This window comes from Caulobacter sp. CCNWLW153, assembly GCF_036889365.1.
GTDB lineage: Bacteria > Pseudomonadota > Alphaproteobacteria > Caulobacterales > Caulobacteraceae > Caulobacter > Caulobacter radicis.
Genome location: NZ_JBAKFV010000001.1, coordinates 565,382 through 620,647, shown reverse-complemented (window position 1 = coordinate 620,647; position 55,266 = coordinate 565,382). Strand labels below are relative to the sequence as shown.

55 protein-coding genes and 1 tRNA gene (2 of these 56 only partly in view) are annotated in these 55,266 nt (G+C 68.4%); 31 read left to right on the top strand and 25 right to left on the bottom strand.

All coding sequences use genetic code 11. The features are described 5' to 3' along the window. Positions 1–1,050: the 5' portion of an acyl-CoA dehydrogenase gene (locus V6S85_RS02815; RefSeq protein WP_116566836.1), read on the bottom strand. It extends 141 nt beyond the left edge of the window; the window shows 1,050 of its 1,191 coding nt (coding positions 1–1,050); it begins with the start codon at positions 1,048–1,050; its stop codon lies beyond the left edge, outside the window. Positions 1,051–1,173: 123 nt separating this feature from the next. On the opposite strand from V6S85_RS02815, the gene V6S85_RS02810 reads away from it, so the two are divergent. The 5 genes from V6S85_RS02810 to V6S85_RS02790 are packed head-to-tail and all read left to right on the top strand — an operon-like array spanning position 1,174 to position 5,650. After that, positions 1,174–2,457, top strand: a complete 1,284-nt coding sequence (locus V6S85_RS02810) for an aconitase/3-isopropylmalate dehydratase large subunit family protein (RefSeq protein WP_334347977.1) — start codon at positions 1,174–1,176, stop codon at positions 2,455–2,457. After that, complete coding sequence (locus tag V6S85_RS02805) at positions 2,457–2,945, top strand: LeuD/DmdB family oxidoreductase small subunit (RefSeq protein WP_165828807.1); 489 nt, start codon at positions 2,457–2,459, stop codon at positions 2,943–2,945. The genes V6S85_RS02810 and V6S85_RS02805 overlap by 1 nt, the downstream gene beginning before the upstream one ends. Next, positions 2,942–3,802 (top strand): isocitrate lyase/PEP mutase family protein, encoded by an 861-nt coding sequence (locus V6S85_RS02800; RefSeq protein ID WP_334347976.1) that lies wholly within the window; start codon positions 2,942–2,944, stop codon positions 3,800–3,802. The genes V6S85_RS02805 and V6S85_RS02800 overlap by 4 nt, the downstream gene beginning before the upstream one ends. A 17-nt stretch (positions 3,803–3,819) precedes the next feature. Continuing rightward, complete coding sequence (locus tag V6S85_RS02795; RefSeq protein WP_116566827.1) at positions 3,820–4,764, top strand: polysaccharide deacetylase family protein; 945 nt, start codon at positions 3,820–3,822, stop codon at positions 4,762–4,764. Beyond that, complete coding sequence (locus tag V6S85_RS02790) at positions 4,751–5,650, top strand: polysaccharide deacetylase family protein (RefSeq protein WP_334347975.1); 900 nt, start codon at positions 4,751–4,753, stop codon at positions 5,648–5,650. The genes V6S85_RS02795 and V6S85_RS02790 overlap by 14 nt, the downstream gene beginning before the upstream one ends. 126 nt (positions 5,651–5,776) lie before the next feature. On the opposite strand, the gene V6S85_RS02785 is transcribed toward V6S85_RS02790, so the two are convergent. The 7 genes from V6S85_RS02785 to V6S85_RS02755 all read right to left on the bottom strand — a co-directional run bounded on the left by V6S85_RS02785 (position 5,777) and on the right by V6S85_RS02755 (position 17,384). Continuing rightward, positions 5,777–6,283 carry a GNAT family N-acetyltransferase gene (locus V6S85_RS02785; RefSeq protein WP_334347974.1) on the bottom strand — a complete coding sequence of 169 codons (507 nt, stop codon included), beginning with the start codon at positions 6,281–6,283 and terminating at the stop codon, positions 5,777–5,779. Continuing rightward, on the bottom strand, positions 6,280–7,617 hold the full coding sequence (locus V6S85_RS02780; protein ID WP_334347973.1) for an N-succinylarginine dihydrolase: 1,338 nt from the start codon (positions 7,615–7,617) through the stop codon (positions 6,280–6,282). The genes V6S85_RS02785 and V6S85_RS02780 overlap by 4 nt, the downstream gene beginning before the upstream one ends. Continuing rightward, entirely contained in the window at positions 7,614–9,062 is a 1,449-nt protein-coding gene (gene astD, locus V6S85_RS02775; RefSeq protein WP_334347972.1) for a succinylglutamate-semialdehyde dehydrogenase, read from the bottom strand. The genes V6S85_RS02780 and astD overlap by 4 nt, the downstream gene beginning before the upstream one ends. Continuing rightward, positions 9,059–10,063 carry an arginine N-succinyltransferase gene (locus V6S85_RS02770; RefSeq protein ID WP_116566817.1) on the bottom strand — a complete coding sequence of 335 codons (1,005 nt, stop codon included), beginning with the start codon at positions 10,061–10,063 and terminating at the stop codon, positions 9,059–9,061. The genes astD and V6S85_RS02770 overlap by 4 nt, the downstream gene beginning before the upstream one ends. Further along, complete coding sequence (locus V6S85_RS02765; RefSeq protein WP_334347971.1) at positions 10,064–11,323, bottom strand: hydrolase; 1,260 nt, start codon at positions 11,321–11,323, stop codon at positions 10,064–10,066. A gap of 110 nt (positions 11,324–11,433) precedes the next feature. Then, positions 11,434–15,606, bottom strand: coding sequence for a translocation/assembly module TamB domain-containing protein (locus V6S85_RS02760; protein ID WP_334347970.1), 4,173 nt, complete (start codon positions 15,604–15,606; stop codon positions 11,434–11,436). Then, complete coding sequence (locus tag V6S85_RS02755; protein WP_431830636.1) at positions 15,603–17,384, bottom strand: autotransporter assembly complex protein TamA; 1,782 nt, start codon at positions 17,382–17,384, stop codon at positions 15,603–15,605. Before V6S85_RS02755 ends, V6S85_RS02760 begins: the two co-directional genes overlap by 4 nt. A 262-nt stretch (positions 17,385–17,646) precedes the next feature. On the opposite strand from V6S85_RS02755, the gene V6S85_RS02750 reads away from it, so the two are divergent. The 3 genes from V6S85_RS02750 to V6S85_RS02740 are packed head-to-tail and all read left to right on the top strand — an operon-like array spanning position 17,647 to position 21,138. Beyond that, on the top strand, positions 17,647–19,173 hold the full coding sequence (locus V6S85_RS02750) for a circularly permuted type 2 ATP-grasp protein (protein ID WP_116566946.1): 1,527 nt from the start codon (positions 17,647–17,649) through the stop codon (positions 19,171–19,173). 34 nt (positions 19,174–19,207) lie between these two features. Further along, on the top strand, positions 19,208–20,149 hold the full coding sequence (locus tag V6S85_RS02745) for an alpha-E domain-containing protein (protein ID WP_058350588.1): 942 nt from the start codon (positions 19,208–19,210) through the stop codon (positions 20,147–20,149). Between the two features lie 2 nt (positions 20,150–20,151). Then, complete coding sequence (locus V6S85_RS02740) at positions 20,152–21,138, top strand: transglutaminase family protein (protein WP_334347968.1); 987 nt, start codon at positions 20,152–20,154, stop codon at positions 21,136–21,138. A 36-nt stretch (positions 21,139–21,174) separates the two neighbouring features. Here V6S85_RS02740 and V6S85_RS02735 read toward each other — a convergent pair whose 3' ends face one another. From V6S85_RS02735 to cysT, 3 genes are read right to left on the bottom strand one after another with little or no spacing between them, the layout of a single operon-like run. Further along, positions 21,175–22,194 (bottom strand): sulfate/molybdate ABC transporter ATP-binding protein, encoded by a 1,020-nt coding sequence (locus V6S85_RS02735; RefSeq protein ID WP_334347967.1) that lies wholly within the window; start codon positions 22,192–22,194, stop codon positions 21,175–21,177. Between the two features lie 18 nt (positions 22,195–22,212). Continuing rightward, a complete protein-coding gene (gene cysW / locus V6S85_RS02730; protein WP_116566805.1) occupies positions 22,213–23,055 on the bottom strand; it encodes a sulfate ABC transporter permease subunit CysW in 843 nt (280 codons plus the stop codon). Beyond that, on the bottom strand, positions 23,055–23,924 hold the full coding sequence (cysT, locus tag V6S85_RS02725; protein ID WP_334347966.1) for a sulfate ABC transporter permease subunit CysT: 870 nt from the start codon (positions 23,922–23,924) through the stop codon (positions 23,055–23,057). The genes cysW and cysT overlap by 1 nt, the downstream gene beginning before the upstream one ends. A gap of 350 nt (positions 23,925–24,274) precedes the next feature. Between cysT and V6S85_RS02720 the strand changes: the two genes are divergently transcribed. Both V6S85_RS02720 and V6S85_RS02715 read left to right on the top strand, forming a co-directional pair. Then, entirely contained in the window at positions 24,275–26,239 is a 1,965-nt protein-coding gene (locus V6S85_RS02720) for a rhamnogalacturonan lyase (RefSeq protein WP_334347965.1), read from the top strand. Then, on the top strand, positions 26,236–27,576 hold the full coding sequence (locus V6S85_RS02715; protein WP_334347964.1) for an oligogalacturonate lyase family protein: 1,341 nt from the start codon (positions 26,236–26,238) through the stop codon (positions 27,574–27,576). Before V6S85_RS02720 ends, V6S85_RS02715 begins: the two co-directional genes overlap by 4 nt. Before the next feature lie 110 nt (positions 27,577–27,686). On the opposite strand, the gene V6S85_RS02710 is transcribed toward V6S85_RS02715, so the two are convergent. Together V6S85_RS02710 and V6S85_RS02705 are read right to left on the bottom strand one after the other, a co-directional pair. Next, positions 27,687–28,625 carry a sterol desaturase family protein gene (locus V6S85_RS02710; protein ID WP_334347963.1) on the bottom strand — a complete coding sequence of 313 codons (939 nt, stop codon included), beginning with the start codon at positions 28,623–28,625 and terminating at the stop codon, positions 27,687–27,689. Then, positions 28,622–29,008, bottom strand: coding sequence for a hypothetical protein (locus V6S85_RS02705; RefSeq protein ID WP_334347962.1), 387 nt, complete (start codon positions 29,006–29,008; stop codon positions 28,622–28,624). Before V6S85_RS02705 ends, V6S85_RS02710 begins: the two co-directional genes overlap by 4 nt. A gap of 137 nt (positions 29,009–29,145) precedes the next feature. On the opposite strand from V6S85_RS02705, the gene V6S85_RS02700 reads away from it, so the two are divergent. Beyond that, positions 29,146–29,553, top strand: coding sequence for a DUF805 domain-containing protein (locus V6S85_RS02700; protein WP_116566795.1), 408 nt, complete (start codon positions 29,146–29,148; stop codon positions 29,551–29,553). A 73-nt stretch (positions 29,554–29,626) separates the two neighbouring features. Here V6S85_RS02700 and V6S85_RS02695 read toward each other — a convergent pair whose 3' ends face one another. After that, positions 29,627–30,163 (bottom strand): porin family protein, encoded by a 537-nt coding sequence (locus tag V6S85_RS02695; protein WP_116566793.1) that lies wholly within the window; start codon positions 30,161–30,163, stop codon positions 29,627–29,629. 309 nt (positions 30,164–30,472) lie between these two features. Here V6S85_RS02695 and V6S85_RS02690 point away from each other — a divergent pair, with 309 nt between their 5' ends. Continuing rightward, complete coding sequence (locus tag V6S85_RS02690; RefSeq protein WP_334347959.1) at positions 30,473–31,588, top strand: beta-ketoacyl-ACP synthase III; 1,116 nt, start codon at positions 30,473–30,475, stop codon at positions 31,586–31,588. Here V6S85_RS02690 and V6S85_RS02685 read toward each other — a convergent pair. Next, a complete protein-coding gene (locus tag V6S85_RS02685) occupies positions 31,575–32,060 on the bottom strand; it encodes an SRPBCC family protein (RefSeq protein WP_116566789.1) in 486 nt (161 codons plus the stop codon). The genes V6S85_RS02690 and V6S85_RS02685 overlap by 14 nt on opposite strands. A 43-nt stretch (positions 32,061–32,103) precedes the next feature. Next, entirely contained in the window at positions 32,104–33,597 is a 1,494-nt protein-coding gene (locus tag V6S85_RS02680) for a M48 family metalloprotease (RefSeq protein ID WP_334347958.1), read from the bottom strand. Between the two features lie 170 nt (positions 33,598–33,767). Between V6S85_RS02680 and tcyJ the strand changes: the two genes are divergently transcribed. The 4 genes from tcyJ to V6S85_RS02660 all read left to right on the top strand — a co-directional run bounded on the left by tcyJ (position 33,768) and on the right by V6S85_RS02660 (position 36,334). Beyond that, the gene (gene tcyJ, locus V6S85_RS02675; RefSeq protein ID WP_334347957.1) at positions 33,768–34,565 is read left to right on the top strand and encodes a cystine ABC transporter substrate-binding protein; all 798 of its coding nucleotides are present in this window, start codon (positions 33,768–33,770) and stop codon (positions 34,563–34,565) included. 3 nt (positions 34,566–34,568) lie between these two features. Beyond that, a complete protein-coding gene (tcyL, locus tag V6S85_RS02670; protein ID WP_334347956.1) occupies positions 34,569–35,222 on the top strand; it encodes a cystine ABC transporter permease in 654 nt (217 codons plus the stop codon). After that, a complete protein-coding gene (locus V6S85_RS02665; protein WP_116566781.1) occupies positions 35,219–35,959 on the top strand; it encodes an amino acid ABC transporter ATP-binding protein in 741 nt (246 codons plus the stop codon). Before tcyL ends, V6S85_RS02665 begins: the two co-directional genes overlap by 4 nt. 63 nt (positions 35,960–36,022) lie before the next feature. Beyond that, complete coding sequence (locus tag V6S85_RS02660; protein WP_116566779.1) at positions 36,023–36,334, top strand: hypothetical protein; 312 nt, start codon at positions 36,023–36,025, stop codon at positions 36,332–36,334. Between the two features lie 5 nt (positions 36,335–36,339). Here the strand turns inward: V6S85_RS02660 and V6S85_RS02655 are convergent, their stop codons facing one another. Continuing rightward, positions 36,340–37,068 carry an alpha/beta fold hydrolase gene (locus V6S85_RS02655; protein WP_334347954.1) on the bottom strand — a complete coding sequence of 243 codons (729 nt, stop codon included), beginning with the start codon at positions 37,066–37,068 and terminating at the stop codon, positions 36,340–36,342. A gap of 100 nt (positions 37,069–37,168) precedes the next feature. Between V6S85_RS02655 and recG the strand changes: the two genes are divergently transcribed. Beyond that, positions 37,169–39,244 carry an ATP-dependent DNA helicase RecG gene (gene recG, locus V6S85_RS02650; protein WP_334348111.1) on the top strand — a complete coding sequence of 692 codons (2,076 nt, stop codon included), beginning with the start codon at positions 37,169–37,171 and terminating at the stop codon, positions 39,242–39,244. 218 nt (positions 39,245–39,462) lie between these two features. Here the strand turns inward: recG and clpX are convergent, their stop codons facing one another. Beyond that, positions 39,463–40,725, bottom strand: coding sequence for an ATP-dependent Clp protease ATP-binding subunit ClpX (gene clpX, locus V6S85_RS02645; RefSeq protein WP_116491501.1), 1,263 nt, complete (start codon positions 40,723–40,725; stop codon positions 39,463–39,465). Between the two features lie 345 nt (positions 40,726–41,070). Here clpX and V6S85_RS02640 point away from each other — a divergent pair, with 345 nt between their 5' ends. Further along, the gene (locus tag V6S85_RS02640) at positions 41,071–41,730 is read left to right on the top strand and encodes an HAD-IB family hydrolase (protein WP_101717729.1); all 660 of its coding nucleotides are present in this window, start codon (positions 41,071–41,073) and stop codon (positions 41,728–41,730) included. Positions 41,731–41,761: 31 nt separating this feature from the next. Here V6S85_RS02640 and V6S85_RS02635 read toward each other — a convergent pair whose 3' ends face one another. The 4 genes from V6S85_RS02635 to V6S85_RS02620 all read right to left on the bottom strand — a co-directional run bounded on the left by V6S85_RS02635 (position 41,762) and on the right by V6S85_RS02620 (position 44,912). Then, positions 41,762–42,295 (bottom strand): Spy/CpxP family protein refolding chaperone, encoded by a 534-nt coding sequence (locus V6S85_RS02635; RefSeq protein WP_334347952.1) that lies wholly within the window; start codon positions 42,293–42,295, stop codon positions 41,762–41,764. Positions 42,296–42,479: 184 nt separating this feature from the next. Next, positions 42,480–43,109 carry an ATP-dependent Clp protease proteolytic subunit gene (locus V6S85_RS02630; RefSeq protein WP_116491503.1) on the bottom strand — a complete coding sequence of 210 codons (630 nt, stop codon included), beginning with the start codon at positions 43,107–43,109 and terminating at the stop codon, positions 42,480–42,482. A gap of 185 nt (positions 43,110–43,294) precedes the next feature. Beyond that, a complete protein-coding gene (tig, locus tag V6S85_RS02625) occupies positions 43,295–44,653 on the bottom strand; it encodes a trigger factor (RefSeq protein WP_279629676.1) in 1,359 nt (452 codons plus the stop codon). Between the two features lie 174 nt (positions 44,654–44,827). Continuing rightward, positions 44,828–44,912: transfer RNA gene (locus V6S85_RS02620), tRNA-Leu, on the bottom strand. A 484-nt stretch (positions 44,913–45,396) separates the two neighbouring features. Here V6S85_RS02620 and V6S85_RS02615 point away from each other — a divergent pair. Further along, on the top strand, positions 45,397–45,609 hold the full coding sequence (locus tag V6S85_RS02615) for a hypothetical protein (RefSeq protein ID WP_334347951.1): 213 nt from the start codon (positions 45,397–45,399) through the stop codon (positions 45,607–45,609). Between the two features lie 36 nt (positions 45,610–45,645). Here V6S85_RS02615 and V6S85_RS02610 read toward each other — a convergent pair whose 3' ends face one another. Beyond that, positions 45,646–45,861: a hypothetical protein gene (locus tag V6S85_RS02610; RefSeq protein WP_334347950.1), complete on the bottom strand. Its 216-nt coding sequence runs from the start codon at positions 45,859–45,861 to the stop codon at positions 45,646–45,648. Between the two features lie 45 nt (positions 45,862–45,906). On the opposite strand from V6S85_RS02610, the gene V6S85_RS02605 reads away from it, so the two are divergent. Together V6S85_RS02605 and V6S85_RS02600 are read left to right on the top strand one after the other, a co-directional pair. Beyond that, the gene (locus V6S85_RS02605; RefSeq protein ID WP_334347949.1) at positions 45,907–46,248 is read left to right on the top strand and encodes a hypothetical protein; all 342 of its coding nucleotides are present in this window, start codon (positions 45,907–45,909) and stop codon (positions 46,246–46,248) included. Between the two features lie 2 nt (positions 46,249–46,250). Further along, complete coding sequence (locus V6S85_RS02600) at positions 46,251–47,006, top strand: SOS response-associated peptidase (RefSeq protein WP_334347948.1); 756 nt, start codon at positions 46,251–46,253, stop codon at positions 47,004–47,006. Between the two features lie 320 nt (positions 47,007–47,326). Here V6S85_RS02600 and V6S85_RS02595 read toward each other — a convergent pair whose 3' ends face one another. Together V6S85_RS02595 and V6S85_RS02590 are read right to left on the bottom strand one after the other, a co-directional pair. Beyond that, complete coding sequence (locus V6S85_RS02595; RefSeq protein WP_334347947.1) at positions 47,327–47,626, bottom strand: hypothetical protein; 300 nt, start codon at positions 47,624–47,626, stop codon at positions 47,327–47,329. 9 nt (positions 47,627–47,635) lie between these two features. Beyond that, positions 47,636–48,397, bottom strand: a complete 762-nt coding sequence (locus tag V6S85_RS02590) for a hypothetical protein (RefSeq protein ID WP_334347946.1) — start codon at positions 48,395–48,397, stop codon at positions 47,636–47,638. A 666-nt stretch (positions 48,398–49,063) separates the two neighbouring features. Between V6S85_RS02590 and V6S85_RS02585 the strand changes: the two genes are divergently transcribed. The 10 genes from V6S85_RS02585 to V6S85_RS02540 form a co-directional block, all read left to right on the top strand. Next, entirely contained in the window at positions 49,064–49,972 is a 909-nt protein-coding gene (locus V6S85_RS02585; protein ID WP_334347944.1) for a DUF932 domain-containing protein, read from the top strand. 72 nt (positions 49,973–50,044) lie between these two features. After that, the gene (locus V6S85_RS02580) at positions 50,045–50,362 is read left to right on the top strand and encodes a hypothetical protein (RefSeq protein WP_334347943.1); all 318 of its coding nucleotides are present in this window, start codon (positions 50,045–50,047) and stop codon (positions 50,360–50,362) included. After that, the gene (locus tag V6S85_RS02575; protein ID WP_334347942.1) at positions 50,352–50,528 is read left to right on the top strand and encodes a hypothetical protein; all 177 of its coding nucleotides are present in this window, start codon (positions 50,352–50,354) and stop codon (positions 50,526–50,528) included. The genes V6S85_RS02580 and V6S85_RS02575 overlap by 11 nt, the downstream gene beginning before the upstream one ends. A 77-nt stretch (positions 50,529–50,605) precedes the next feature. After that, on the top strand, positions 50,606–51,076 hold the full coding sequence (locus V6S85_RS02570) for a DUF5983 family protein (protein ID WP_334347941.1): 471 nt from the start codon (positions 50,606–50,608) through the stop codon (positions 51,074–51,076). A gap of 74 nt (positions 51,077–51,150) precedes the next feature. Continuing rightward, complete coding sequence (locus tag V6S85_RS02565) at positions 51,151–51,963, top strand: hypothetical protein (protein ID WP_334347940.1); 813 nt, start codon at positions 51,151–51,153, stop codon at positions 51,961–51,963. 63 nt (positions 51,964–52,026) lie between these two features. After that, positions 52,027–52,893, top strand: a complete 867-nt coding sequence (locus V6S85_RS02560; protein WP_334347939.1) for a hypothetical protein — start codon at positions 52,027–52,029, stop codon at positions 52,891–52,893. Positions 52,894–52,896: 3 nt separating this feature from the next. Then, entirely contained in the window at positions 52,897–53,133 is a 237-nt protein-coding gene (locus V6S85_RS02555; protein ID WP_334347938.1) for a hypothetical protein, read from the top strand. A 345-nt stretch (positions 53,134–53,478) separates the two neighbouring features. Further along, positions 53,479–54,012: a hypothetical protein gene (locus tag V6S85_RS02550; protein ID WP_334347937.1), complete on the top strand. Its 534-nt coding sequence runs from the start codon at positions 53,479–53,481 to the stop codon at positions 54,010–54,012. Continuing rightward, the gene (locus tag V6S85_RS02545; RefSeq protein WP_334347936.1) at positions 54,012–54,569 is read left to right on the top strand and encodes a hypothetical protein; all 558 of its coding nucleotides are present in this window, start codon (positions 54,012–54,014) and stop codon (positions 54,567–54,569) included. Before V6S85_RS02550 ends, V6S85_RS02545 begins: the two co-directional genes overlap by 1 nt. A 94-nt stretch (positions 54,570–54,663) precedes the next feature. Further along, positions 54,664–55,266, top strand: the 5' portion of a protein-coding gene (locus tag V6S85_RS02540; protein WP_334347935.1) for a hypothetical protein. It continues 243 nt past the right edge of the window; 603 of the gene's 846 nt are visible here — the first part of the coding sequence; its start codon is at positions 54,664–54,666; the stop codon falls past the right edge of the window.

The following is a 55,266-nucleotide window of genomic DNA, read 5'->3' as shown; positions in this document are numbered from 1 at the left end:
GATGTCGCGGGCCTCGCGGGCGATGATCAGGGCCTTGCCGCAGTTGTTGCGCTTCAGGAGGCTGATGGCCTCGGGGACCCAGTCGCCGGCGTCGAGGCGACGGCCCAGGGCCAGCGCGCCTTCGAAGCCCAGGGCGATCTCGGTCTGCATGTCGGCCAGCTTCTTCTGGATCAGCTGGCGGCCGGCCAGCGGACGGCCGAAGACGACGCGGTCGGCCACATAGGCCGCGCTAGTCTCCAGGCAGAAGCGCGCAGCGCCCATCGCGCCCCAGGCGATGCCGTAGCGGGCCTTGTTGAGGCACGAGAACGGACCGCGCAGACCCTTCACGCCCGGCAGGATGGCGTCGTCGGACACCAGCACGTCCTGCAGCACGATCTCGCCGGTGATAGAGGCGCGCAAGCTGAGCTTGTCGTCGATCTTCGGGGTGCTGAACCCCTCGGTCCCGCGCTCGACCAGGAAGCCGCGGATTTCGCCGTCGAGCTTGGCCCAGACCACCGCCACGTCGGCGATCGGGCTGTTGGTGATCCACATCTTGGCGCCGTTGAGCAGATAGCCGCCGTCGACCTTGCGGGCCACGGTGCGCATCGAGCCCGGGTCCGAACCGCCATCGGCCTCGGTCAGGCCGAAGCAGCCGATCAATTCGCCCCGCGCCATGCCGGGCAGCCACTTGCGCTTCTGCTCTTCCGAGCCGAAGGCGTAGATCGGGTACATGACCAGCGACGACTGCACGCTCATGGCCGAGCGATAGCCGCTGTCGACGGCCTCGATCTCGGCGGCGATCAGGCCGTAGGCCACGTGGCTGACGGCCGCGCCGCCATATTCCTCCGGCAGGGTCGAGCCGAGCAGGCCCAGCTCGCCCATCTCCTTCATGATCTCGCGATCGAAGCGGCCGTCGGCATAGGCGGAGACCACGCGCGGCAGCAGTTGCTCCTGGGCGTAAGCGCGAGCGGCGTCGCGGATCAGGCGCTCGTCCTCGGTCAGGCGGGCGTCGAGGGCGAGCGGGTCGCGCCAGTCGAAGGCGGGGATGGTGCGGGCGGCGTCGAGGGGCATGGCCGTGAAGTCCTCCGGCGGCCGGAAATGACCGCACAGCAATTGATCTGAACTTCCGCCTTTCTAGCCGGGGGTCCCGCGCCTACCCCGGTCGCCGCTGGATTTGACCGGGAGGCGACTAGGTTGGACGGACGGACGCTCGTCGAGAAGGTGATCGCCAAGGCCGCGGGCCTGCCGGACGTGCGCGCCGGCGACCTCGTGACGGCCAAGGTGGATCTGGCCTTCGCGCACGACAGCAGCGGCCCGCGCCGCTGGCGTCCGCTGCTGGAAGAGCTTGGCGTCGGCCTATGGGACCCGGCCAAGGTGGCCATCGTCTCCGACCACTATGTGCCGGCCGTCGACGCGGAGTCGGCGGCGATCCTGAAGACCACCCGCGACTTCGCCCGCGACTATGGCGTCTCGGCGTTCTTCGACATGGTCGGCATCTGTCACCTTGTGCTGCCCGAGCATGGCCTGATCCGTCCGGGCGCCTTCATAGCCGGCGGCGACAGCCATACGCCCACGGCCGGCGCCTTCGGGGCCTACGCGGCCGGCTACGGCGCCACGGACATGGCCGCCATCGCCGCCACCGGCGAGACCTGGCTGGCCGTACCCGAGACGATCCGCGTCGAGTGGACCGGCAGCTTCGCCCGCGGGGTCACCGCCAAGGACGTCATGCTGTTCCTGTGCCGGGAGCTGGGCATGGACAACGCCTTCAAGGCGGTGGAGTTCGCCGGCCCCCTCGTTGAATCGATGCCGATCGCCGAGCGCATGGTGCTGGCCAACATGGCGGCCGAACTGGGCGCCGAGACGGGGGTGGTTGCGCCGGACGCCGTCACCTTCGCCTATCTGGCCGCGCGCGGCGCACCGGTGGCGGACGAAGCCGCGGCCCTGGCCCTGCACTCGGACGCCGACGCGACCTACGCCGCCATTCACCGCTTCGACGCCTCCGACCTCGCGCCGCAGATCGCCGCCCCGCATTCGCCGGCCAACACCCGCGACGCATCGGATTTCGCAGAGGTCCACATCGACCAAGCCTATATCGGCGCCTGCGTGGGGGCCAAGATCGAGGACCTGCGCATGGCCGCCGACGTGCTGAAGGGCCGCCGCGTAGCGCCGGGCGTGCGGCTGCTGGTGGCTCCAGGCTCGGCACGGACGGCTGAACTGGCCGCGCGCGAGGGCGTGATGGAGACCCTGCTGGCGGCCGGGGCGGTGCTGATGCCCTCGGGCTGCGGAGCCTGCGCCGGCATGGGCGCGGGAATCCTGGCGAAAGGCGAGACCTGCATCTCGTCGACCAATCGCAACTTCCAAGGCCGCATGGGCCATGCCGGGGCCAACGTCTATCTCGGCTCGCCCTACGCCGTGGCCGCCGCGGCCGCCGCCGGCCGCATCGTCGATCCTCGCCCCTTCCTGACGGGAGCCGCCTGATGTCCCGCGCCTTCGTCTTCGGCGACGCCATCGACACCGACCTGCTGGCTCCCGGCAACCTGATGAAGCTGCCGCCGGCGCAGCTGGCGCAGCATTGCCTGCGGGCCATCGCACCGGACTTCGCTTCCACGGTTCAGCCCGGCGACGTCGTGTTCGCCGGCGCCAATTTCGGCCTCGGCTCGTCGCGCGAGCAGGCGGCCGTCTCCCTACGACTACTTGGCGTCTCCGCGGTGCTGGCGACCTCGTTCGCCCGCATCTTCTACCGCAACGCCATCAACCTCGGCTTGCCGGCCTTCGTGTTTCCCCAGGTCGGCGAGGTGAGCGACGGCGATCGGGTCCTTCTGGATCCGGTCGCCGGACGTCTCGAGAACATCACCACGGGCAAGACCTACGCCCTGACGCCGATCCCGCCGCACCTGATGGCGATGATCGACGACGGCGGCCTGATCCCGCACCTGAAACGACGCCTGAAGGGAGCCGCCGCATGAGCCTGCGCGACCGCCTCGCCCAAGACACGCCGCTACTGGCCCCCGGCGCCTACGACGCCCTCTCGGCCCTGCTGATCGAGCAGGCCGGCTTCGAGGCGATCTACCTCTCGGGCGCCTCGATCGCCTACACCCAGCTGGGGCGACCCGACATCGGCCTCGTCTCGTTCGACCATGTGGCCGACGTGGTGGGGCGGGTGGCCGAGCGCGTCTCCCTGCCCCTGATCGTCGACGGCGATACGGGCTTCGGCAACGCGGTCAACGTGCAGCGCACGGTGCGCATCTTCGAGCGCATGGGGGCCTCCGCGATCCAGTTGGAAGACCAGACCTTTCCCAAGAAGTGCGGACACCTGGCCGACAAGAGCCTCGTGCCGACGGCTGAGATGGCCGGCAAGATCCGCGCGGCGCTCGACGCCCGGGCCAGCGACCAGACCCTGATCATCGCCCGCACGGATGCGATCGGCGTCGAAGGCTTCGAGGCCGCCCTCGACCGCGCCCACGCCTATGTCGAGGCTGGCGCCGACGTGCTGTTCGTCGAGGCTCCGCGCACCATCGGCGAGATGAGCGCCATCGCCCACGCCTTCGCAGGCAGGGTTCCGCTGCTGGCCAACATGGTCGAGGGGGGCAAGACCCCGCTGCTGGACGCCGCCGAACTGGGCCGCATCGGCTTCAAGCTGGTGATCTCGCCCGGCGCGCTGGTGCGGGCCCTGGTGCCGACCGCCGAGGCCTTCCTGGCCAGCCTGAAGGCCAACGGCGCGACCCGTCCGTTCGCAGAGCGGATGATCGACATGGGCGGCGTGAACGACCGCATCGGCCTTGCTGATATGGCCAAGACCGGCGCGGCCTACGCCGCCGGGTGAGTCTGGAGGCGTAACCGATGCAGGCCGATCCCAACCTCTACGATCACTGGCCCTATCGCGACCGGCCCAAGATCGTCTGGCCCGGCGGCAAGAAGCTGGCCTTCTGGATCGCACCCAACATCGAATACTACGAGTTCGATCCGCCCAAGAACCCGCAGCGTCCCGGCTGGCCGAAGCCTTCGCCGGACGTCGTCGGCTACTCGCAGCGCGACTGGGGCAACCGGGTCGGCCACTGGCGGCTGATGGAGCTGCTCGACAAGTACGGCATGCGCGGCTCGATCTCGCTGTCGGTCGGCCTGCTGGACCACCATCCGGAGATCATCGAGGCCTGCGTGGCGCGGAACTGGGAGTTCTTCAGCCACGGCATCTACAACACCCGCTTCTCCTACGGCATGGACGAGGCCCAGGAGCGGGCGGTGATCGAGGATTCGATCCGCTCGGTCGAGGCCGCCACCGGCCAGCGCATCCGCGGCTACCTGGCCCCAGCCCTGACCCACACCGAGAAGACCTTCGACCTGCTGGCCGAAAACGACTTCTGGTACACCTGCGACCTCTTCCAGGACGACCAGCCCCAGCCGGTGAAGACCAGGACCGGCAAGCTGATCTCGATGCCCTATTCGCTGGAGGTCAACGACGTCATCACCTACGGCGCGCTGTCGATGAGCCCCTGGCGCTACGCCGACGTGCTCAAGCGCCACTTCGACCAGCTTCTGGAAGAAGGCGAGAAGTCGGGCACGGTGATGTGCATCCCGCTGCACGCCTATCTGGTCAGCCAGCCGCATCGCATCCGGCCGTTCGAGGACGCCCTGCGCCACATCGCCGGCCACGACGAGGTCTGGATCACCACGGCCCGCGAGATCGCGCAGCACTATCGCGACAACTACTTCGACCAGACCGTGGCCGACATCGCCGCCCGGGGCCTGACCACGCCGGGAACGGGGTTTAGCAATGCCGCTGCCTGACGAGCACCTGATCTATCCGCATCGGTCCTACGGCATGGACCAGGATCGCTACGCCTGGCGCACCGCGGCTGAGCGCGCCCCGATCGCCTGGCCTGGCGGCGCGGCGGTGGCGGCGATGATCGTCGTGCCGATCGAGCACCATCCGCTCAATCCGCCGGGCAAGCCGTTCAAGCATCCGGGCGCCATGGTCACTCCCTATCCGGACCTGCGCCACTACACGACGCGCGACTACGGCAACCGGGTGGGCGTCTACCGCATCCTCGAGGCCCTGAAGGCGGCGGGGATGAAGGCGACCTTCCCGATCAACGCCGACCAACTGGAGCGGCTAAAGCCCCTGGTCGAGGCGATCCTGGCAGACGGCCACGAGATCGCCGCCTATGGCCTGTCGACCACCCACATCCACTGGGGCGGGCTTGATCGCGAGACCGAAGCCGCGTGGGTCGCAGAGGTGCGCGCACGGTTCGACGCCGCGGGCCTCAAGCCCCGCGCCTGGCTGAGCCCAGCCCGGCAGCAGTCGTTCGCCACGCTCGACCTGATCCGCGCCGCCGGCTTCGACATCTGCCTCGACTGGGAACAGGACGAGGTTCCCGTGCCGATGAAGACAGACGCCGGCGAGGTGATCGGCCTGCCTTTGTCCAACGAGCTCGACGACCGCTCGCTGATGATCGACCGTCGCCAGAGCGAGGACGAGTGGGCGATCCAGGTGCTGGAGGCGGCGGACTATCTGGCCCAAGGCGCCGATCGGTTCGGCGCGCGCTTGCTGGGCTTTACCCTGACGCCGTACGTGACGGGTCAGCCGTTCCGGATCTCGGCCCTGCGACGGTTGCTGACGGGGCTGGGGGAGATGGGCGTGAAGGCGATGACGGCTCGCGAGATCGCCTCCTGATCCTTCTCCCCTTGCGGGAGAAGGTGTCGGCGTAGCCGACGGATGAGGGGGCGCGCGGACGGCTCTGAGAGACCCCTCACCCGACCTCGCTCCGCGAGGCCACCCTCTCCCGCAAGGGGAGAGGGATCAGAGGATGAGCCCCATGGCGATGTCGTCCTCGAACGTCCCGTCCGGGAAGCGCCCGCGCTTCTCCAGCCGACCTTCGATGCGAAACCCCAACCGCTCGTAGAGCCGGATCGCGCCGGCATTACCGGCTCCGGCGTTCAGTTCCACCCGCACGATCGCCGGCTCCATCGCCCGGGCGGCGGCGAACAGCGCCTGGAACAGGGCCGATCCGACGCCCCTGCCCCGCCAGTCGGGATGCACGGCCACGGTCAGGTCGGACAGCACATGCGAGAACAGCTTCACCGGGATGCGCACCGCGTGGATCTCGCCAATGACGCCGCCGCCCTCCTCCACGGCCACCAGGCCCACGCCGTCGGCCAGGGCCTCATGCAGGATCCGATTGATGTAGGCGTCGGTGATCTCCTCCGGCCGCCGTGCGATGCCGCCGGGGATAGAGGCCGTGGCGCGGTGGACGGCGGCGATCGGGATCGCGTCGTACGGCCGGGTCGGGCGGATCGTGAAGCTCATCCGTCTCTCTGGAACGGATAGAACCCGCCGCCAAGGTCGAGAATGGCCGTAAGTTCGTCGAGCGCCTCGCGACTTTCGACCAGCAGGGCCGGGTCGGCCAGGTCGGCGGGCGCCAGGCGGTCGCGATAGCGGCGCGCTCCCCAGTCGGCGAGACGGGCGTGCAGCACGGCATCAAAGCGCTGCGCGGGATTGGCGGCGGCCAGTTCGTCGTCGGTCAACACCACCCGCAGGCGCAGGCAGGCCGGGCCGCCGCCGTTGCGCATGCTCTGGCGGACGTCGGCGTACTCGACCCGGCCGATCGGGCCGTTGGACGCGACGACGCCTTCGGCGACCGCGCGAGCGCGGGGATTGTCGCGGGTCTCGCCGGGGGCCAGCAGCACCAGGCGATCCTCGCCGGGCAGGACGAGAAGCTGGGAGTTGAAGAGGTAGCTCTTCACCAGGTCCTCGATCGGCAGGTCGGCCTCGGAGACCTCGACGAACGCCGGCTCGAACAGCCCCTCGGCGGCGCGGCGGACCTGCGCTTCCATGGCGGCGCGATCCTCGAAAGCGGCCTCGTGGAAGAACAGGGTCTCGCGCGTGCCCACGCACACCACGTCGTTGTGGAAGGCCCCGCCGGCGATGGCGCGGCGCCCCTGGCGGGGGAAGACGGCGCGGGCGGCGGCGTGGCGACGCTGGATGGCCTCGAAGGCCTCTCGGGTCTGGCGGGCCGGATAGGTGCCGCTCCAGTGTTCCCAGGCTTCACGGCCCCAGACAAAGAGGTTGACCCCAGGAGCGCCGTGCTCGGCGCAGAGCCGCACGTGATTGGCCGCGCCCTCGTCGGCGAAGTGCGGCTGGCCCGGCAGCGGGTCATGGACGGCGAAGCGCATCTCGTCCGGGAACAGCCGGCGCAAGGACCGGGCGGTCTGCGGGCCTTCCAGGCTGCGGTGCAGGTTGGTCAGCAGGTTGGCCGGCGTGAAGTGCACCCGGCCGTCGGCGGTGTCGGCGCTGGGGGTGACGGTCGCCGCGTTGGCGGCCCACATCGGCGAGGCCGAGCACGCGGCGGCGGCCAGGGCGGGCGCGGTCTTCCAGGCGGCTTCTATGACGGCGGCGTCGGAGCCGGCGAAACCGATGGACTTCAGGAACCGCACGTCCGGCCGCTCGTGCGGCGGCAGCACGAACTGCGGCACGCCCCAGTCGGCCAGGCGGCGCATCTTGTCGAGCCCCTCCAGCACCGCCGCGCGCGGGTCGGAGACCTGACCGGCGTTGACCTGGCTGGCGATATTGCCGGGCGACAGGCCGACATAGGAGTGGGTCGGGCCGACCAGGCCGTCGCAATTGGCCTCGACGGCCGTCATGCGCGCAGGCCCTTGATGTCGGCCGTGGTGTCGAGCACTGCCCCGGCCTCGAAGCTGGCCACGGGATAGGCGCAGTAGTCGGCGGCGTAGTAGGCGCTGGGACGGTGGTTGCCCGAGGCGCCCAGACCGCCGAACGGCATGGTTCCGGCCGCGCCGGTGGTCGGGCGGTTGAGGTTGATGACGCCCGCCCGGATGCGCGCCAGGAAGCGGTCCCACAGCGCCGGGTTCGCGCTGACCAGGCCCGCCGACAGGCCATAGCGAGTGGCGTTGGCGGCGACCAGGGCTTCGTCGAACGAGGCGACGCGGCGCACCTGCAGGATCGGGGCGAAGATCTCTTCGTCCGGCACGTCGACGCCGGTAACGTCGATCAGACCCGGCGAGACGAAGGCGCCCGACAGGCCCTCGATGCGGCCCGGCTCCAGCAGGCGCCGTCCCTCGATACGGCCGGCGGCGGCCAGGGCGTGGCCGGCGGCGCGTTCGGAGATCAGCGGGCCCATGAAAGGCTCCGCCCCGTTCCACGGCCCGATCGACAGACGGGGAACAAGGTCGAGCACGGCGTCGATGATCGCCTGCCCCTCGGCGCCGTCGGGCACGACCAGCCGGCGGGCGCAGGAGCAGCGCTGGCCGGTGGTGATGAAGGCCGACTGCGCCACCAGGGCCGCGACGGCGGCCGGATCGCCGGCCTGCCAGGCGACCAGCGGATTGTTGCCGCCCAACTCCAGGGCCAGGATCACATCGGGCCGATCGGCGAAATGGCGGCGGAAGAAGGTCCCCGCCTGGGCCGAGCCGGTGAACAGCAGGCCGTCGATCTCCTGGTCGATCAGCGCCTGGCCGACCTCGCGCCCGCCCTGCACCAGGTTGACGACGCCAGCGGGCACGCCAGCCGCCTCCAGCGCCTCGACCAGCAGTTGGCCGGCCAGAGGCGTCTCTTCCGAAGGCTTGAAGACCACGGTGTCGCCGGCCAGCAGGGCCGGCACGATGTGGCCGTTGGGCAGGTGGCCGGGGAAGTTGAACGGCCCCAGCACGGCCATCACCCCATGCGGCCGGTGACGCAGCACCGCGCGGCCGAAGGGCATGGCGTTCTCCGCCACACCCGTGCGCTCGTCATAGGCCTTGATCGAGGCGTCGACCTTGCCGGCCATCGAGCCGATCTCGGCCTTGGTCTCCCACAGCGCCTTGCCGGTCTCCCGGCTCAGGGCTTCGGCATAGCCGCCCGCCCGTTCGAGCAGCACCTCCTTGTAGCGGCGCAGGATGGCGATCCGCTCTTCGCGCGGCAGGTCGGCCCAGGGATGGAAGGCCTTGCGGGCCGCGGCGACGGCGGCTTCGACATCGACCGATGAGGCCGTCGCCTCGCGCCAGACCACCTCGCCGGTGGCGGGGTCGGTGGAGACCGCTGCTGGCCCCTGCCCGCTTTTCCAGACGCCGTCGATGAACACGCCGCTCATGCCTTCACCCGCACATGGTCGCCTTCGGTCACGCCCAGGGCGTCGGCCGTCGCGCGATCCAGGATCGCCGCCTCGCCGTCGATCAGCACCGCCGCCCGCACGGCGCGGAACCGCGAGACCTCGGTGGTCGAGATCAGGGCCTCCTCGCCGAACGCGTCCTCGCCGATCTTCACACGCAGACGGCGGGCGTCGCGCACGGTGCGGATGTCATCGCGGGGCGCGGCCACCGTGGGGCCGGCGTCGAACAGGTCGACCAGGCCCTGGTAGCGGAAGCCCTCGCGCTCCAGCATGGCCCGGGCGGCCTCGCCGTCGCGATGGACCTTGCCTATGACGTCACGCGCGGCCGGGGCCAGCAGCTCGGTATAGATCGGGTGGCGCGGCGCCAGGTCGAGGATGAACTGGCCGTTGGTCGAGGCGCTCATCAGGTCGGCCTGGTCGAAGTCCAGCCGGAAGAACTTGCTGGCCAGGTGCTCCCAGAACGGACACGAGCCGTCGTCGTCGAACCAGCCACGCAGCTCGGCCAGCACCATCTCGGAAAACCGCTGCGGCTCGATGCCGATCAGCATGTAGCGCGACTGGGCCAGGAGGCGCCCCGCCCCGCCCTTGCGCTTCTCCGGACGCAGGAACAGCGAGCCGACCTCAGACCAGCCGGCGCACTCGTTCACCAGGACGAGGGCCTTGTGGTCGAAGCGCATCTCCAGCACCGGCGAGGACTGGGCCAGGGTCACCACCCGGAACGAGAAGAACGGCCGCTTGATGCCGACCGCCGCCTTGACCCCGGCGACGCCGTCGACGACGCCGGTCTCCAGGTCCTCCAGCATCAGGGTGTACCAGGCCTCCAGCGGTGCGACGCCGGCCTGGAAGCTGGCCTCCGACAGCGCCAGGCGCTCGCGCAGGGTCGGCTCGTCCTCGGGCAGACTGGTGAAGCCCCGTCCCGAAAGCACGGCCAGTTCCATCAGGGAGTCGAAATCCGCCGATCCGGCGGGACGCACGACGAGCATTCAGAGTGTCTCCGGCATGGCGGCCATGGCCGCGCGGATCGCGTGGGCGTCGATGTCGCCGCTCGCCAGTTTCATCAGGGTCAGGGCCGACAGCTGGGCGCGCTCGACGAAGCTGGCGGGCCAGGCATGCTCGGCCTCGCTGTGGATGTCGCCGCCGCGCACGCCCAGGCTGTCGATGTTGGGCAAGCCAGAGGCGAAGAGGTTGTTGCCCTCGCAGACCCCGCCCGACGGCTTCCAGGCGATGTCCTGGCCGAGCAGCGCGCCGACTTCCTTCACCGCGCCGAAGAGCCTTTCCTGGGCGGCGTTGAACGGCTTGGCCCCGCGGGTGATGCGGCCGTGCAGGTGGGCGTGCAGGCCGTCGCCCGTCGTGGCGGCCACGATGGCGGCGATCTCGCCCTCCAGCCAGGCGGCGTCGACGGCCGAAGGAAAGCGGACGTTGAACCGCAGCACCGCGACGTCGGGCACCATGTTCAGCGGCGCGCCGCCATCGATCTTGGCGACGTTGAGGGTGACGCCCTCCCGACGACCGTTCAGCGCGTGCAGGGCCTGGGCCAGCCGCGCGGCCTCCATCACCGCGTTGCGGCCGGAGGCGAAGTCGCGGCCGGCATGGGCGGCGCGACCATGGACGACGATGTGGAAATTGCCCGAGCCCTTGCGCACGCTGGCCAGGGCGCCGTCGGCAAGGGCCGGCTCGTAGGTCAGGCCCACATGGCCCAGGCGCGCGAAGTCGGCCAGGACCGGGGCCGAGGCGATCGAGCCGATCTCCTCGTCGGGCGAGATCAGCACGCGATAACCGAGGTTGCCGGCCTTGGGGTGGCGCTCAAAGGCCTCCAGCGCGCCGAGCATCACCGAAAGACCGCCCTTCATGTCGGCGATGCCCGGGCCGTGCAGCGCGCCGTCGGGGCGGGTGCTGACGGTCTGGAAGGTCGAGCTCTCGGGATAGACGGTGTCGTAGTGGCCGGTCAGCACGACCTGCACGGGCGCCTCTGGTCGAACGACGACGGCGATAGCCGGCGGATGCGTCTGCTCGACCTGTCGGCCGTCCGCGGCGATCTCCGGCGAGGCGGTCAAGGGCACTTCGGCCGGAGCCGCCGGCAGAGCCGAGAAGGCCTCGACCAGAACCTGCCGCTGCCGTTCAAGGCCGGCGATGTGGCGGCTGCCCGAGTTGATGGCGCACCAGGCGACGGCCCGGTCGATCATCCGGGGCCCATCGGCGGCCAAACTCCCCAGGACAGCCCGATCTTCGTCGTCGATCCGCATGGATTCGCTGTCTCCCTTGGCCAAAGCCTAGTCCAGGGAGCGCGGGCAAAACGTTGTTTCCTTTCGAAGGGAAACCGGGCGCCCGCGCAACAGCCTTGCCCTGTCGCGCTCTACCTGTAGTCCTTTCGCCATTTCACCGAAAGCTTGGCGTCGCCGTCGCCCCCCAGGCGCGAAACCAGCGACAGGGCCCGGCGGATGCGCCATTCGACCTGCGCCGCAGGCCCTTCACGGCCGCCGCCGATGATCTCCACATAGACGTCGTCGGTGACGTACTTGCCGCCGGCCACGGTCATGCCGGTGCTGCTCTCGGCGAACGCCAGGCGATCGAGGCGCGCGAAGCTGCGCAGGTTGCCGATGACGTCGAAGCCGCCGCCGCCGGCCAGCGACGCCAGGGCCGAGGCCAGCTGCGCGGCCTCGATCGGCGACAGCTGGGCGGCCGACGACCCGAACAGCACCTGCGAAAGCACCTCGTCCTGCGGCAATTCGGGCTTGGAAGTCAGGGTGATCTCCGGCTTGGCCGCCGTCCCCTTGACCTGGATGATGGCGGTCAGGGCGTCGTCCTCGCGGGTGGCGGTCAGATCGAGGCGGATGCGTTCCAGCTGGGTGGCCAGACGAACAACGCCGTCGTCGTCGAACTCGAAGCGCTTGCCGGCGAAGTCGTACTCGCCGCGCACCACGCGGGCCACGCCGTCCAGCACGGGACTGGCCGTGGTGCCGCCAACATGGGCGTCCAGCGACAGTTCGACGTCCAGGCCACGGCCCTTCACGAAGATCCGCCGCGGGGCCTTCAGCGTAACGTCCAGCGCCATGCCGGAGTTGGGCTTGCGCGGCTGGATCTCGACGCCCTGCACCAGATCCTGGGGCCGGTTGCGCTCGATGACGTCCATCGAGACGACGCCGGCCGGAGTCTTGGACTGGGCCGAGACGTCGGCGCGATCGATGGTCAGGGCGCCCGACAGCTTCACCTTGCCGTCGGCGGCGCGATTGATCGTCGTCTGGCCGGTCGCCTGGGCCTTGGCCAGCTCGTTGTCGATGACCTGGAAGTTCTTCATGTCGAGACGGAAGCTGCCGACGCCGTCGCGCGCCAGGCTGATGCGCCCGGCCCCCGAGGCCGTGCCGCCCCGGCCGTCGCCGGCCTGGGCCTGGCTGACGTCGATGGCGTTGTCGGCGAGGTTGGCCGTGATCGCCACGTCCTGCAACCGCAGCCCCGTCTGGCCGTCCTCGAAGCGCCCGCCCGACAGCGAGGCGCGGCCCACCAGGCGTGGGTCGGCCAGCGTGCCCGCCAGCGTGCCTTCGGCGTCGATCTTGCCCGACAGCCCCCGCTCGGGACCGATCAGCAGATCCCAAAGCGGCTTGATCTCGCCCTGGGCCAGGAAGCGTCCTTGCACGGCGCGGCGGCGATCGATGGCCAGTCGGAACGGCTTGGCCGAAGCTTCGGTCGGCAAGGTCAGGTCGGCCTCGGCCTTGAGGCCTTGCGGGTTGCTGCCGCTGGCGCGGATGGTCATCACCTTGTCGCGCAGGTCGCCGTGGATGGTGGCGTCCAGCGACTGCTCGGCCTTGGCCCCGCGCTCGCGGGCGCCCGACAGGTTGGCGTCGAGTTCGCCGTCCAGGGCCTCGCCCTGGCCGCGCATGGAGACGCGGGCGTCGATGCGGCCAGTCAGATCCGGATTGAGCGCGGTCAGGCTGACCCCGACCAGATCGGCGCGCAGGTTGGCCAGTTCGCCGCCAAGGTCCAGATCAAGGTCGGCCCGGCCGTCACCGACATTCAGGCGCAGGCGGCCGGATGTGCGTGGGCCGCCGAAGCGGATCTGGGCGGCTTCGCGCGTGGACACCTCGGTGCGCGCCATGCGCCCCTTGGCGTCGAGGGTCAGGAGGTAGTCGTCGGCCTGTTGCGCCAGCAAGCCGCTGCCGCCCAACCGCCAGCGCCCGGACGGCCCCTCGCCCCGCGCATCGAGCGTCAGCGGCAGACGGCTCATCGGCCCCGAGGCCTTGATGACGGCGTTGCGGACCTTCCAGGCGCCGCCGGCGACGTCCTGGGCGGCCAGGTCAAGCGTAGCGGTCGGCCCGCCGGCCGCGTCGACGATCTTCACCGAGCCGCGCACCGAGCCTTGGGCCAGGAATGCGCCCGGGCCAAGGGCGACGGTCAGGTCGGCCGTCGCCGGACGCCCGTCGCGCAGCGAGGCGGCGCCGCCGGCCTTCAGCCCCCCGGCGTCGATGTCCAGATCGGAAAGCTCCAGCCCGCCGGGCGCGAAGCTGAAGGCCGTCTTGCCTCGAGCCGGTCCGTACTGGCTCGTCGCTTCCAGCGCCGCCGTGCCGTCGGCGCCGTCGGCGCGTTTGGCGAAGGTCAGGGCCAGCTTGGCGTCCTTCAGCGGCAGGCGTGGAAGGTCGATGCTGTCGAAGGCCGCATGGAGATCGGCGCGGGGCGCGGTCAGCGTGCCGGTGATTGCACCGGTTCCGGAGGCCTTGCCGCTGACCTCGACCGGGCCGGCCCCGAAGGGCCCCTCGGCCGACCAGTCGAGCTTGAAGGCCAGGGCGCCGCCAGGGTTCATGACGCCCGAAGCCCTGGCGCGGGCGGCCGCGCCGTCGAGCCTGCCGTCGGCCACCGACAGCTTGCCGTTGTCCCAGGCCGCGCGGGCCGAGACTCGCGGGGCGGCGCCGACCAGGCGGTCGAGTTCTGCCAAGCCGCTGGCGAAGCCCGCCCCACGCGCTTCGGCGTTGAAGTTCCAGGGCTTGTCGCGCGCCTGGCTGGCTGACCATTTGATCGAGGCCGATCCCTTCATGCCGGAACGGATCGGAGCCAGGGAGGCGACCTTCGCCGTGCCATCGAACGACAGCCCGCCCAGCAGGCCGCGCTGGCCCTCGCCCTCGACGACGATGTTGGGCGCGACGATCTTGGCGCGCTTGATCAGGAAGCGACCGTCCTTCAGGCGCGCGCCCTCGAAATCGGCCTTCGGCGCGCGGCCCAGCGGCGCGAGCAGGCCCTCGCCCGCCCCGCCCTCACCCGTCGCCGAGGCGCGGATGGTCAACTCGCCCTTGCTCCAGCCGACGAAGACCGGCCCCTTGGCCCGCGCCAGGCGATAACCGAACAGTTCGAGGTTGGAGACGTCGCCCGGCCCCTCGACCGAGAAGCCGCCGTCGCCGAACTTGAAGATCCCTTGCGCCTTCGCCGCGCCCATCTTCGGCATCGGGGTGATCTTGGAGAGATCCTTGACCGCCGCCGAGAAGTTCACACCTTCCGGAGCTGTCCTGCGCTTGGTCAGGTCGGCCGGTCCCTGGGCGTCGAGCGACAGGTTGGGCGCCCGCAGCTTCAGGGACAGGTCGGTCATCGGCCCCGCCTTGCGGCCGACGACATCGACGTCCACCGCCGCGCCGAACATGCGCTCGTAGAGATCGGTGTGGCTGGAGGCCGAAAGATCGACGTGGCCGCTGGCCGAACCGCCCTGGGCGTTCCAGGCCCCGCCGGCGCGCAGCGGGATCTCTTCCCCGCTCTGGGCCTTGAGCGTGAAGGCGCCGGCCTCGGTCGTGCCGTTGGCCTTGGCGTCGAGCATGAAGGGGCGATCGGCTGGCAGGCCGAGGCTCCCCGCCAGGGCGCCGCCCTTGGCCTCGCGGCCCACGGCGGTCAGCAGCAGGGTCTTGTCGCGTCCCAGGTCGAAGACGAGATCCAGGTGGTCGCCGGGATGCAGGCGGCTGGCGGCGGAAAGCCGTCCGGCCTGGCCGCCCATCCGGGCCATTTCGTAGGCGCCCGACAGGTCGAAGTCGCCGGCGACGTTGCTGAACGCCGGCCGGGTGACCAGCCGCAGCTTGAAGGCGTCGAGGTCGGCCGAGATCGGCGCGGCGCCCGACTTGCCCTTCGGACCAAGGGTCGGGCGACGCACGAGGGTGACCTGCCGCGCCTCGATGCTCTCGGCGTGGAAACGCCGCCACCAAAGCTCGCGCGGCTTCCAGACGACGCGCAGGTCAGCGCCCTCCAGCCAGACGCCCTTCTCGTCGGAAATCGTCAGCCGGCGGACACCGAAATCACGCCAGATGTCGCCCGACAGGCCTTCGATCTTCAGCGTGCCGATGCGGCCAAGCTTCAAGCCGCTGGTGCGCGCTTCGAGGAAGGCGCGTCCCTGCGGCGTGATCACGCCGTAGCGCACGACGCCCAGCGCCAGGGCGACGATGGCCACCAGGGTCACCGAGACGATGATCAGCCAGCCGGGCCCGCCGATACGGCGCGCGACCTTGGCCGCGGCCTCTGCGACTTGTTCGACGGGTTCTGGCGGCGGCGCGGCGTCGGTCAAAAGCTCTGCCCGATGCTGAGATAGATCTGGAATGCCGCGTCGCCCTCGCGCTTCTCGAGCGGGAACGCGATGTCGGCGCGGATGGGGCCAAAGCCCAGGTCGTAGCGGACGCCGAAGCCGGCGCCGACGCTGAAGTCGCGGGTGTTGGGCGTCGGCTCGGTTCCCACCGCGCCAGCGTCGATGAACACCACGCCGCCCCACTGCTGGGTGAAGCGGTGGCGCAGTTCGATCGAACCTTCGAACAGCGACAGGCCGCCTTGCGGCGTGTTGTCCGAGAGGCGTGGACCGATGGCCTGGTAGGAGTAGCCGCGCACCGAACCGCCGCCGCCGGAATAGAAGCGCCGCGACGCCGGCACCTCGGGCATGGTGCCGCCCAGCATCGCGCCCAGCTTCAGGCGTCCCGCCAGCACGGTGTCGGCCTCCTTGCCGAACGGGATATAGGCCGAGCCCTGGGCCTGGGTGCGGATGTAGACGAGGCTGGTCTCGCCGGTGATGGCGGTGGGCTCGGCTCGCGCCTCCACCCGCCAGCCGCGCCGCGGATCCAGGATGTTGTCCGAATAGTCCCAGGCATAGGCGCCCAGCGCGGTGAAGGTGGCCAGGTTCAGCCGCTGGCCCACGGGCAGGCCGTTGGCGGTTGTCCGTTCCTGGGTCTGCGACAGGTCGACCGACAGGCCGTAGGTGCGATAGCGGGTCGTCTGCAGGCGCCGTGTCAGGTCGGCGCTGAGCGTGGCGCCGGTTTCGTCATAGGCGTCGGTGGTGTCGGCGAACACGCGGCTGGTCAGCTTCAGCGTCTGTTGCGGCCGGCCCCAATGCGGCAGCGCCACCGAGCCCTCCAGGCTCTTTTCCAGCTTGGCGACGCGGGTGGTGATGGTCGTCGTGTCGGCGCGGCGCAGGCGGTTGTAGCGGATCCACTTGGCGTCGACGCCGGGACCTTCGCTGGTCGAATAACCCGCGCCCAGTTCGAGCGTGCGCGAGGCGCGGTCTGCCAGCGTCACCTGGATCGGGCGAAGCCCCTCGGGCGTGGCCTTGTCCTTGGGAGCCAGGGCCACCGACACGGTGTCGTAGACGCCGGTGTCGCGCAGGCGGCGTTCGAGCTCGGCGATGTCTTCTGGATCGTAGACGTCGCCTTCCTTCCAGGGCGCCAAGCGCTGCAGCCACTCGATGCGCGTGCGGCCCTTGGTCGAAAGCTCGACGCCATCCACCTTCACCAGGTCGCCGGCGGCGATGACGAAGGTCGGGCGGACGGTGTGGTCGGCGTGGTCGACGATCACCTCGCGCGGATCGGCCATGGCGTCGGCGTAACCCAGCTTCTGCACCTGGGCGACGGCGCGCCCTTCGGCGCCGAGAATCTCGGCGGCGCGGCCGGCCGCCCCTTCGGTCAGGCCGAGCACGGAAAAGGCGCGCTCGCGCACCCCCTCGTCGGGCGGCGCTCCCGACCAGTCGATGCGCGGGTCGGCGATCACGAACAACTGGCCGGGCGTGACCTTGACCGTGCCTCGCGGCGGATCGGTCTCGGTGACGTCCGGATCGACGACATAGGCGTAGTAGCCCTCGGCGCGCAGCACGGCCACGGCGGCGTTGGCGGCGTCGCGAGCACGGCGGCGGGCCTCGGAGCGGCTGGCCGGCGGAGCGTCGGATTGGGTCAGGGCGCGCTGGATGGTTTCGCGCAGGGCGCGATCCTCGACGCCGGTGATGGTCGCCGATGGTTCGTCCGCTTTAGCCTGAGCCGCAACGGCCGCGATTGCGGCCGCCAAGCCCAGAACTGTCGTCTTACGCACCAAGCCAAGTCCCCGCACGGAGCGCCCCCAAGACCTCGTGTAGTCGGGCGCTTCACGGCTGTCACCCGACGAAATGCTGCGGGAGCGAACGATCTCGACTTCTCAGCCCCGGCAATCGGCGCCCAAATGCTAGGCACTCGTGCGCAACCGCGGGGCGAAGGTCGAAATCCGCCGCGAACCTTTTCGAGGCGTTCTAGGTTTCCATCGACCGGCGCCGCTTCGGCGCGGGTCCAAGAGACGGACAATCAAAGTGGACACCGGCGTGGCGGCGAAATTACAGAGCCTGGACGAGGCCCCAACCCTGCCGATGACGGGCGCGGCCTATCTCCCAGGCGTGGCTTACGACGAGATGTTCGCCGCCGGCGGCGACGTGCGGGCCCACTACGCGCCGTTGCAGTCGCGGATGGCGACCCTGGGCGCCTCGGCCCTTGCCGACCGGCAGAAGACCCTGGAGCGCTCGTTCCTGCTGCAGGGCATCACCTTCACGGTCTACGGCGCGGGCAGCGCCACCGAACGGATCATCCCCACCGACCTCTTTCCGAGAATCATCCCGGCCGCCGAGTGGGCCCGCATCGAATCGGGCCTGACCCAGCGCCTGCAGGCGCTGAACATGTTCCTCGCCGACATCTACGGCGAGCAGAAGATCCTGATGGACGGCGTGGTGCCGCGCGAGCTGGTGCTGGGCGCGCCCTCGTACCGGCGCGAGATGCAGAACCTGTACGTGCCGCACAAGTCGTACGCCAATGTCTGCGGCAGCGACCTGATCCGCGGCCAGGACGGCGAGTTCGCCGTGCTGGAGGACAACCTGCGCGTCCCGTCGGGCGTCTCCTACATGCTGGCCAACCGCGACGCGGCCAAGCGCACCTTCCCAGGCACCTATCGCGAGGCCGGCGTGCGTCCGGTCGAACGCTATCCCGACCTGCTGCTGGCCACGCTGAAGAGCATGAGCGCCGACTGGCGCTCCGACCCGCAGGTCGTGGTGCTGACGCCCGGCGTCTACAACAGCGCCTATTACGAGCACGCCTACCTCGCCCGCCTGATGGGCGTGCCGCTGGTCGAGGGTCGTGACCTCGTGGTGCACGACAACATGGTCTACATGCGCACCACCACGGGCCTGCGCCGGGTGGACGTGATCTATCGCCGGGTCGACGACGACTTCATCGACCCCCTCACCTTCCGTCGTGACTCGTCGCTGGGCGCGGCGGGCCTGTTCAACGCCTATCGCGCCGGCAACGTGGTGATCTGCAACGCTCCGGGCACGGGCGTCGCCGACGACAAGGCCGTCTACGCCTTCGTGCCGGACATCATCCGCTACTACCTCGGCGAAGACCCGATCCTGCCCAACATCGAGACCTACCTCTGCCGCGAGAAGAGCCAGCTCAGCCACGTGCTCGACAACCTCGACAAGCTGGTGGTCAAGGCCGTGGGCGCCTCGGGCGGCTACGGCATGCTGGTCGGCCCGCACGCCAGCGCCCAGGAACGCGCTGATTTCGCCGATGCACTGAAGGCCGATCCGGCCAACTACATCGCCCAGCCGACGATCCAGCTTTCGACCGCGCCGTGCCTCGTGGACGGCCGCATCGAACCGCGACACGTCGACCTGCGCCCGTTCATCCTGTGCGGCGAGAAGACCATCGTGACCCCCGGCGCCCTAACCCGCGTGGCGCTCAAGCGCGGCTCGCTGGTGGTGAACTCCAGCCAGGGCGGCGGTTCGAAAGACACCTGGGTGCTGGCCGAGGAGAACGGCCACCACAACGGCAACGGTCACGGCAAGGGAGGTCCGCAATGATGCTCGCTCTCCCAAACTTTGAGGGTTCGCTCGCATGATGCTCGCTCGGGTCGCCGACAGCCTCTACTGGCTGGGCCGCTATATCGAGCGCGCCGAACACCTGTCGCGCCTGTCGAGCGTGATGCTGAACGCCACGCTGGACCAGACCGATTCCGGTATGCAGGCGGTGTGGATCGCGCTGTCGGCCGTCGGCGACGACGGAGCCGGCAAGGTCTCGCCATTCGAGGCCGCCCGCGCGCTGGTGCTCGACCGCTCCGACCCCAACTCGGTGGTCTCGTCCCTGACCATGGCCCGCGAGAACGCCCGCCAGGTGCGCGACCAGATCACCACCGAGACCTGGGAGCGGCTGAACGTCCTCTACCTGCGCGTCACCGACGCCAGCGCCGAGGCCGAGTTCGCCGACAATTCGGTCTCGTACCTGCACGACGTCATCGCCGACGTGCACCTGTTCAAGGGCGCGGCCGACGCCACCATGAGCCACGGCGAAAGCTGGCGCTTCATGATGCTGGGCATGTACCTGGAGCGGGCTCAGCTGGTCTCCAGCCTGCTTGAGGTGTGCTTCGCCCAGGCCCCCAGCCGCGAAATCCACGATCACCTGGCGCTGGTCAGCCTGCTGCGCATGGCCTGCGCGCTGGAGCCGTACCTTCGGGTCTACACGGCCGAGATCGAGCCCCGGCACATCCTGGAGTTCCTGGTCTTCGACGAGGACTTCCCGCGCTCGATCCGCTTCGCCACCTCGCGCATCGAGGAGCACCTGACGGCGCTGGCCCGCCACGTCGAGGCCGCCGGCCGCGCCGCGCCCGAGCGCCTGGCCGGCAAGCTCAAGGCCCGCTTGCAGTACGCCGACGTCGACGAACTGGAGACCATCGGCGCCGGCGCCCTGCTGACCACCGTGGTCAACGAGTGCGCCCGCATCCACGAAGCGATCTACGAGACCTTCGTCTCCTACCCTCTCGAACTCCGACTGCCGGCCTGACCATGCTGCTCGAAATCCGCCACGTCACCCAGTACCACTACGAGCGCCCGGTGCGCGAAAGCCTGATGGAGCTGTGGATGCAGCCCCAGAAGGGCGCGCGCCAGCGGCTGGTCAGCTTCGAGCTGGACGTCGAACCCGCCGCCCAGCTGTTCTCCTACCCCGACAGCTTCGGCAACGCCGTCTACCACTTCGACGTGCCCCATCCGCACGACCGGCTGACCATCATCGCCCGCTCGGCGGTCGAGACCGAACACGCCGCCGAACTGCCCGACAGGCTGGACATCGGCGAGTGGGACCGTCTGCGCAGCGAATTCGTGCGCGGCGAGTGCTTCGACTTCCTGCGCCCGCACGGCTTCGTGCAGTCGACCGAACGCCTGCTGGCCTTCATCGCCCAGCACGACCTGGAGGCCCTGCGCCGCCAGGATCCGCTGACGGCGCTGAAGCGGCTGAACGAGACGCTCTACCAGTCGTTCGGCTACCAGCCCGGCGTCACCGACGCCGACAGCCCCATCGACCTGGCCCTGGAGGCCGGCAGCGGCGTCTGCCAGGACTTCGCCCACATCATGCTGGCCATCTGCCGCAGCTGGGGCCTGCCTGCGCGCTACGTGTCGGGCTACCTGTTCACCGACCGGGACGCGGGCGATCGCTCGGATCCCGACGCCACCCACGCCTGGATCGAGGTGTTCCTCCCCAGCCTGCGCTGGGTAGGCTTCGATCCGACCAACAACTGCCTGACCGGCGAGCGCCACGTGGCCGTGGCCGTCGGCCGCGACTACGCCGACGTCACGCCTTCGCGCGGGGTCTATAAGGGCGACGCCGAGAGCCACCTTGCGGTAGGGGTCACCGTTCGCCGGGCCCGCGCGGCTTTGGCCGAGCCGGAGTTCCTGCGCCTGGCCAAGCCGGCCTCGTTCGGCGCCCGACGGCGCGGAGACGCCGCCGCGGCCCATCAGGACCAGCAGCGTCAGCAGCAGCAACAACAGCAGCAGTAGCGAAGCGGCCGGGGACCCAAGTCCCCGGCCCTTTTCCTAGGCCGCGTAGACGTGGCTCTTGCCGACGGCCAGCTTCACCGAGCCGGAGAAGCGATCGGCGTCGGCGCGCGAGGCGGCGATCTCGACCCGGGCGCCGTTGGCCAGCACGGCGTCGACGCGCGCCAGGGCGCCCTGGGCGTTGACGCGCTCGACCTTGGCTTCCAGGCCCTCGTCGGCCAGCGCGAAATCATGCGGCCGCACGAAGGCCACGGCCGCGCCGTCGGCGACGTCCGGCGCCGGCAGCACCAGCGGCCCGGCGACGAACCTGCCGCCCTCGACCTTGCCCTCGAAACGGTTGGATTCGCCGACAAAGCCGCAGACGAAGGCCGAGGCCGGGTTGTCGTGCACCTCGCGCGGGCTGCCGATCTGCTCGATCTGGCCCTTGTTGAGGATGGCCACGCGGTCGGCCAGCTCCAGGGCCTCTTCCTGGTCGTGGGTGACGAAGATGGTGGTCACGCCGGTGGCGTCGTGCACCCGGCGCAGCTCCTTGCGCAGCGACTTGCGCACCGTGGCGTCCAGGGCGCCGAACGGCTCGTCTAGCAGCAGCACGCTGGGCTGCACCGCCAGGGCGCGCGACAGGGCCACCCGCTGGCGCTGGCCGCCCGACAGCTGCGAGGGATAGCGACCGCCCAGGCCGTCCAGCTCGACGAGCTTCAGCAGTTCGTCGACGCGCTTGGCGATCTCGGCCTTCGGCGGCTTGTCCTTGCCCTTCCGCACGTCGAGGCCGAACGCGATGTTCTTGGCCACGGTCATGTGCTTGAACAGCGCGTACTGCTGGAAGACGAAACCCACCCGGCGCGCCGCGGCCGAGGCGTAGGTGACGTCCTTGTCGTGGAACAGCACCTGGCCGGCGTCGGGGAACTCCAGGCCCGCGATGGCGCGCAGCAGCGTGGTCTTGCCCGAGCCGGAGGGCCCCAGCAGCGCCAGCAATTCGCCATCGGCGATCTCGAGGTCGACGTGGTTCAGCGCCGGATAGCGGCCGAACTGTTTCTGGACGGAACGGATGGAGATGGTCATGGCGTCTTCGCGTTCCGTTTAGTGTCCGCCCCGGCGCACGGCCGGTTGGGCGACTTCGAGGGCGGTCTTCAGCACGAGGGTGACGATGGCGAGCAGGCACAGCAGGGCCGCCACAGCGAACGCCCCCACGAAATCGTACTCGTTGTAGAGGATCTCGACGTGCAGCGGCATGGTGTTGGTCAGGCCGCGGATGTGACCGCTGACCACCGACACGGCGCCGAACTCGCCCATGGCGCGGGCGTTGCACAGCAGGACGCCGTACAGCAGGCCCCAGCGCACGTTGGGCGTGGTCACCCGCCAGAAGGTGTAGAGGCCAGAGGCGCCCATCGAGATGGCCGCCTCCTCCTCGCTGGTGCCCTGCTCCTGCATCAGCGGGATCAGCTCGCGGGCGACGAACGGGAAGGTCACGAACACGGTGGCCAGCACGATGCCCGGCACGGCGAAGATGACCTTCAGGTCGTTGTCGAGCAGCCATTCGCCCAGCCAGCCCTGCATGCCGAACACCAGCACGTAGATCAGGCCCGCCACGACCGGCGAAACCGAGAAAGGCAGGTCGATCAGGGTGATCAGGAACGACTTCCCCGGAAAGTCATGCTTGGCCACGGCCCAGGAGGCGCAGAGGCCGAAGATGGCGTTGAAGGGCACGGCGATGGCCGCCGTCAACAGGGTCAGCTTCACCGCCGCCAGGGCGTCCTCGTGCAGCACGGCCTCAACGGCCGCCGGCACGCCCTTGCGCAGCGCCTCGGCGAACACGGCGACCAGCGGCAGGATCAGGACGAGCGCCAGGAAGACCATGACGACGCCGATGACCAGCGCCTTGACCCAGCCCGGATCCTCGGTGGGGTGACGAGCGCGCGCCATCAGACGAACCTCCGCGAAAAGGCCTGGATGGCGTTGATGACGAACAGCATCAGGAACGAGACCACGAGCATGACCACCGCGATCGAGGCGGCCTGGGCGTACTGGAACTGCTCCAGCTGGATGATGATCAGCAGCGGCGCGATCTCGGACTTGTAGGGCATGTTGCCGGCGATGAAGATCACCGAGCCGTACTCGCCCACCCCTCTGGCGAAGGCCATGGCGAAGCCGGTCAGCCAGGCCGGGCCCAGGGCCGGCAGGATCACGCGCCAGATGGTCTGCAGCCGGCCCGCGCCCAGGCTGGCCGAAGCCTCCTCGACGTCGGCCGACAGGTCGCGCATCACGGGCTCGATCGTGCGCACCACGAAAGGCAGGCCGATGAAGATCAGCGCGATCGTCACGCCGACCGGATTGTAGGCGGCCTTGATGCCCAGCGGCGTCAGGAACTGCCCGATCCAGCCGTTGGGCGCGTAGAGGGTGGCCAGGGCGATGCCGGCCACGGCGGTCGGCAGGGCGAACGGCAGGTCGACCAGGGCGTTGATGATCGTCTTGCCCGGAAACTCGTAGCGCACCAGCGCCCAGGTCGTCAGCACGCCGAACACGCCGTTGGCGATGGCGGCGACCAGCGCCGCGCCGAAGGTCAGGCGATAGGCGGCCATGGCCCGCTCGGAAAAAGCCGCGGCGACGAACTCGGACGGCGACAGTTCGGCCGCCTTCAGCGCCACGGCCGACAGCGGAATCAGCACGATCAGCGACAGGATCGACAGCGTGACGCCCAGGGTCAGACCGAACCCGGGAATCGCGGAGCGACGACGAAACAGCGGACGGCGCGCCGCGGCGGGACGTTGCGCGGCAAGGGATTCGGCGGTCATGTCCTGATCGTCGTCCTGGTTCCGGCTGCGGCTCGCGGCCTCTTAATTGAACATACGCGCGTGCAGCGCCTCGACGTCGAAACGGCGCCAAGTTGGAGCGCTTAAATCTCCACTGCGCCGATGGGGTCAATTGAGATTTCTCGGGCGAGCCCCGTAGAAAAACTCTCCGTTCGGCACCCTGCCTCGCGCAAGCCAAACCGCGAAGCGAAATTCGGGGCCGAACTCAACCCGCCAAACCAAAGTTTCATTATATGAAACAACGCTGCAATTTATGGGAAACTTGTTGCGACTTTCGGTCGGCGTGCCAAGATCGCGCCAACAACGCGCATAATCCCTCGGGGGGAAGCCCAATGTCTCTTCGCCTTCACAAGGCCGCCATGCTGGCCTCGGCAGCCGTTTCGCTGCTGGCTCTGCCCGCCCTCGCCGCCCCGCGCCAGGTCGAACACCTCGATCGCGGCCTCGTCGCCGCCCCCGCCATCGACGGCGGCGTGCTGGTGTCCTGGCGCTACACGGGCGAAGACGCCCTGGGCCTGGCCTTCAATCTTTATCGCGACGGCAAGAAGCTGAACGCCAAGCCGCTCGCCTTCGCCACCAACTTCGTCGACAAGACCGGCGTCGTCGGCGCGCGCTACACGCTCAAGGCCGTGACCAAGGGCAAGGAAGGCCCGGTCGAGGGCGAGACCACCGCGCTGAAGGACGGCTTCCTGACCATCCCGCTGCAGAAGCCGGCCGGCGGCGTGACGCCCGACGGCGTCGCCTACGAATACACGGCCAACGACGCCAGCGTCGGCGACCTGGACGGCGACGGCCGCTACGAGATCGTCCTGAAGTGGGATCCGACCAACTCCAAGGACAACGCCTTCTCGGGCTACACCGGGCCGGTGCTGCTGGACGCCTACACCCTGGACGGCAAGCGCCTATGGCGCATCGATCTTGGCCGTAACATCCGCGCCGGCGCCCACTATACCCAGTTCCAGGTCTCCGACTTCGACGGCGACGGCCGCGCCGAGATCGCCGTGCGCACCTCCGACGGCACGATCGACGGCACGGGCAAGGTGCTGGGCGACGCCAACGCCGACTGGCGGGGCGGCCCCGTCGAGACCCCGACCAAGGACAAGACCGGCGCCGAGATCAAGCCGGACGGCGCGATGGTGGCCAAGCTGACCGGGCGCATCCTCAAGGGCCCCGAGTTCCTGACCGTGTTCGACGGCCGCACCGGCGCGGCGCTGGATTCGGTTCCGTTCGCCGCTGCGCGCGCGCCCGACACCGACGCCCCCAGCACCGAGGAGATGACCAAGCTCTGGGGCGACGGCTACGCCAACCGCTCCGACCGCTTCCTGGCCGGCACGGCCTATCTGGACGGCCAGCATCCCAGCATCATCATGGGTCGCGGCTACTACGCCCGCACCACCGTCAGCGCCTGGGACTTCAAGAACGGCAAGATCACTCAACGCTGGCTGTTCGACAGCGCCGCCCCCGGCGTGCCGGAAGGCTTCGGCGGCCAGGGCAACCACCAGCTGTCGGTCGCCGACGTCAATGGCGATGGTCGCGACGAGATCGTCTACGGCTCGATGGCCCTGGACGCCGACGGCAAGCCGCTGTGGACCGCCAAGCTCTATCACGGCGACGCCCTGCACCTGGGCGACCTGGACCCGGAGCGTCCCGGCCTGGAGCGCTTCGGCGTCAACGAAAGCCCGAAGATGAACGGCGGCATCGGCTCGGCCATGCTCGACGCCAAGACCGGCGAGGTTCTCTGGACCACCCCGACGCAAAGCGACACTGGCCGCGGCGTGGCCTTCGACATCGATCCCCGCTTCCCGGGCGCCGAGGCCTGGGCCAGCAATTCGAGCACGCTCTACACCGTCAAGGGCAAGCCGATCGAAGGCGTGAAGCATCCGCCGCAGATGAACTTCGGCGTCTGGTGGGACGGCGACGAGCTGCGCGAACTGCTCGACCGCAACAAGATCTTCAAGTGGGACTGGCTGAAGGGCGAGAGCAAGGTGCTGCTGAACGCCGAGGGCATGACCTCGAACAACGGCACCAAGGCCACCCCCACCCTGTCAGCCGACATCCTGGGCGACTGGCGCGAGGAGGTGATCCTGCGCTCGGAGGACAACACCTTCCTGCGCATCTACGTGACGCCCTACCCGACCGACCGCCGCCTGGTCACGCTGATGCACGACCCGGTCTATCGCGCCGGCGTCGCCTGGCAGAACACCGCCTACAACCAGCCGCCGCACACCAGCTTCTACCTGGGTCACGGCATGAAGAACCCGCAGCGTCCGAACGTCGTCGCCGTGAAGGTGAAGCCATGAAAAACGTCCTGATCGGCCTGGCGAGCGCCTTCGCCATCGCCCTGCCCGCTTTCGCCCCCCCCGCCTTCGCCCAGGCGCCGGCCGCGCCCGCGGCCGCCCCGCCGCGCGAATGGATCGACAAGGACACCGGCCATCGCGTCGTGCGCCTGTCGGACGAGCCGGGCTCGAGCAGCCTCTACTTCAACTACAATGGCTATGCGCCGCAGGGCGACAAGCTGGTCATCGCCACGCCCAAGGGCCTGAGCACGATCGAACTGGCCACCCGCAAGCTGGCGCCGCTGGTCGAGGAGAACGGCAAGTTCCTGTTCGTCGGCCGCAAGACCCGCTCGGCCTACTACATCGTCGAAGAAGGCAAGGCCAAGGTGGTCAAGGCTGTCGATATCGACAGCAAGAAGGTCCGCGTGGTCGCGAAATTCGACCGCGGCGACATCCAGACGATCAACGCCGACGAGACCCTGCTGGGCGGCGTGGTCGTGACCAAGCCCGAGATCGAGACCCGCCCCGACGGCATGCTCAAGCGCGACAACCGCTTCGACCAGGCCGCCTACGCCGCCAACGGTCCGGACGGCAAGCCGCTGTCCTTCGCCGAGGCCAAGGAGGTGCGGCTGAACGAGCGGCTCGAGTCGAAGATCCCGATGGAGATGTTCGTCATCGACACCCGCACCGGCGAAAAGCGCGTGGTGCACGCGGCCACCGACTGGCTGAACCACCTGCAGTTCTCGCCAACCGACCCGAACCTCCTGATGTTCTGCCACGAGGGCCCCTGGCACAAGGTCGACCGCCTGTGGCTGCTGCGCACAGACCAGGCGGACGCCAAGCCGGTGAAGATCCACACGCGCACCATGAACATGGAGATCGCCGGGCACGAATGGTTCAGCGCCGACGGCAAGACCGTCTGGTACGACCTGCAGACCCCGCGCGGCGAAGACTTCTGGGTCGCCGGCTACGAAATCGCCACCGGCAAGCGCGCCTGGTACCACGTCGAGCGCAACGCCTGGTCGGTGCACTTCAACTCCAGCCCGGACGGCAAGCTGTTCGCCGGCGACGGCGGCGACAGCGAGATGGTCGCCCACGCGCCGGATGGAAAGTGGCTCTACCTGATGCACCCGCGCGGCATTCCGGACGTCGCCGGCATCCACGCCCCCGACTCCGAACACCTGATCCGCCCCGGCGTCATCGACGCCGAGAAGCTGGTCAACATGAGCGCCCACGACTACCGCCTGGAGCCCAACGTCAACTTCACGCCGGACGGCAAGTGGCTGGTGTTCCGCTCCAACATGCACGGCGCCAACCACGTCTACGCCGTGGAACTGGCGAAGGCCGCTTCGGCCAAGTGAGCTTTGCTGCTCAAAAGCCGTAAAACCCCCGCGAAAGCGGGGGCCCAGGCCTTTTGTGAAACGCCCGGCGCTCGACGGTAAAACACCTGGGTCCCCGCTTTCGCGGGATTTTACGGATGAGAGTCAGCGGGCGCACTCTCCTGAACCGTCTCTCTAAGAACCTCCCGCGCCCGCCATTTGGCCTTGAGCGTATGGGAGGTCTCGCGCGTGCCGTCGGGGCTCCACCCTGGCGGGCCGAACAGATAGCCGACTGCCTCGCGCGGCGAGCGGCTTCCCGCCAGGTCCTTTGCGATGCCGATCCACTCGTGGAAGACGTTGGTAAAGAGATTGAAGGTCGGCAGGTTCCGCACGATGCCGTATCGACAAGGCTCGGCGTCGTCCTCGGGAATGAAGGTGCCGAACATCCGGTCCCAGATGATCAGGATCCCCGCGTAGTTGGCGTCGAGGTAACGCGGGTTGCGGGCGTGGTGCACCCGGTGGTGCGACGGCGTGTTGAACACCGCCTCGAACCAGGCCGGCATCCGCCGCACGGCCTCGGTATGGATCCAGAACTGGTAGACGAGGCTGATCCCCTTCTGGATCGCCACCATGGCCGGCGGAAAACCCAGGAACGACAGCGGCAGCCACAGCAGCCAGGTCCCGGCCACGCCGCCCGTCCAGGTCTGCCGCAGCGCCGTGGTCAGGTTGTAGTGCGTCGAGCTGTGGTGGTTGACGTGGCTGGCCCACCAGAACCGCCGCTCGTGGCTCAGCCGATGGAACCAGTAGTAGGTCAGGTCCTCGGCGAAGAAGAGCACGACCCAGGCCCAGATCGCCGTCATCGGGATCGTGAACAGCCGATGCTCGTAGATCCACAGGCTGGCGGCGAACACCACGCCGCCGGTCAGCAGCCCGGCGATCGTGCTGCCCAGCCCCATCATCAGCGAGGTCGCCGCATCGCGCGGCTCGTAGTTGGCCCTGGCCTTGCCGAAGCGGGCGAGCAGGACTTCCAGCACGATGGCGATCACGAAGAACGGGATGGCCAGCTGGACCGGATCGAAGGCGGGCTTCATGCGGCGGCCTCCAAGGGCGGCCAGGCGCGCTCGCCCAGGCAAAGCCGCGGCGCGCCGTCGACAGCCGCGAGACGTACGCGCCCATCGGCCGGGCTGGTCGCCACGACGTCACGCCAGGCCGCCGAGCGGGCCACGTAGCCATCGCCCTTGCGCCAGAGCACAAGCGCCAGATCCCCCGCGCGCGCCACCACGGCGGCGCCGTCGCCGGCGATCCAGACCGCCTCGACCCGGTGATCCGGGAACTCTTCGGCCAGCAAAGCCCGCGCCCCGGCCTCATCCAGCGGCGGCGACGGCCGGGCGATCCGCGCCCAGGCCGACAGCCCCACCAGCAGGGCGACGGCCAGCGCCGAGCCCAGCAATTGTATGAGCAGCGCGTTGTTCATCGCCGCCTCCTCCCCCGTTTTGCTCGAAGGTCTGGCCGACCAGCGATCACGTCAAGCGGCAGAACGGGGGTTTACGCGGCCGGATTCGCCGCTCAAGTTGCGAACCGCACGCATCACGCGGGGTAAGGGAAACGGGTATGTCTTTGATGTTCGAACCGCTGCGCAAATACGCGCAATTCTCCGGCCGCGCTCGCCGCTCGGAGTACTGGCTCTTCGCGCTCTTCACCTTCGCCGTCAGCATCGCCATCACGATCCTGCGGCTGATCGTCAGCGGCCCTCAAAGCCTGGAGAGCGGCAACTTCGACGCCCTCGGCCTGGTAAGCCTGGCCTTCTCGCTGGCGATGTTCATTCCCAGCCTCGCGGTCTCGTTCCGCCGCCTGCACGACACCGACCGTTCGGCCTGGTGGATCCTGATTGGCCTGATCCCGCTGATCGGCGCGATCGTGCTGCTGGTCTTCTACATTCTCCCCGGCACCACGGGCCCGAACAAGTTCGGCCCGGACCCCAAGCAGACCCACACGGACGCCGCCGAAACCTTCGCCTGAGGCTTCGACCGAGCAAGCCAAAGCGCGCCGCCCTCGCAAGAGAGCGGCGCGCTTTTTACTTGAGGCAAAGCCCTTAGAACTTGCGGGCGTAGCCCACCGAAACGACGTTGGCGTCGTCGGCGTCGTTGTCCCGGAACTGCTGGCGCGTGTAGTCGACGCGCACGCCGTTCTTGTCGTCGAACTTGTACTGGGCGCCGACGCCGTAGTTGACGCTGTCGGCGTCGAACTTGTTTTCCACGCCCGCCAGCTTCTGCTTGAACTGGGTGTTGCCGTAGCCGACGCGACCGATCAGGTCGATGTTCGGGGTCACCGGCAGGAAGCCGACGCCGTAGACGGCGGCCGAGTGGGTCTGCTCGATGCTGGAGCGGACGCCGGCGCGGTCGATGTTGTCGTCCTTCACGCCGCCCGACAGCTCGCCTTCGACGCCGAAGTGCGGGGTGAGCTTGGCGCCCAGGCGGCCCTGGATAGCGCCCGTGTCGGCGCCTTCGGCGCGCGAGCTGTTGTAACCGAGGTTGCCGTAGATCTCCGGCGAGCTCGATTGAGCATGAGCCAGGACCGGAACAGCAGCGACCGACATGGCGGCGATGGCCGCAGACATGAGAACCTTCATTATTTTTACTCCTGGTACTGGGATTTCTTGTGCTCCCTCAGCCTCCTCTGGGTATTGGGGCAACGAGGCCCGTATTTGACCGTACCCTGACCTGTTTGGGGCCATTGCGTGACGTTTCCGACATTTGGACCGTCGATTATGGCCGCCCGCCGAAAGTTCCGCTGCGGCAGGTCGAATAGCCGCAACCGATGCAGGCAGGACACGCCCGCTAGGCAGGTGACGACAGCGCCGGGCGTGCTATTGATCGCGTCCAAACAGTGATCAGATCGGCGCGCCCATGTCGCGCGCCGGCCCATCGGGACCGCCGCCTTGCATCAAGCCGTCATCGCCGCCACGGGGCTCTTCACCCCGCCGTTCAGCATCTCGAACGTAGAACTGGTCGACGCCTTCAACGCCTATGTCGAACGCTTCAACGCCGCCAACGCAGACGCCATCGCCGCCGGCGAAGTCACCGCGCTCGCGCCCTCCTCGCCCGAGTTCATCGAGAAGGCCTCGGGCATCAAGGCCCGCTACGTGATGAACAAGGACGGCATCATCGACCCCGAAGTCATGCGCCCGGTCCTGCCCGAGCGTCCGAACGACCAGATCTCGATCCTGGCCGAAATGGCCGTGAAGGCCGCCGAGCAGGCCATCGCCGCCTGGGGCAAGCCGGTTTCTGAGATCGGCGCGGTGATCTGCGCGGCCTCGAACATGCAGCGGGCCTATCCGGCCATGGCCATCGAGGTGCAGCAGGCCCTGGGGATCGAGGGCTTCGCCTTCGACATGAACGTGGCCTGCTCGTCGGCCACCTTCGGCATCAAGACCGCCGCCGACTTCATCGCCACCGGCAGCGCCAAGGCGGTGCTGATGGTCAATCCGGAAATCTGCTCGGGCCACCTGAACTTCAAGGACCGCGACAGCCACTTCATCTTCGGCGACGTGGCCACGGCCGTCATCCTGGAAGAGGCCTCGCAGGCGACCGGCGGCTGGGAGATCCTGGGCACGCGCCTGAAGACCCAGTTCTCCAACAACATCCGCAACAACTTCGGCTTCCTCAACAACGCCGCCCCGGAAGGCGTCGGCGCCAAGGACAAGCTGTTCGTGCAGGAAGGCCGCAAGGTGTTCCGCGAGGTGGTGCCGATGGTCAGCGAGATGATCGTCGAGCACGCCGGCGACATCGGCCTGGACGCCACGGCCCTCAAGCGCCTCTGGCTGCACCAGGCCAACATCAACATGAACGACCTGATCGCCCGCAAGGTGCTGGGCCGCGACCCCGAGCCCGGCGAGAACGTCATCATCCTCGACGAGTACGCCAACACCAGCTCGGCCGGCTCGATCATCGCCTTCCACAGCGCCAACGACGACTTCGCCGCCGGCGATACGGGCCTGATCTGCAGCTTCGGCGCCGGCTACTCGGCCGGCACGGTGTTCGTCAGGAAGCGCTGAGCGCGGGCGTTCGCGGGAACCTCAGCTCCCGCGCGAACGAGGCCAGGATCAGCGGCCAGCCATGGTCGGAAGCCATTCCCTGGCGGATGGCTTCCGCGCCCTCGCCGTGGCGGTCGAGGTTGCGATGCTCGGCCACGATCCGCGTCCCCTCGCCCGCCGGCTCGAACCTGAACTCGACCTCGCTCTGGCGTTCCAGCGGCTCGACGCCGCGATCGGGCGCGACGTTGAAGCCGACGACCAGGCGATGCCCGGGATCATAGGCCCGAACCTCGCCCCAGGGGCTTTCGACGCCGTCGCGGTCGACCTCGAACCACGTCCCGCCGGCCACCGGCTCTACATGCACGGTGGCGAACCGCGCGCCGCCCCGGCTGTAGGCCATCGGCCACCATCGCCCCATGTCGCCGACAAAGCGGGCGAACGCCTCGGCTGGCAGGGCGTCGACGGTGATCTCGCTGACGATCGGTTCGGCCATGAGGTCCTCCTTAGCCAGAGGAACGCGCAAGGCCGCGACGGGATCATCCCGGCGAAGCCGATGCGGATAGGCGCTCCAGCACCACGGCCACGGGCGCGCCGGCGCCCTGGGCCAGCGTCCAACCGTCGCGTGTCCGCCCGATGGCGTAGCAGCGGCGCGACCCCCGCTCCTCGTCCAGGCACAGCTTTCCGCCGGCGACGGCGTACCGCCCCTTCGCCCAGCCGAAGTCGTGCCGCTCGAACCAGGTTCCATCGGCCTTCAGCGCGATGCCGTCCATCCCGACGGGCAGGTTCGGAAAGACCACGATGTGGTCGGCGAAGGCCGCCTTGGCCACGGCGTCGGGCGCCGCTTGCGAAACCGGCTTGGGATGCGCGGCCTTCCAGTCCATGGCTCGCCGGATGCGCCGACCGACGGCGGGATGGTCGTAGAAGATGATCTCCTCCAGCCGCCCTGGCGTGGCGGCGCGATACTCGACCGTCTTGACCAGCGCCTTGGCCAGGCCGTCCGGCTCGTCGAAATGCACGAGGCTGTAGCGGTCGGCGTCGCTCTCGGCGATGCGGATCAGGCTGTTGGTGAGCGGCGTGGCCAAAAGCAGCAGCACGGTCAGCACGGCGCCCAGCACCGGCAGGCCGGCGGAATCGGAAAGCCCCCGGATCTGGTCCCCGCCCAGCAGCCGGCAGGCCGGCGCGAACAGTCGGTCGACAAGGAAGAAGGCCAGGATCGCCAGCAGGCTCATCACGCCCGCGATCCATACGACGTGGTGGTGGGCGTAGTGGCCCATCTCATGCCCGACGACGCCGCGCACCTCGGCGATGTCCGCGCTCTTCTTGAACATCGTGTCGCTCATCGCCACGCGGGCCGAGCCGAACAGGCCCGAGACGTTGGCCGTGTAGGCGTTGGATTGCTTGGAGCCGTCGTAGATGAAGATCCTGTCGGACGGCACGCCGACCTGCCTGGCCATGGCCACGACCTCGTCGCGGACAGGTCCGGCCGGCGCGGGCGTATACTTGTTGAAGATCGGCTCGATGTAGAGCGGCGCCAGCAGCATGCCGATGGCGATGAATGCCGCGGTCAACCCGCCGCCCCACAGCCACCAGGTGCGGGGCGCCTTGCGGATCAGGGCGTAGAGTCCCGCGAAGAACAGACCGCCGATCAACGCGGTGATGACCAGCGAGATCGCGCTCTCCACAAGCCAGCCGGCGAAGGCTTGGCTGGTCAGGCCGTACTGCCTGGGCCGCCACCAGTCGCTGTAGACGCTCCAGGGCAGCGACAGCACTGCGTCGAAGGCGATGTAGAGCCCGCCGATCCAGCAGCTGACCAGCAACGGCCGGCTTCGGCGTCCCTCGAACCTGCGCCGCAGCACGACGAGCACGCCGCTGCGGACGATCAGGAACGCCACCAGCAGCGCCACCAGCGCGCCCCACAACAGCAGCCAATGGCCGCCGTGCGTGTAGGCGGCCGCCTTGGCGTGCGCCTCGGGCGGAAGTTGCGCCAGATAGGCCGCCGTGGCCGCGGCCGGATCGAAGGTCTGAGCCATCCGTGCTTTCCCCGAAAAGCAAACTGTCGGCAGCAAGCCAGAGGCGACCGCCCGCGTCAGGTTAAATCGCCGTCAGGTCGTGCTCGAACGCCCATGCAGCCGCCTTGCCCCTGGCGGCGCCGGCGGAGCGGTATAGAACTGGACCGATGACCTTTGTTTCGAGGCCCGCCATGCGATTCCCCGCTCGCCGTGACATCCTGCTCGGCCTCGGCGCCGGAAGCGCGCTGACCCTGGCCGGCTGCGGCGGCAAGGACGCGGCCGGCGGCCAGGACGGCGCGGCCCGCGTGGAGGCGACCAGGACGCTGCGCATCGGCCTGGAAGGCACCTACCCGCCGTTCAACTTCCAGGGCGCCGACGGTCAGTTGACCGGCTTCGACGTCGAGTTCGCCAAGGCCCTGGCCGAGCAGATGAAGGTCAAGCCGGAGTTCGTCGCCGCGCCGTTCGCCGGCCTGCTGGGCGCGCTGGAATCGGGCCGCACCGACGTCGTGGTCAACCAGATCACCATCACGCCCGAGCGGGCCGCCAAGTACGACTTCTCCAAGCCCTACACGGTCTCCGGCATCCTGATCATCGTGCCCAAGGGCAAGACCGGCATCACCGGCCCCGCCGATCTGGCCGGCAAGAAGGTCGGCGTCGGCCTCGGCACCCACTACGAGCAGTGGCTGCGCCAGAACCAGCCCAAGGCGCAGATCCGCACCTACGATGACGACCCGACCAAGTACCAGGACCTGCGGGCCGGCCGCATCGACGCGGTGCTGAACGACCGGCTCGTCGCCGCCGACTTCCTGAAGACCGCGCCCGACCTGATCGCCGCGGGCCCGCCCTTCGCCCCGCAGAGCCAGGGCGTCGTCATGAAGCGCGATCCGGCCCTGAAGGTGCTGGTCGACGAAGCGATCGACGCCCTGCGCGCCAACGGGCGCCTGGCCGCCATCTCGCAGAAGTGGTTCGGCCTGGACGTGACCCGCTAGCCGATGGACGCCGCCGAGCTCATCACCCAGTCGGCGCCGCTGCTGCTGAAGGGCGCGGTCTATACCGTGCTGCTCAGCCTGATCGGCATGAGCCTTGGCTTGCTGCTGGGCTTCGGCCTGGCGTTGATGCGGCTGTCGCGTTCGCCTTTCCTGCGCTGGCCGGCGGCGGTCTATGTCTCGGCGTTCCGGGGCACGCCGCTCCTGGTGCAGCTGTTCCTGATCTATTACGGCCTCCCACAGCTGGGGCTGGAGCTGCCGCCGCTGGCGGCGGCTGGAATCGGCTTTTCCCTGAACGTCGCCGCGTACGCCGGCGAGATCCTCCGCAGCGCCATCACCGCCGTCGACAAGGGCCAACGGGAGGCTGCCGCGGTCCTGGGGCTGTCGCCGAGCCAGACCATGCGCCGGATCATCCTGCCCCAAGCCGCCCGCACCGCCGTCGCGCCGCTGTCAAACAGCTTCATCAGCCTGGTCAAGGACACCTCGCTGGCCGCGACCATCCAGGTGCCGGAACTGTTCCGCCAGGCCCAGCTGATCACCGCCCGCACGTACGAGATCTTCGCCATGTATCTCAGCGCCGCGGCCATCTACTGGATCGTCTCCAGCCTGCTGGCGCTGGGCCAGGGCTGGCTGGAACGCCGCGCGGAGGCCCGCCGATGAGCGCCATCGAGGCCAGGGGCCTGTCCAAGCGCTTCGGCGACACGGCCGTGCTGAACGGCGTCGACCTGACGGTCGCGCCCGGCGAGGTCGTGGCCGTGATCGGCCCCAGCGGTTCGGGCAAGAGCACCCTGCTGCGCTGCCTGGCGGGCCTGGAGGCGCTGAACGGCGGAACCCTGTCGATCGCCGGCGTCGAGGCCGGGGGCAAGGTTCCGCTGGCCCGCGCCCTGAAGGGACGGGTCGGGTTCGTGTTCCAGAACTTCAACCTGTTCCCGCACAAGACCGCGATGGAGAACGTCGCCGAGGCGCCGATCCTCGTGCGCGGCGATCCACCCGCCAAGGCCCGCCAGCGGGCCCTGGAGCTGCTGACCAAGGTGGGCCTGGCCCACCGCGCCGACGCCTATCCCGGCGCCCTCTCCGGAGGCCAGCAGCAGCGCTGCGCCATCGCCCGGGCGCTGGCCATGGATCCGGAGGTCATTCTGTTCGACGAGCCGACCTCGGCGCTGGATCCCGAGCTCGTCGGCGAGGTGCTGGCGGTGATCGGCGACCTGGCGGCCGAGAAGCGCACCATGGTCATCGTGACCCACCAGATGGACTTCGCCCGCGAGGTCGCCGACCGGACGATCTTCATGGACGAGGGCCGGATCCTGGAAGAAGGCCCGTCCGCGATCCTGTTCGCCGAGCCCCGCGAAGAGCGAACACAAAGGTTTCTCAGCAAATTGCGAAGCTTGCAGCCATAATTTAGCCTCTGGCGCCCCGCACCCCTCCCGGGCTACGCCGCGTGTGTCTAGAGGCGAGGATTCGTGAAACCCTATATCGACCTGAAAGGCGCCTCGGGCGCCGTCTATCGCTACAAGCTGGCCGAGGATCGCGACCCGCGCACCACGATCGCCGGCAACTATCTCTATGTGAACGCCGAAGGCGTCGTGGTGTTCGCCGGCGAGGCCAACAATCTGCACGACTCCACGCGCGGCTTCTCCGAGGCGGCCGACAAACACGGAGCCGAGCACCTCTACATCCGCCTGAACGTCTCGGGCGCCGCGCGCGCCGACGAACTGGCCGACCTGCTGGCCGAACTGTCGCCGGCCGGCAACGCCGCGCAAGCGGAAGACTGATCGCGTCAGGCCTCGGCGAAGAACTCGCCGAGCCTTGCGACCACCTCGGCTTGCGGCGACAGGATCGCCTGCAGGTGATCGCCCGATGTCGACAGGAACGGCAGGCCATTGGCCGCCGCGAAGGCCTGGGACGGCGCGTGATAGGGATCCGCCGTCCCGTCCCACAACAGCACCGGAACGCCCGCGCCCAGGACAGCCTGCGCCGCGCCGTCCAGCACATTCAGCACCTCGAAGCAGGCCTGGACGCCAGGCAGCATCTCCGGCGTGACCCAGCCGACCAGCGCCGGCGCGACCTGCTGGCTGAAGCCCCAGAAGATGTCGAATCGGATCGGCCCGGCCGGCCCCTTGGGCACGCCGTTCACCAGGTCCCAACCGCCGACCGTCAGGGAGGCCAGGCGCTCGGGATAATATCTGGCCACGCCCACGGCCATCCAGCCGCCCATCGAATAGCCGACCAGATGGGCCTTCTCCGCGCCCAGGGCGTCCAGCACCGCCACGATGTCGCCGGCTCGCTGCTCCTGGGCATAGAGGGACGGGTCCGCCGGCTTGTCGCTGAGCCCATGGCCCAGGGAATCGACGCAGGCCACGGTGAAGCGCTTGCTCAGCGCGGCGACGAAGCCGTTGGCTCGCCAGCTTTCGGCGTCCATGAAGAGTCCGTGCTGCAGCACAACCAGCGGCCCCTCGCCTTCCACCATGTAGTGGATCTTCTGGCCGCGATGGCTGGCGAACGGCATGGGCGAGTCTCCGAAAAGCGGGACCGCTAGTCAGTCCGGTCCACAAATTCGCGCAAGGCGAACGGGACGAGAACACCCTGCCTTGGCTATCCTCCCGCCGATGCGTCCCGAGTCGCTCTTTCCCCTGTTCGCCGCGATCTCGACCCTCAAGGGGGTCGGGCCCCGTGTCGCGCCCCTGGTCGAGAAGCTGGCCGGGCCCATCGTGCGCGACGTGCTGTTCACGCCCCCGCAGAGCCTGATCCGTCGGACGGCGACCACGGCGGCCCTGGCCCAGGACGGCCAGGTCCAGACGTTCGTCGTCACCATCGACGCCCACCTGCCGCCGCAGCGCTCGGGCCAGCCCTGGCGCATCCGCGGCTGGGACGAGACGGGCTTCGTCACCCTGGTCTGGTTCAAGGGCCATGGCCCGCACCTGGAGCGCCAACACCCGGTCGGAACGCGGCGGGCGGTCAGCGGCAAGGTCGAGCGGTTCGGTTCGGAGATCCAGGTCGCCCATCCCGACTACATGCTCGAGGCCGAGCGGATCGACGAGATCCCGCCGATCGAGCCGGTCTATCCCGCCACCGCCGGCCTGCCCTCGCGCACCTTCCGCAAGTTCGCGCTGGAGGCGCTATCGCGCGCCCAGGCCCTGCCCGAATGGCAGGACGCCGCCTGGATGACCCGCGAGGGCCTGCCGCCCTGGCGCGAGGCCTTCGAGCGGCTGCACGGGCCCGAGGGCGAGATCGACCTTTCGCCGATGTCGGCCGCGCGCCGGCGGCTGGCCTATGACGAACTGCTGGCCCACCAGCTGGCCCTGGCGCAGCGCAAGGCCGGCAAGCGCGCCCAGCCGGGACCTCGCATCGTCTCCGGTCCCTTGGCCGAGGCCGCCGAGAAGGCCCTACCCTTCCGCCTGACCGGCGCCCAGGTGCGGGCGCTGTCGGAGGTGCGCGGCGACCTGGCCCATGGCGAGCGGATGAGCCGCCTGCTGCAGGGCGACGTCGGCTCGGGCAAGACCGTCGTGGCCATGCTGGCCATGGCCGACGCGGCCGGGGCCGGTTTCCAGTCGGCCCTGATGGCCCCCACCGAGATCCTCGCCCGCCAGCACTACGAGACCCTCGCCCCGCCGCTGGAGGCGCAAGGCCTGGCCGTCGTGCTGCTGACCGGACGCGACAAGGGCGGCGCCAGGGCGGCAAAGCTCCAGAAGCTGGCCGACGGCTCGGCCGCCGTGGCGGTGGGCACCCACGCCCTGTTCCAGGACGATGTGGCCTTCCAGAACCTGGCCCTGACCATCATCGACGAGCAGCACCGGTTCGGCGTCAACGAGCGCCGGCGGCTGCAGGAGAAGGGTGAAGGCGTCCACCTTCTGGCCATGTCGGCCACGCCGATCCCACGGACGCTGGAACTGACCGTGTTCGGCGACCTGGACGTCTCGCGCATCGACGAGAAGCCGCCGGGCCGCACGCCGGTGGCCACCCGCGCCGCGCCGACGCCGCGCGTGCCCGAGATCGTCGACCGCCTGCGCTCGGCCATCGAGGGCGGGGCCCAAGCCTTCTGGATCTGCCCGCTGGTCTCGGAATCCGAAAAGGTCGACCTGCGAGCCGCCGAGGATCGCGCCGCCGACCTCAGGAAGGTGCTGGGGCCGCGTGTTGGCCTGGTCCACGGCCAGATGCCGGCGGCCGAGAAGGACGCGGTGATGCAGGCCTTCGTCGATGGCGAGGTCGGCGTGCTGGTGGCCACCACCGTGGTCGAGGTAGGCGTCAACGTGCCCAACGCCAGCATCATGGTCATCGAGCACGCCGATCGCTTCGGCCTGGCGCAGCTGCACCAGCTTCGCGGACGGGTCGGCCGGGGCATGCGCGAAAGCTCCTGCGTGCTGCTGTACGACCCGCCGCTGTCAGAGGTCGCCCAACAGCGGCTCGACATCCTGCGGCGCAGCGACGACGGCTTCGAGATCGCCGAGAAGGACCTGGAGCTGCGCGGCGGCGGCGACCCGCTGGGCCTCAAGCAGAGCGGCTTCCCCGCCTATCGCCTGGCCGATCCCGTGGCTCACCGCGACCTGATCGCCGTCGCCGCCGACGACGCCCGCCTGATCCTGGCCAGGGACCCGGAACTGACCTCTCCGCGCGGCGAGGCGGTGCGGACCCTGCAGGCGCTGTTTGACTGGAAGCCGGCGTCCGGGCTGAACGACGCGGGTTGAGGCCGCGCCCAAGATGCTCCCCCTGAAGGGGGAGCTTTCGCGGAGCGACTGAGAGGGACGGGATGGCTGGCTTCGGGGCCGCACTGACCTCCTCAGACACATCCCCCTCCGGCCCTTCTGGCCACCTCCCCCTTCAGGGGGAGGGTATGGAACAAGCAAACAAAAACGGCGGGTTCTTTCGAACCCGCCGTTCTCGTTTCAGCTTGCGTCGCCGGCGGTTAGGCCGAGGCGGCGCCGCCCTTCTTCTCGGCGTAGATCAGCAGCGGCTGGGCGCGGCCTTCGACGACCTCGGCGTTGACCACCACTTCCTCGACGCCCTCGTAGTTGGGCAGTTCGAACATGGTCTCCAGCAGAATGCCTTCCATGATCGAGCGCAGGCCGCGGGCGCCGGTCTTGCGGGCGATGGCCTTCTTGGCCACGCCATGCAGGGCGTCCTCGGTGAAGGTCAGGCCGATGTTCTCCATCTCGAACAGGCGCTGGTACTGCTTGACGAAGGCGTTCTTCGGCTCGGTCAGGATCTTCACCAGGGCGGCCTCGTCGAGGTCTTCCAGGGTGGCGATCACCGGCAGACGGCCGATGAATTCCGGGATCAGGCCGAAGCGCTGCAGGTCGTCGGGTTCGACGCCGCGCAGGATCTCGCCGGTGCGACGGTCTTCCGGATCGGCGACCTTGGCGCCGAAGCCGATCGACTTGGCCGCGCCGCGGGCCGAGATGATGCGCTCGAGGCCCGCGAAGGCGCCGCCGCAGATGAACAGGATGTTCGTCGTGTCGACCTGCAGGAATTCCTGCTGCGGATGCTTGCGCCCGCCTTGCGGCGGCACGGAGGCGACGGTGCCTTCCATGATCTTCAGCAGGGCCTGCTGCACGCCTTCGCCCGACACGTCGCGGGTGATCGACGGGTTGTCGGACTTGCGGCTGATCTTGTCGATTTCGTCGATGTAGACGATGCCGCGCTGGGCGCGCTCGACGTTGTAGTCGGCGGCTTGCAGCAGCTTGAGCACGATGTTCTCGACGTCTTCACCCACGTAACCGGCTTCGGTCAGGGTGGTGGCGTCGGCCATCGTGAACGGCACGTCGATGATTCGAGCCAGCGTCTGGGCCAGAAGGGTCTTACCCGTACCGGTCGGACCGACCAGCAGGATGTTCGACTTGGCCAGTTCCACGTCGTTGTTCTTCGAGGCGTGGTTCAGGCGCTTGTAGTGGTTGTGCACCGCGACCGCGAGCACCTTCTTGGCGTGACCTTGGCCGATCACGTAGTCGTCCAGGACTTCGCAGATCTCGCGCGGCGTCGGAACGCCGTCCTTGGACTTCACGAAGGCGATCTTGTGCTCTTCACGGATGATATCCATGCAAAGCTCGACGCATTCATCGCAGATGAACACGGTGGGTCCGGCGATGAGCTTGCGCACTTCATGTTGGCTCTTTCCGCAGAAAGAACAGTACAGGGTGCTCTTGGCGTCGCCGCTGGCGGCTTTCGTCATGGTCGCTTCTCACGCTAGGGCGGATACGGCGAAAGCCGCTACCGCCGACTCCCAACGCGTATCCCGCCACCGAAGCAACAGGATACCCAACGGGAGTTGTCTAATCCTTGACATTCCCCGATCCGAACGCGCGGCACAAGCCTTGGAGCCCGTTTCCGGCGCCAAGTTCGTGGATGTTTCGGTTCTGACCATGGGATTCCATCCCTAGATGGGACGACTGTAGGCCAAAGCAAGCGATCAGTGGGCTGCGGAACATCGCCGCAGGCTCTAATCTTTCTGCAAGCGACCGGAATCGTGCTGCAAGCGGCGCCGCAAGAAGGAGTTCGCCCGGTGGGCGGAGACGAGATGTCCGAGATTCACGAGGCGTCGGAAGACGCGCACGCCCCGACGCACACCGAAGCCAGCCCGCCGCTGGTGGCCTTCGACTTCGACGGCACGCTGACGGTGCGCGACAGCTTCACCGCCTTCCTGAAATGGCGGGTCAGCGGCGGCCGCTGGACGATGGGCATGATCCGCCTGGCGCCGGCCGCCCTGTCCTACCTGTTCCACCGGGATCGGGGCCGCATCAAGGCCGCGGCCATCCGCGAGTTCCTCAAGGGCGTGCCGCAGGAGCGGCTCGAGGCCCAGGCCCGCACCTTCGCCGAGACCCACGCCCAGAGCCTGTTCCGCCCCGACGCCCTGGCGGTGTGGCGGCGCTGGCGCGCGCAGGGCGCAAGGATGGTGATCGTCACCGCCTCGCCCGACACGGTGGTGGCCCCGTTCGCCCGCGGCATCGGCGCCGACCTGCTGATCGGCACCAAGCTGGCCTACGACCTGAACGGCAAGGTGACCGGCGGGCTTTCGGGCCCCAACTGCCGGGGCCCCGAAAAGGTGGTGCGCCTGCGCGAGACTTTCGGCGAGCGCGTGAAGCTGGCCGCCGCCTACGGCGACACCTCCGGCGACACCGAGATGCTGGCCATCGCCCAGGAGCGCGGCTACCGCATCTTCAAGGGCAAGCCGGTCTAGAACCAAGACCTCCCTCTGGAAGGGGAGGATCTTACTCCACGCTCGCGCCAGCCGACGTCAGGCCCGGCGCCTGGGTGCTGACCGACAGGCTGCCGATCGCCGCATAGGCCTGGTCGAAGACCGCCCGCTGGTCGTCGTCCAGCGCCTTGTAGAGCCTCGCCATCGCCTTGACCCGCCGCTGCTCGACGGCCAGTTGCTCGCGCTGCAGGGCAAGGCCCGCGCGGGCCTGGGCCAGCGGCGTCTCGTCCTGTGGCGCGGCGACGGCCAGGACCACGCCGGCCGGCCGGGCGCTGGAAGCCAGGATGAAGTCGCGCCAGCGATCCTGCTGGGCCGGCGTCAGGGCCAGGTTCTGGCGCAGCGTGGCCAGGCCCGCCGTCACTCCGTCCTGAAGCAGGCGATCGGAGACGATCTGCTGCACCTGCTCGGGGCTGACGCCGACGCGCATGGTGGCGATCCCGTGGCGCGGGGCCGGATCGGAGAAATCCTGGGCGTTGGCGGCCGCGCCGGCCAGGCTCAGGAAGGCCGAGAGGGCCGAAATCAGCGAAAGGCGGCGGCGGGCGGTCATGGCCGGGCTCCGGGGCTCGAGGATCGTCATGGGATCCTTTTCGCCGCCCTGCCCGGCCGATCTGGGGCCGGTTTGTTTCGCTCGATCGCTCGCGCATGGCCAAAGCGGGACCATCGCAACGGCAAAGAAAAAGCCGCCGGCCTCGTGGCCGACGGCTTCGTTCTCAGTGCTCGCGAGGGGAGCCTTACGCGCCGGCTTCGGCGGCGTCGCGGGTCTCGTAGACCTGGTCGACCAGACCCCAGGCCTTGGCTTCGTCGGCGCTCATGAAATGGTCGCGGTCCAGCGTACGCTCGACCTCTTCATAGGTGCGGCCGCAGTGCTTGACGTAGATCTCGTTCAGGCGACGCTTGGTCTTGATGATGTCCTCGGCGTGGCGCTCGATGTCCGAGGCCTGGCCGCGGAAGCCGCCCGACGGCTGGTGCACCATGATGCGGGCGTTCGGCAGGGCGATGCGCTGGCCGGCGGCGCCGGCGGCGAGCAGCAGGCTGCCCATCGAGGCGGCCATGCCCATGCACACCGTCGTCACCGGGCTCTTGATGTATTGCATGGTGTCGTAGATCGCCAGGCCCGACGTCACCACGCCGCCCGGCGAGTTGATGTACATGGCGATTTCCTTCTTGGGGTTCTCGGACTCCAGGAAGAGCAGCTGGGCGCAGATCAGAGAGGCCATGCCGTCCTCGACCGGACCGGTCAGGAAGATGATCCGCTCCTTGAGCAGGCGCGAGAAGATGTCGAAGGCGCGCTCGCCGCGGCTGGTCTGCTCGACCACCATCGGAACGAGGTTCATCGCCGTCGAAACCGGATCGTACATCATGTGGGGTTCGCCCTTCTCGAAATGTCTTTGCGGGCGCGAATCAGCGTCGCGCCAGCGCACCTCACGCATATCGCGTGGCGCTTAACAGGTTGCAAGGCGCCCGCCCCCAAGGAAAATGCGCAAAAGAAAAGGCGCGGATCTCTCGATCCGCGCCCTCTCGTTCGTTTCCCGAAGGGACGAGGCTTTTAGCCGCCGTAGCCTTCCGGCAGGTCGTCTTCTTCCAGGAGCTCTTCCTTGGAGACTTCCTTTTCCTCGACCTTGGCCTTGGCGAAGATCAGGTCGACGACCTTGTCTTCGTAGATCGGGGCGCGCAGCGAGGCCTGCAGGTCGGCGCGCTGGCGGTACATGTCGAACACCTGCTGGGCCTGGGCGCCGTACTGGCGGGCTTCGCGGACGATCGCTTCGTTCAGTTCCTGGTCGGTGACGACGACGTCGTTCTTGCGGCCGATCTCGGCGAGCACCAGACCCAGGCGCACGCGGCGCTCGGCGATCTTCTTGTACTCGTCCTGCAGCTGCTCTTCGGTCTTGTCGGCGTCTTCCGGCGGCAGGCCGCCTTGGGTCTTGTCGGCCTGGACCTGTTGCCAGATGCCGGCGAACTCGGCCTCGACCATGCGCGGCGGCAGGGCGAAGTCGTGCTTGCTGTCCAGCACGTCCAGCAGGGCGCGCTTGAGCTTGAAGCGCGAGCTGTTGGTGTAGCGGCCTTCCAGGTTCGACTTCAGCAGGTCCTTCAGGGCGGCCAGGTCGGCCAGGCCCAGGCGCTTGGCCAGCTCGTCGTCGGCTTCCGCGTCCACCGGGGCGCGCACTTCCTTCACGGTGGTGGCGAACTCGGCGTCCTTACCGGCCAGTTCGGCGGCCTGGTACTCTTCCGGGAACTTCACCTTCACGGTGACGACGTCTTCCGGCTTGGCGCCGACCAGTTGCTCTTCGAAGCCCGGGATGAACTGGCCCGAACCCAGCACCAGCTCGGCGTCGTTGGCCGTGCCGCCGGCGAAGGCGACGCCGTCGATGGTGCCGACGAAGTCGATCAGCAGCTGGTCGCCGTCCTTGGCCTTCAGGCTCTTGCCCTTGCGCGGCTCGTAGGTGCGGGCCTGCTTGGCCAGCTCGGCCAGGGCCTCTTCGACTTCCGAGTCCTCGATCTTGTAGACCGGCTTCACCAGTTCGATGGTCGACGGATCGATCGGCTCGAATTCCGGCATGATCTCGACGGCCAGTTCGAAGGCCAGGTCCTCGCCGCCGGCGACGACCTTGTCCATGTCGGACGTCGGCTTCAGGTCGGGCTGGCCGGCCGGACGCAGCTTGTTGTCGTCCAGGATCTTCTGGGTGGTCTCGTTGAGCGCCTGCTCGATGACTTCGCCCATCAGGCCCTTGCCGTACAGGCGGCGCACGTGCGCGGCCGGCACCTTGCCCGGGCGGAAGCCCTTGACGTTCATCTGCGGGGCGACTTCGGCGATCCGAGCCTCGAGACGCGTGGCCAGCTCACTCGCGGGCACCGTAACGCCGTAAACCCGGCTGAGGCCTTCGCCCGACTTTTCAACGATCTGCATCGACATTCTTAGCTTCTCGGATCCGGGCGCCCGCGCCCGTCGTCCGCCCCAGGGGTCAAAAAATCATAGCCGCCCGCGTCACCGGGGCGGCGAAAGAGCGCCCTTATGTCACGACACATCGCGTCGATCAAAGGGTATGGCGTCGCCGCGCGCAAAACGCTGCGCGCGGCGACATGGTGCGGATGAGAGGACTCGAACCTCCACGCCTCTCGGCGCTGGAACCTAAATCCAGTGCGTCTACCAGTTCCGCCACATCCGCGACGGCCCGTCCCCTAGCCCGCAAAGGCTTTTACGCCAAGAGGTTCTTTTTCCGGTAAGCGCCGGTATGGGAACGAAAGGGGCACTTCGGGACCTTTGGGGACTAGAAGTCCCGAAATAGTCCCGAATAATGTTCTCGGCCCGTTCACGGCTCGCGACCATGCCCTGGCCCATCCAACCCGATCGAATTACCCTTCGCGTCTGCCTCGATCTCGACTGGCGAGTCATCGTGTGCTGCCCGCACTGCCGGTATTCGACGCAGCTCCACCTAGAGCGGGTTGGGGCCGGCCGCGCCGGGTCGATCCCGCTGGGCAAATTGCTCGGAAGCGGTGTGTTCCGCTGCCATTCCCGCTGCGACGGCGTCCCGGCCGATCGGATATCGGTCTCGGCTATGGATGTTGGGATCTCCAGGAGTGTCGCCACCTGGTCGACCTACGACGTGGGCGGAAGTCGTTGCGTCAAGCTCGACGAGGACTGACCCTGGCATGGCCCAAATCTGGCCCACCCTGCGGCGTATCAAGACGGCGCTGACGATCCGCTGCATCCGTTGCGGCAACACCGCCGTCTGGAGCCGCGAGAAGGCGATCGTGAACCTGGGCGGACACACCATGCCCCACCAGATTCGTAGCAAGCTTCGGTGCAGCCGTTGCGGGGCCCGCGGTCGCCAGGATCTAATTGACCTCGACGCCCAGATGTAGCTTGGACAAGACGCCCAGGCGCGGCCGGAGGGCCCGCTAGCTGCCTTCGACCAGGCGCGGCCCCGGAAATCGAAGCTTTCGAGCCCGCTCCCGCAGTTCGTCGGCAACCGCTAGGGCAACCTCGGGCCCGTTTTCGTCTTCGTCCTTCTTGGCCTCGACCTCGTCGGCCAGCCGCTCGAAGTCTTCGGCCGTCTCCGGCTCATACGTCTCGATGATATCGGCGACTTCAAATTCGACGGTGGGATCAGGCATGTGGCGACCCTAGCGTCAGCGAGCACGCTCGCCTAGCTTGCGCGCATGACCGACTCCGCCGCTCCCGATGCCATCATCCTTGGCCGCGCCAACGACGACTTCTGGCGAGCCCATCCCGCCGTCGCCAAGGTGGAGACGACGAAGGAAGAGGACGCGTTCCAGACTTCGCTATGGCTACACGCGCCGGAGACTATCGTCGGCGCGCCCGTGGTGAACCAGGGCGTCAATGTTCCGACGCGCGATCCCGACTGGCGGTTCGAGAATGACGGACACGCGCCGCCGGCGTGGTTTTGGGCGACGCATCCCGCCATCGCGGCCTGGACGATTGAGCATGATGACGGCTTTGGCTCGATGTGGTGGATTGAGGTCTGGCTGAGGGACGCCTGACGATGTGCAACAACTACGCCATGCGGCGGACCCAGGCAGAGATCCTGCGGCTGTTCCAAGGCGTAGAGGATCGCGCCGGCAATATGCCGCCGCTCCCGGGCATCTTCCCTGACATGGCCGCGCCGATCGTGCGCCACGCTCTCGATGGCGGCCGCGAGCTGGCCATGGTTCGGTGGGGCCTCCCAGCTCCGTTCTGGGCGATGAAGAAGGCGGCCACGGCGCGCGCTGACAAGAAGCGCGCTAAGGGCGAGGTGATCGACGAAGCGGCTTTTGCCGAGCTTCTTCGGATGGAGCCGGACAGCGGAACGACGAACGTTCGCGATCCCAAACACTGGATGGCCTACCTGGAGCCGGCCGAGCGGCGCGCCCTCGTGCCACTGACCGCCTTCGCCGAGCCGAACCAGGTCGGCGGAGTGCCTGGCGAGAACGTATGGTTCGCCCTGGGCGAGGACCGCCCCCTCGCCTTCTTCGCCGGCGTCGGGATCCGCGACTGGACGAGCGTGCGAAAGGTCAAGAACGGCCCTGAGACCTGCGACCTCTTCGCTTTCCTGACGACGGACGCCAATTCCGAGGTCGGCGCCGTGCACAGCAAGGCCATGCCCGTCATTCTCACGACCGCCGAAGAGCGAGACGTCTGGATGCGCGCGCCCTGGTCGGAGGCTCGCGCCCTGCAGCGCCCGCTTCCCGATGGCGCGCTAATGGTCGTAGCTCGGGGGATGGGCCTAAAACAGGACCCCGGCGAGATCCAACCGATCTGACCTCGCGCTCGTCCATGTAATGCTTGGCGCGGAGCGCCAGGTGACCCTGCAGGCCTGGCCATTGGCCGCCGGCGGCTAGCCGAGATGGATCAGCTGCATGGCCGATCGCGTTAGTGCGCCATGCTCACGCCGCATGGACACACCTTCCAGATTGAAGCCCGAGGCCAAAAATGGCGCGGGACCTGGAAGCTGGAAGGTCGCGAGGTCTCCGTTTCCTCCGCCTACGGGTCAGCGCTGCGTCCAATCGGGCGAAAGGATCCCGCGAAGGTGGCGCAAGAGGTCCTGGCTGAGCTGGTCGACGCCTGGGCCCGCGGCCGCCCCTAGACGATCACTCGAGGCGGAGCCTCGGTCAGATCCTCGTACTCGCCGATCTCTTCGGTCAGGCCCTTCGCGGCGACGTCTGCCCGGGTAAGCACCTCGGTTTCCACCTCGCGAAGCACCCGGACCCGCACGCCGCGGTAACGCTGCCCCCGGACTGCGGATGTGGTCTGCGTCCGAATCTCGGTGCCGTACAGGCTGGCACTCAAATAGAGCAGCCCGGGCCGCAGCGCGTCATCGCCCTTAGCCGCGGCTTCGGCGGCCATGTCGTCGAGAAGGCTGTCGATCTCTTCCTTAGTCATGCCGGCGACCTACGGCGATTCCGCGCCGTTGATCGTCCATGGCGCGAAAAACTGACCCCATGTGCGTGGAAGACCTCGCCTAGGCGGCAGGGATGGAGCTTCCAGGGCCCGATCACCAGGCCTCAATTCCAGCCGAAGGTTTTCAGGTCCGTAAACAGCACCGATCCGACCATTTGGACAGCGTAAGATGAGCGCTCGCTCGCCCATCCAGAGTACTTGGCCTTGGCAGGCACCTTCGGACACATTCACCAGAACGCGACCCTGGAAGCCGGTTTGCGAAATCCGAGCAACCTGAACAAAGCCAAAGCTAGCGCACATTAGCGCCAAGCCGGCAATCGAAGCGCCTCCAATCACGCCGCTGATCCGGCCCGATGCGTTCAGACGAGACACCCAAAGGCCGTAGAAGATGAGAAACGGTATGCGGCTGTAGGACGTATCCCAACGCAAATGGATGACGGCGGCCGTCGCAAACATTGCCCACAAGGCAACAACTATGGTGAGCGCATAGTCGAGCAGTCTGGGATCTACCCTTTCCCAAACGACGAGCCGACCGATAACCCAACCGCCACCGAAGCATAGTGCTGGCGTGAATAGCGCGGTCGCCAAGAACAGGCCTGACCCGATGACGTCAGATGCACCTGCAAACTGCAGAAAATTCAGACCCCATCTGCTGAAAACCCAGCTGTTCATAGCCACAGCGAGCGCGAACAGCACCGCCGATAGCGCCGACAGCCACTGCGCCGCCAAGGCCAAAATAGACTGGTACTTCACTTCCTCCCCCCCACAGGCTCTACCAACCCCTACGAGATCGGTGCGAGAGCGTAAAGCGCACCGTACAGTTCACTATCTTTCTCAGTATTTTTTCAGACGAGACCGGCGGGTGACTTCCCCGCATATCCATTTCGAAGAGAAAGGACCCGCCGCGGGCGCAGAACGCGAAGCATCGGCCAGCATAGGCGGCCACATTTGTTTGATTTCATTTGGCTTTTTGCTTGACCGCATCAGCACCACGCCTATGTTGTGCGTGTTCGCAGCGGCGAACGCACAGCGCGAAGCGCCCTCGGGAATGGGGGCAACCCGAGCACGTGCAGCCCCCGCCGCTACGAGCGTGGGAGCTAAGCTGATGAGGAGATTTTCTCTGAGGCTGAAGCTTCGAGCGCCCCTGATCCGCCTGCATTTGGCGATGTCCTGGCGGACCAAGGGCTAACGAAGACAGGCGAGAAGACCGCTTAAGCGGCCCGCCTAGTTCCCAATGTAAGGCGGCCCGCTCACCCGGGCAAGGTCGCCAGAGTAAGCCGCCGCCCTAGAGCCTTCGTAGCGACGAGGGACAGAGGGCCTAGCCAACCCCGCCAAGGCGCATCGGCGCAAGGGCCTGGGGCGGCGGCCAGAGCAACCCAACGGCCCCGCATTGGCGGGACCTCGAATGGAACAGTGAACATGTCCTACATCCGCACCCAGCGATTCGGCTCCGGCGCCGTCATCCTCCGCAACCGTGACGGCTCCGCCCTCACCCTCGACCAGATCACCGCCAGCGCGCCCTCTGTGGTGGCCAGCGAGCCCCATGAAAGCCGGTCTGACCGCTATGCCTTCATTCCGACGCGCGACGTCCTGGCGGGCCTGATGAGCGAGGGCTTCGCCCCCTTCGAGGTGCGCCAGGGCGGTTCGAAAGACGCCGACAAGCGGGCCAAGACCAAGCACATGATCCGAATGCGCCACGCTTCGGCCGGCGCCGTGGAGATCGCCCGGGGCGACCGGATCGCGCCGGAAATCATCATCCTGAATAGCCACGACGGCTCGTCGTCCTACCAGCTCACAGCCGGGGCCTTCCGGTTCGTCTGCACCAACGGCCTGATCGCTGGCGACGCCTTCGAGCACATGAAGGTTGCCCATAAGGGCGACGTCATGGGCGAGGTGATCGACGCGGCGTTTCGCGTCGTCCAGGACTTCCCGCGCCTCGTCGACGGCGCCCAGGAAATGGCGGGCGTGCAGCTGTCGCAAGGCGAACGCCTGGCCTTTGCCCGCGCCGCCGCAATGCTGCGTTGGGAACCGGAGAAGATCGACGGCGAGGAGCGCCAGACAGCGCCGATCCCGGCCGAACAACTGCTGCGCATCCGTCGTGACGCTGATGCCCCCGGCGACCTGTGGCGCACGATGAACCGCGTACAGGAGTCGCTGATCGGCGGCGGCCAGACCTATTCGCAGCCCTGGACGCCCGGCCCGGGCCGCCAACGGCGCCCCACTCAACGCCGGGTCCGCGAGGTGAAGGGCATCGACCAGAACCGCCAAATCAACCGCGCCCTCTGGACGCTCGCCGAAGAAATGACCCGCCTCAAGGCCGCCGCCTGACCAAGCCGCCCCGGGGACACCCGGGGCGCCCTCCCCGCCGCGCATCGGCGCGACTGAAAACGGACCAAGACCATGACCAGCATTTCCGGCGCGCCGCGCCCCCTCGAAGACCGGCTCCGCGAGCTGATCGGTGAAGGCCTCTGCTACAGCCTCGCCGTGCAGGTGTTCGCCGAGCACCAGCGCCAAAACGAGCCGCACCTGTCCGCCTACCTCGACGCGACGGGCGACAAGACGAGCGAAGGCGAAATCGAGATCGACGGGGACGCCATCGTCTCCGACGGCGGCGACGGCGGCGCCTATGTCAGCGCCTGGGTGTGGGTCAGCGACGCCGAAGCGGGAATCAAGCGCGAATCGGCCTGCGACGACGAGGACGACGCCGATGCAGCGTGATCCCTGGCACGTCGGCCAGCTGCCGGGCGATAACGGCCGCGTCATCCGCGACCAGAACGGCCTTTTCGTCGCCGCCGCCCATACCGTCGCCGACGCCCTGCGCAGCGTCCAGCAGCACAACGCCGGCGAGTTCCGGGCGCGCCGGGTGCGGCACCCTACCGCCTAATCTGCCCACCGACCCTTTCACCCAATCTGCCCAGACGCATCGCCGCGCATTGGCGCGACACAGCAAGGACCACGACCATGACCACCGCTCAGAACCCCGCCGCCGTCCTTCGCGAAGCTGCCGAGGCTCACCTGGACGATCTCGTCACGGGCATGGCCGAAGGCCTCTATGAGCACAGCGACGCCAACCGCGCGGAAATCCGCGCCATCCGGCAGGCCCTGGGCCAGGCGCCGGCGTCAAGCCGCATCGAGACGCGCGCAACGGTCGTGCTCTCGACCGAGCATCTGAGCGCCGCAACCATCAACCTGTTGAACGCCTCGCCGCTGGAGGCCTGGCCCGTGGCCGGCGGGCGCATGATGTGGGGTTACATGCTGTGGGCGCCGGAGGATATCGACACCGGCGCCGAGGTTCCCTCCGAGCTGGCCGCCGCCCTGGCGTGGGCGCGCGCGTCCGGATTCGACTACGTCCTGTTCGACGCCGACGCCGATCCGCTCGACCACCTGCCCACGTTTGACCACGCTGCGGTCGTCTCGCCCCCTCCGGCCTAGTCTGCCCGCCCACCCTATCGCCCAATCTGCCTGACCACCGCCGCGCATAGGCGCGACACAGAACGGATCCGACCATGACCACCGCCCCGACCTTGAAGGCCATGCACCCCGTCTCGGCCGATCTCTCGTGCCTCCCCCTCCCCGGCTTCGCCCAAGAAAAGCATGATGGGGTCGGGGGGCTGGTCGATCCCCTCGCCGGCCTGGTCTCCAAGACCGGCCAGCCGATTGCCAACAAGGATGCGCGCCAGCTGCTGTCGATCCCCGCGCTGTGGGGCCTGCATGGCGAGCTGACGGCCCCGGGCGGGTTCGAGGAAGCCCAGAGCGTGTTCGCGGCCTCCTCGGGCCTTCCCAGCGGCTGGCGCTTCATGGTGTTCGACCACGCCGGCAGCTCGGCCGCGTTCGTCGATCGCCTGGCCATGGCCCGCCGGAAGGTCGAGAGCCTGGGCGCCCAGGACGTGGTTCAGATCGTGCCGGCGCGGAAGGTGACGACCCTGGCCGCCGTCCGCGACGCCCTGGAAGAGGTGATCTCGCGCAACGGCGAGGGCCTGGTCCTCAAGTGCGGCCCCTGGGGCTACCGCGAGGGCAAGGCCTCCTCGACGCGGGGCGAGGCCGTGAAGGTCAAGCCGACGGACGAACTGGAAGCCTCCATCCTCGAGGTGCGCGCCCGGGCCGATGATCCCGAAGCGGCCGGCTCGGTGCTGCTGGATCTCGGCGGCCAGGCCTTCGCCGCTCCCGTCGCCCTGTCCCGCGCCCAGGCCATGCGCCTCATGACCCAACGGGCCAGTCTGCCCGGCCGCGCCGGCACCATCCGCTTTTCGGGCTTCACCGAGCGCGGCGTGCCCCGCTGCGCCCGCTTCATCGGGGTTCGTCGCGACCTCGCGGCCTAGACCCTAAGCCCCAGTCTGCCCGCACCACCGCCGCGCATAGGCGCGACACAGAAAGGATCGACGATGACGACCAACGCCCACCCTGATCAGCCCGAAACGCTGGAAGAGGCGATCAACCGCATCCTCTCTGGCGCCCTGCTCAGCGCGAGCTGCCTCACCCCATTCGACGATGACCCGTCCATCCAGAACAATGCCCGCGCTGAGCTGCTGGAGGCCGTCACCCGCCACACCGTCCCGTCGCCGCCCGCCCCTTCGGCGTGGAGCCACGATATGACCGCCGCCCCTAAGAATGGCCCTGATTTCCTCGCCAAGAACGCTAAGGGCGACGTGCGCCGTTGCTGGCGGGCGGCCCCTTCCTCGCGCACTGATGAGATCCGCACGTTCAACCAACAGAAGTTCGCAGCCGTCGCCTGGATGCCGTTGGACGCCGTCGAGCAAGCCACCCCCGCCCAGCCCTATACGGTCTCGGCCGAGGGGGAGCACGATCGGTTCTGGCTTATCCTGAAGGAGCCAGGCCGAGTCCCTGAGCTGAAGGGGCCGTGGCTCAACGGCAAGGGCGTCATGACCAAGACGCTGCGCGAGTTCATCGCCGCCCGTCCGACCGCCTACATTGACGTGCTGTCGTGGGGCGCTTCGGGGCCGCTAGTTCAACATGGCCCCGAGGCCCTTCAGGTCCTCGACGGCCGCTCGATGGGCGTCGGCAGGAAGCACAACGCGAGGACGGCCGAGGCACACTCGGCTTACCACGCCCCTCCCGCTCCATCTCCGGTTTCGCGGGCTCTGGAAGCCGTCTCGAAGCTCGCGCAGGGCAAGCTCTCAGCCTACCCAGACTTCGGCGCTGCCGACCCTGCAATCCTTCACACGATCAACCTGACAGGCGAGCAGCTTGAGGCACTTGCCGCTCTCCCCGCGCAGAAAGCCGAGGCCTGAGCCGTGCCCACGCCCACCAAACTCACGCCCCTGCAGCGCCAGGCGCTGGCCCTCGTCGCCGCCGGCGCCGTGTTCGAGAACAACACGGGCTATGGATCCTGGCGGATCATGGGGGCCAGCCCCACCGTCGTCGGCCGGCTCGGGTCCATGGGCCTCGTCACCAAGGCCAGGGTCGACGACCGCAGCTACCGCTTCGAGCTCACTGAGACCGGCCAGAAGACGCACGACGAGGCGACCTAGCCAGCAACCCTATCCCCTAGTCTGCCTGCCCACCCTATCGCCCAATCTGCCCGAGGAGCATCCGCCCATGCCCGCCCAGATGTCCACCGTTCGCCAGGCCCGCGCGCTCGCCAAGGCCGCCGGCGTGCCGCTCTACAGCGCCGCTGGAATGGCCACCGTTCGGCCTCTTCTAGCCCTTGCGCAGCAAGGCGTTGCGCGCTCCCGATGACGTGACCGTTCGCGGGGACCGTTCTGCCGGAACGGTGGCCCGAACGGTGCCGTCAAAGCACGGTGGCGGTCCCACCCCGATCGGCTAGTCTATACCACCACCGCCGCGCATAGGCGCGACCCAGAAAGGACCACCGCATGACCTTCCATATGTTCGGCCTCCGCGGAGAGCCGCTTTCCGGCCCCGAGAGCCGCGCGCTGCGATCGCTGCTGAACCTGGAACGCCGGCACGTCACCGCCCTGGCCAACGCCCTGGGTTTCTTCAAGCGCGAGGTCACGACCAGCGACGTGACGATGTGGGAGCGCTCCAAGACCCACGGCTATCCCGAAGCCCTCACCACCGCCCTCGACCAGATCCTGACGGCCGTGCGCAACGCGGGCGACGTCTTGGCCGCGCAGGCCTGCACGACCGCGGCGGCCAACAAGGACGAGGTTGCTGCGATCCGGCGCCCGTTGGGTGCGCGTCGGGTCGTCGGCCTCCTGGATCTGCCCGCCGAGGGCCTGGTGTTCTCGGCGGCCGGCATGGCTATCCTCGACACCGCCGACGGCGACTTCTGGCAGGCCCTGGCTGACGCCATGACCAATTACGCGGTCTTCTCGATCCGCGACGACGAGAGCAACCCGTTCTGGATGGGCCCCGTCCGCATCGTCCTAGACCGTGAGCCGGGCTGATGCACAGCATCTCGCTGCAGCTCGTATCTGAGCTGGAGGCCTATGAGGCCGGCCGTCAGGCGGAGGACTATCAGCCCCCCGCCTATGTCCTGCTGACCCGCGACGAGGAACTAGCTCTCCTCGCCAAGTGGGCCCCACCAGGCAGCGTCGGCCGCCTTACGCGTTGGAACGGCCTGACGGTCGTGGCCGTCCCCAATAGCGCCTTCCCCAACCGCATCGTCAGCTGGGCCGAGCTGCACATGCACGGCGTCTACCGGCCGGCGGGCTACGTGGTGATGTCCACACCGGTGGCCGAGCCCTTCAGCTGGGTCCGCCAGCGCTTCGAGGCGCGCGACCAGGTGGTGATCGACAAGCCGGCGGCCCTAGGCTTCACCGAGCAAGCGGGCGTCACGGCCTGGGCCGAGCACTGGCGGCGTATCAACGGCGACACGGTCGACGCCAGCTTCTGGGAAGGCCAGCTGGGCGTCCCTTGGGTCGCGGCCGTGGACCTGGCGATCGACGACCCGAACGCGACGCGCCTACACATGAAGCCACCACGCATCGGAGGCGGGCTTTGATCGAGCGAGCCGCGCCGGCAACGTGCGGAATCGCACAGACCACCGCCTGAAGATCAGCACCCTCCGAATTTGCCAAAACAAGGGCCCCGCCTGCATGTCGCCCGAGCTATTGAAACAAGCCGCGATCATCGCCGCGCTTGTGTCCGGAGGGGTCGCGATCCTCACGTTGATCGTGTCGCAGATCGTCGCCGTTGTTACCCACTTCGCTCGCCTCCGACAGGAACGGACGATCGCGCAGGAGCGCCTCAAGGCGGAAACGCAGCTGGCCGTCTACAGGCTAGAAGAGGAACAGCGACTACGCCTAGCTGCGAAGCGCGCGGCTATCGCAGAGGAAGTGCTGACGTGCATCTACGAGTTGGAGCACGCAATTCGGCGAGTGCGATCCCCGCTAGTCCTTGCCCACGAGATGCAGCCAGAAGATGGCGTCCAGGACGATATCGCTCAACATTACGCCTATGCCGTGATCAAACGGATGCGTCAGGCCGAACCCGCGATCACAGCGCTCGACACCAAGCGCTTCGCTTTTCAGGCCTTGGTTGCGCGGGAAGCTGATACGCACTTTCGTGAGCTGACGCGCGTCTGGAACCGGATCTTTAACAGCGCAGAGACCTTGGTCCGCTACCGCAACCGTCATACAGCGGAGCTGCAGGATGTGATTGAGGCCTGCAACCGAGACATTTCCAGCTACTCCAACGAC

Bases quoted from the DNA above. Each gene is read 5' to 3' on its own strand.
- V6S85_RS02805 (WP_165828807.1), top strand. From the start codon at position 2,457: ATGTCCCGCGCCTTCGTCTTCGGCGACGCCATCGACACCGACCTGCTG.
- V6S85_RS02800 (WP_334347976.1), top strand. From the start codon at position 2,942: ATGAGCCTGCGCGACCGCCTCGCCCAAGACACGCCGCTACTGGCCCCC.
- V6S85_RS02795 (WP_116566827.1), top strand. From the start codon at position 3,820: ATGCAGGCCGATCCCAACCTCTACGATCACTGGCCCTATCGCGACCGG.
- V6S85_RS02790 (WP_334347975.1), top strand. From the start codon at position 4,751: ATGCCGCTGCCTGACGAGCACCTGATCTATCCGCATCGGTCCTACGGC.
- V6S85_RS02785 (WP_334347974.1), bottom strand. From the start codon at position 6,283: ATGAGCTTCACGATCCGCCCGACCCGGCCGTACGACGCGATCCCGATC.
- V6S85_RS02780 (WP_334347973.1), bottom strand. From the start codon at position 7,617: ATGACGGCCGTCGAGGCCAATTGCGACGGCCTGGTCGGCCCGACCCAC.
- astD (WP_334347972.1), bottom strand. From the start codon at position 9,062: ATGAGCGGCGTGTTCATCGACGGCGTCTGGAAAAGCGGGCAGGGGCCA.
- V6S85_RS02770 (WP_116566817.1), bottom strand. From the start codon at position 10,063: ATGCTCGTCGTGCGTCCCGCCGGATCGGCGGATTTCGACTCCCTGATG.
- V6S85_RS02765 (WP_334347971.1), bottom strand. From the start codon at position 11,323: ATGCGGATCGACGACGAAGATCGGGCTGTCCTGGGGAGTTTGGCCGCC.
- V6S85_RS02745 (WP_058350588.1), top strand. From the start codon at position 19,208: ATGATGCTCGCTCGGGTCGCCGACAGCCTCTACTGGCTGGGCCGCTAT.
- V6S85_RS02740 (WP_334347968.1), top strand. From the start codon at position 20,152: ATGCTGCTCGAAATCCGCCACGTCACCCAGTACCACTACGAGCGCCCG.
- V6S85_RS02735 (WP_334347967.1), bottom strand. From the start codon at position 22,194: ATGACCATCTCCATCCGTTCCGTCCAGAAACAGTTCGGCCGCTATCCG.
- cysW (WP_116566805.1), bottom strand. From the start codon at position 23,055: ATGGCGCGCGCTCGTCACCCCACCGAGGATCCGGGCTGGGTCAAGGCG.
- cysT (WP_334347966.1), bottom strand. From the start codon at position 23,924: ATGACCGCCGAATCCCTTGCCGCGCAACGTCCCGCCGCGGCGCGCCGT.
- V6S85_RS02720 (WP_334347965.1), top strand. From the start codon at position 24,275: ATGTCTCTTCGCCTTCACAAGGCCGCCATGCTGGCCTCGGCAGCCGTT.
- V6S85_RS02715 (WP_334347964.1), top strand. From the start codon at position 26,236: ATGAAAAACGTCCTGATCGGCCTGGCGAGCGCCTTCGCCATCGCCCTG.
- V6S85_RS02710 (WP_334347963.1), bottom strand. From the start codon at position 28,625: ATGAAGCCCGCCTTCGATCCGGTCCAGCTGGCCATCCCGTTCTTCGTG.
- V6S85_RS02705 (WP_334347962.1), bottom strand. From the start codon at position 29,008: ATGAACAACGCGCTGCTCATACAATTGCTGGGCTCGGCGCTGGCCGTC.
- V6S85_RS02700 (WP_116566795.1), top strand. From the start codon at position 29,146: ATGTCTTTGATGTTCGAACCGCTGCGCAAATACGCGCAATTCTCCGGC.
- V6S85_RS02695 (WP_116566793.1), bottom strand. From the start codon at position 30,163: ATGAAGGTTCTCATGTCTGCGGCCATCGCCGCCATGTCGGTCGCTGCT.
- V6S85_RS02685 (WP_116566789.1), bottom strand. From the start codon at position 32,060: ATGGCCGAACCGATCGTCAGCGAGATCACCGTCGACGCCCTGCCAGCC.
- V6S85_RS02680 (WP_334347958.1), bottom strand. From the start codon at position 33,597: ATGGCTCAGACCTTCGATCCGGCCGCGGCCACGGCGGCCTATCTGGCG.
- tcyJ (WP_334347957.1), top strand. From the start codon at position 33,768: ATGCGATTCCCCGCTCGCCGTGACATCCTGCTCGGCCTCGGCGCCGGA.
- tcyL (WP_334347956.1), top strand. From the start codon at position 34,569: ATGGACGCCGCCGAGCTCATCACCCAGTCGGCGCCGCTGCTGCTGAAG.
- V6S85_RS02665 (WP_116566781.1), top strand. From the start codon at position 35,219: ATGAGCGCCATCGAGGCCAGGGGCCTGTCCAAGCGCTTCGGCGACACG.
- V6S85_RS02655 (WP_334347954.1), bottom strand. From the start codon at position 37,068: ATGCCGTTCGCCAGCCATCGCGGCCAGAAGATCCACTACATGGTGGAA.
- recG (WP_334348111.1), top strand. From the start codon at position 37,169: ATGCGTCCCGAGTCGCTCTTTCCCCTGTTCGCCGCGATCTCGACCCTC.
- clpX (WP_116491501.1), bottom strand. From the start codon at position 40,725: ATGACGAAAGCCGCCAGCGGCGACGCCAAGAGCACCCTGTACTGTTCT.
- V6S85_RS02640 (WP_101717729.1), top strand. From the start codon at position 41,071: ATGTCCGAGATTCACGAGGCGTCGGAAGACGCGCACGCCCCGACGCAC.
- V6S85_RS02635 (WP_334347952.1), bottom strand. From the start codon at position 42,295: ATGACCGCCCGCCGCCGCCTTTCGCTGATTTCGGCCCTCTCGGCCTTC.
- V6S85_RS02630 (WP_116491503.1), bottom strand. From the start codon at position 43,109: ATGATGTACGATCCGGTTTCGACGGCGATGAACCTCGTTCCGATGGTG.
- tig (WP_279629676.1), bottom strand. From the start codon at position 44,653: ATGCAGATCGTTGAAAAGTCGGGCGAAGGCCTCAGCCGGGTTTACGGC.
- V6S85_RS02615 (WP_334347951.1), top strand. From the start codon at position 45,397: ATGGCCCAAATCTGGCCCACCCTGCGGCGTATCAAGACGGCGCTGACG.
- V6S85_RS02610 (WP_334347950.1), bottom strand. From the start codon at position 45,861: ATGCCTGATCCCACCGTCGAATTTGAAGTCGCCGATATCATCGAGACG.
- V6S85_RS02605 (WP_334347949.1), top strand. From the start codon at position 45,907: ATGACCGACTCCGCCGCTCCCGATGCCATCATCCTTGGCCGCGCCAAC.
- V6S85_RS02600 (WP_334347948.1), top strand. From the start codon at position 46,251: ATGTGCAACAACTACGCCATGCGGCGGACCCAGGCAGAGATCCTGCGG.
- V6S85_RS02595 (WP_334347947.1), bottom strand. From the start codon at position 47,626: ATGACTAAGGAAGAGATCGACAGCCTTCTCGACGACATGGCCGCCGAA.
- V6S85_RS02585 (WP_334347944.1), top strand. From the start codon at position 49,064: ATGTCCTACATCCGCACCCAGCGATTCGGCTCCGGCGCCGTCATCCTC.
- V6S85_RS02580 (WP_334347943.1), top strand. From the start codon at position 50,045: ATGACCAGCATTTCCGGCGCGCCGCGCCCCCTCGAAGACCGGCTCCGC.
- V6S85_RS02575 (WP_334347942.1), top strand. From the start codon at position 50,352: ATGCAGCGTGATCCCTGGCACGTCGGCCAGCTGCCGGGCGATAACGGC.
- V6S85_RS02570 (WP_334347941.1), top strand. From the start codon at position 50,606: ATGACCACCGCTCAGAACCCCGCCGCCGTCCTTCGCGAAGCTGCCGAG.
- V6S85_RS02565 (WP_334347940.1), top strand. From the start codon at position 51,151: ATGACCACCGCCCCGACCTTGAAGGCCATGCACCCCGTCTCGGCCGAT.
- V6S85_RS02560 (WP_334347939.1), top strand. From the start codon at position 52,027: ATGACGACCAACGCCCACCCTGATCAGCCCGAAACGCTGGAAGAGGCG.
- V6S85_RS02550 (WP_334347937.1), top strand. From the start codon at position 53,479: ATGACCTTCCATATGTTCGGCCTCCGCGGAGAGCCGCTTTCCGGCCCC.
- V6S85_RS02545 (WP_334347936.1), top strand. From the start codon at position 54,012: ATGCACAGCATCTCGCTGCAGCTCGTATCTGAGCTGGAGGCCTATGAG.